Genomic DNA, 55,897 nt, shown 5'->3' on the forward strand with positions numbered 1-55,897 from the left:
CCGGAGGTGGCAACAACGATGAAATGGTGGCCCCCCTGAGCATCGGCACGCCGGGCAGCTATCTCTACGGCTTCCGCTACCGCTTCACACAGGGACCGGCGGGGGCTCAGGACTGGGTGTACTGCGACCAGGACGGCGTCGTCGGTGGGGGCAACCCGGCGGACTACGGCACGGTGACGGTGGTTCCGCCGCCGCCCACCAACACCATCACCGGCGTCAGCCACGAGGTCATCGCCCGGGGCGGGGAGCTGGTCCTCACGGGCACGGGCTTCACGGGGGCCACCTCCGTCACCGTCGGGGGCACGGCCCAGGTGTTCACGGTGAACAGCGACACCCAGCTCACCATCACCCGCCTCGATGACTCGACGCCTGCCGGTGCCGCGCGGTCCATCGTCGTCATGAAGGCTGACGGGCCCGGGACTCCGCGCGACGTCGTGGTCATCGACCTGCTCATCTCCGAGCTGGACTCGGACACGCCCGGCGGTGACACGCTGGAGTTCGTGGAGCTCTCCACCGGCGTGCCCAACGTCAGCCTCGCCGGCTACGTGCTGGTCTTCTGGAACGGAAACAACGACCAGTCCTACCTCGCCATGGCACTCAACGCGTCCACGGACGCGGCGGGGCGGTTGGTGGTGGGCACCTCCACGCTGACACCGGCGCCGGCGCTGACGTTCGCGGCGGCGAAGGACAACGTGGAGAACGGCCCGGACGCGGTGGCTCTCTACCAGGGCACGACGGCGGCCTTCCCGAACAACACGCCGCTGACGGCCAGCCGGCTCATCGACGTGCTGGTCCATGACACCGCGGACGCGGACGATACCGGCCTGCTGGGCACGCTGCTGTGGGCCACGCCGGACCCCCGCCGGGTCCAGGTGGACGAGGACGGCACCTCCAGCAGGGAAACGGTGTCCATCCAGCGCTGCGGCAGCGGGCGCCGGGATGGCCGCGTCTTCCTGCTCGCCGCGCCCACGCCCGGCGCGGCCAACGCCTGCCCGTAGGCTGTCCGTGGCCGATTGAACCGTTGAGAAGTCCAGGAGGCCGCATCCGGCACTCACGCTGGGGCGGCCTCCCGCTTTTCGGCCCCGGAAGGCTGCTGCCGCCGGGGTGCATGCACATTACCTTTGGCGCCCCTTCATCCCTGTCATCAGGTTCAGGAGCAGACAGTGTCAGCAGAGACCCTCGTTCCCGACGCCGCCCGCCTCGTCACCTGCCCGCCGGCCGAGTTCCGCCGCTCCGGTGAGGAGGCCATGGCCGCCGCCCGCGACGGAATCGCCCGTCTCAAGGCCCTCCGCCCCCCATACGGCGTGCGTGAGGTGCTGGAGCTGTACGACGAGGCCATGGGCACGCTCGACGACGCCAGCTCCCGCGCCTCCGTGGCCCGCCACGCCCACCCGGACGCGGCCATGCGCGAGGCCGGGGAGGCCGCCGAGCAGGCGCTGGAGACGCTCATCAACGACATCCGCATGGACCGGGGCGTCTACGACGTGCTCGTCTCGCTCGACCTGTCCGGCGAGGACGGGCCCACGCGCAAGTGGATGGAGAAGGTGCTGCGCGACTTCCGCCGCGCCGGTGTGGACCGCGACGAGGCCACCCGCGCCCGTGTGAAGGAGCTGCAGGAGGAGCTGGTCCGCATCGGGCAGGAGTTCAGCCGCAACATCCGCCAGGACACCCGCAGCGAGGCCCTGCCTCCCTCCGCGCTGGAGGGGCTGCCGGACGACTACGTGCGCGCCCACCCGCCCGGGCCGGACGGGCAGGTGCGCATCACCACCGACTACCCGGACATCGTCCCCTTCATGACGTACTCACGGGACGCGAAGGCCCGCGAGAAGATGTGGCGCCTGTTCCGCCTGCGCGGGCACCCCGCCAACGTGGACGTCCTCCAGCGCATGGTGGCCCGCCGCCACGAGCTGGCCACGCTGCTGGGCTACCGGAACTGGGCGGCCTACTCCACCGAGGACAAGATGATTCGCGACGAGCAGGCCGCCGCGGACTTCATCGCGAAGATTTCCGCCGCCTCCGAGGCGCGCATGAAGCGCGACTACGCGATGCTGCTGGAGCGCAAGCGCCGCGACGTGCCCGGCGCCCCGCGCGTGGACCCGTGGGACCAGGCGTTCCTGGAGGACCGCGTCAAGGCGGAGCAGTACGCGTTCGACTCGCAGGTGGTGCGGCCATACTACGAGTACACGCGCGTGAAGCAGGGCGTGCTGGACCTGACTGCGCGCCTGTTCGGCGTCACCTACCGGCGCGTCCCGGACGCGCCGGTGTGGCACCCGGACGTGGAGGCCTATGACGTCCTGGAGGGCGACTCGCTGCGCGGGCGCTTCTACCTGGACATGCACCCGCGCGACGACAAGTACAAGCACGCGGCCCAGTTCACCCTCACCAGCGGGAAGGCGGGCCGCCGGCTGCCGGAGGGCGTGCTCATCTGCAACTTCCCCCGGCCCGGCGCGGAGCCCGCGCTGCTCCAGCACAGCGACGTGGAGACCTTCTTCCACGAGTTCGGCCACCTGCTGCACCACATCTTCGGCGGCCACACGCGTTGGGCGGGCGTGTCCGGTGTGCGCACGGAGTGGGACTTCGTGGAGGCCCCCTCGCAGATGCTGGAGGAGTGGGCGCGCGACGCCGCCTCGTTGCAGACCTTCGCCCGGCACCACCAGACGGGCGAGCCGATTCCCGCGGACGTGGTGGCGCGCATGCGCCGCGCGGAGGAGTTCGGCAAGGGCCTGTGGGTGCGGCAGCAGATGTTCTACGCCGCGCTCAGCCTGGAGCTGTACCGGCGCGAGCCCGGGAGCGTGGATGCCACCGCGCTCGTGCGCGAGCTGCAGGGCAGGTACACGCCCTTCCCCTACGTGGAGGGCACGTACTTCCACCTCTCCTTCGGGCACCTCGACGGGTACTCGTCCAACTACTACACGTACATGTGGTCGCTGGTCATCGCGAAGGACCTGTTCACGGTGTTCCAGCAGAAGGGGATGCTGGACCCCGCGCCCGCCCAGGCGTACCGGCGTGACGTGCTGGAGCCGGGCGGCTCGGACGACGCCGCGAAGCTGGTGCATGCCTTCCTCGGACGCGACTACGACTTCCGCGCCTACGAGGAGTGGCTCAACAAGGCGGCGTGACGGCCTTCAGTTGCGCCCCCACACCCGGGGGCGCTCGAAGCGCAGGAAGCCGCTCGCCTCTTCCTGGGCGATGATGTCCGCCTCGGTGCCGAAGTAGCGCGCGCGCACCTCCTGGAGCCTCGCCTCCAGCTCCTCGCCGGAGAGCTCCTTCGCCAGGGCCGCGCGCTCGGCCATGTACCGGGCGCCCGCGTCCCAGCGGGCGTCACGCGTCCGGTCCAGCGTGTCCCAGCGAGTCAGCGCCTCTTCATCCAGGCCCATCTCCTTGCGGACGGTGCGCAGGCTCTGGGAGCGCTCCTCGGGCGTCATCGCCCCCAGCTCGCGCTGGATGGAGGACAGGTCCAGGAAGCGGTTCATCAGCTCCTGCTGGTGGCGCGCGACGTATGCGTCGGCCGCCTCGCCGTGCACCTCCTGGAGCTTCTGCTTGTAGGCGGACAGCTTCTCCGTGAGGCCGGCGCCCTCCGTCGTGTCGAGCGTCCTCAGCGTGTCCGCGAGGGCCTGGTTCTTCAGCTCGGAGGCCCAGAGGCGCTCCGCGACGTCCTTGCCGAAGAGCCGGTTGCGCGCGTCCCAGACGGCGGCGCGGCGCTCCTTGTCACCCAGCCCGCGCAGGTACGCGTCATTGTCCTTCACCCACTTCTCGTAGTCCTCGCGGTTGCGGAGCATGGCGGCCAGCTCCTCGTACCGCTCGGGGAAGGCCTTCTCGAGGAAGGCCAGCAGCTCCTCGCGCCAGCGGTCCGGGCTGCGCTTCTGGAAGTAGCGCATCAGCTCTTCCAGCATCCGTATCTGCACGGAGGGCTCGTCCAGCCGCGCGCCGTAGCGCTCGCGCATGGCGGTGACGAGCGCCTCCAGCTCCGGGTCCTCCGCATCCGGTGCGGTGGCGGAGGGAGGGGCCCCGGTGGGCGCGCTGGCGGTGGCCGCCAGCGGCCCGGGGGAGGGGAGGGCCGTCGCGCTGGGGCCCGCGTTGGAGGGGGGCTGGCGGGCCAGGGCCAGGACGTCGGCCCGCTGTCCCGGTGCGTATATCGACAGGCCGGCGATGAGCCCGAGGAGGGCCGCCGTGCCTCCCAGCATCCGCTTCATCCACGTTTTCATGCAGCCCCTTTCTCCGTGACGCGCCACTCCCCGGCAGCGGTTAGTCGTTCTTCGCGACGTAGTTGAAGATGGCCGCGTAGAACTCCATCTCGTCGAACGTGTCCGGCCCCAGGCCGATGACGTCCATGTGGTCCTGGTTGATGAGGGACGACGAGGACGTCATCTGCAGCGAGGAGGGCGCGTTGATGTTGGAGACGTAGCCCAGCGCCGAGTCGATGCCGATGGAGTCGAGCGAGAACCACTGCTCGGAGTAGCGGAGCCGGTAGCCCATCTGCTGCGAGTTGATGCCCACCAGGCCGTCGTCGTCGTCCTCCGCCTTCCAGCCGTCACCCTTGCCCGAGGCGCCGTCGTTGTCGCAGTCGTCGAGGCAGTAGCCGTCGCCGTCGATGTCGAAGAGGAAGCTCTGCACCAGGTACATGGCGGGGTTCACGCTGAGGCCGGACTGGGCGGTCATCAGCGACGCGTAGTGGGACGCGTAGGACGCGCTGATGGGGAAGGCCTGGTTGAAGGCCTTCGCGCCCGTCGTCTTGCCGTCGTTGGCGTCATAATCGTTGTAGACGAGCGACTTGACGGCCGCGATGCCGTCATTGCCCGGCCCGTAGACGACGTCGCCGTAGATGCGGAACAGCGCGTCCAGGACGCTGGTGACGCCGGGGCCCAGGTCGAGGACGTACTTGGCGACCGGCGAGCCGCGGTGGGGCGAGGAGATGCTCAGCAGCACCTTCACCACCGGGTAGCCCTTGCGCTCGCGCAGCACGCGCGCGGCCTTGCGGGAGTCGAGGCCTCCCTGCGAGTGGCCGACGAGATTCACGTGCGAGACGCCCGCGGTGGCCATGTAGCTCTCGATGTCGTTGGCCAGGTCCAGGCCGCGGACATCCGAGCTCTGCAGCGGCTGCACCGCGGCGACGAAGGCCCGCTGCCCGCTGTTGATGTCACCGTTGCAGCTCACCTCGAGGAACCCGTCGCAGGGGTCGCCGACGAAGGTGCCGTAGTCGTCACCCCAGTAGTCGTAACCGAGGATGTCGTCGAAGCCGGCCATGCCGTGCGCGAACACCACGGGGTACGTGGTCCGCTCCGCCGCGGCGGAGGCGGGAAGTGAGTTCAGGACACCCAGGGCCAGGACTGCCAGGAACAGGGGACGCTGCTGTTTCATGAGAGCTCCTACAGACGGGGGACGGAGTCTCGGGAGCGCACGGAGAGGATAATCCAAGACGCGTCTTGGACTTCCTCTACGCCTTGGCGAATCCCGAACACCCAGAGTGTTAGTGCCCGGGATTGACTCCCGAGTCAATACAGCGCGACGTGTTATCAGAATGGCGCTGTGCGTCAGGAGACAGCTGTCTCGCACCGGAAGGTGAGACGCAGGCGTGTTGTGCATTGCGTCAAAACATGCGACGCAATGTATTGCATGGGTGTTTTGGAGGAGATTCTGCGGTGCGTCATCCGCGGTGCCGCATCACCGTGCTGACGCCCGCGGGCCGTCACGTGCGCGAGGGGGACTGGGACGCGCTCGAGGACGATGCGGTGTGTGGCCCGGTGCTCGAGATGGCGGGCGCGCATCGCCCGGCGGCCGGTGTCTCCACCGGCCGCGGGCCCGAGGACTACGAGACTACAGCTCCACCGGCGTCTGCTGGATGCGCCAGATTTCCTCTGCGTACTGCTTGATGGTGCGGTCCGACGAGAAGATGCCGCCGCGCGCCACGTTGATGATGCACTTCTTCGCCCAGCCGTCGGCGTCCAGGTAGGCGCGGACCACGTCCTCCTGCTTCGCCATGTACGACGGGAAGTCGGCGAGCACGAGGTAGCGGTCCTCCTCCAGCAGGCTGTCCACGAGCGGCTTGAAGAGGTTCTTGTCCTCCGGCGAGAAGAAGCCGGTGGAGATGAGGTCCAGCGCCTCGCGCAGCTCCAGGTGCTGGTTGTACACGTCACGCGGGCGGTAGCCCTCGCGCTTGCGGGTGATGACCTCGTCCGCCGTGAGGCCGAAGAGGAAGAAGTTCTCGTCGCCCACCGCCTCGCGAATCTCCACGTTGGCGCCGTCCAGCGTGCCCAGCGTCAGCGCGCCGTTGAGCATCAGCTTCATGTTGCCCGTGCCGGACGCCTCCATGCCCGCGGTGGAAATCTGCTCGGACACGTCCGCCGCCGGGATGATGCGCTCGGCCAGGCTGACCCGGTAGTTGGGCGCGAAGATGACCTGCAGGCCCGTGGCGCCCGCGTCGCTGTTCACCACCTCGGCGATGCCGTTGATGAGCCGGATGGTCAGCTTCGCCAGGTGGTAGCCCGGCGCCGCCTTGGCGCCGAAGATGAACGCCCGCGGGTGGATGATGCTGGACGGGTCCCTGCGCGCCTTCATCCACAGCGCCACGATGTGCAGCGCGTTGAGGAGCTGGCGCTTGTACTCGTGCAGGCGCTTGATCTGCACGTCGAAGATGGCGTCCGGGTTGAGCTGCACCCAGCGCAAGTCACGGATGTGCTGGGACAAATCCTCCTTGTTGGCGCGCTTCACCTCGCGGAAGGCCTTGCGGAACTCCGGGTCCTCCGCGTGCGGCTCCAGCTTGCGGAGCTGGTCCAGGTCGGTGGCCCAGCCATCACCGATGCGGGACGTAATCAGCTTGGCCAGACGCGGGTTGCACCACGCCAGCCAGCGGCGCGGCGTCACGCCGTTGGTCTTGTTGTTGAACCGCTCCGGGTACATGGACGCGAAGTCCGTGAGCACGTCCCGGCGCAGCAGGTCCGTGTGCAGCGCGGCCACGCCGTTGACGCTGTGGCTGCCCACCACCGCCAGGTGGGCCATGCGGATCTTCTTCTCCGCGCCCTCCTCCACCAGGCTCATCCGCCGCAGCTTCTCCACGTCATACGGGTAGCGGATCTGCACCTGGCGCAGGAAGCGCTGGTTGATTTCGTAGATGATTTCCAGGTGGCGGGGCAGCAGCCGCTCGAACAGCGTCGCCGGCCACTTCTCCATGGCCTCGGCCAGCAGCGTGTGGTTGGTGTAGCCGAACACCGCCTGGGTGATGTCCCACGCCTCCTCCCAGAGCAGCCGCTTCTCGTCCACCAGCACGCGCATCAGCTCCGCCACGCCGATGGCCGGGTGTGTGTCGTTGAGCTGGATGGCCGCCTTCTTCGGGAAGTCGCGGAAGTCGGTGTGGTTCTTGAGGTAGCGCCGGACGATGTCGGCGATGGAGCAGGCGACGAAGAAGTACTGCTGCTTGAGGCGCAGCTCCTTGCCGGCCTGGAAGGCGTCGTTGGGGTAGAGGACCTTGGAGATGACCTCCGAGTCGTTCTTCTCCACCACCGAGCGCTCGTAGTCGCCCGCGTTGAACAGCAGCAGGTCGAACTCCTCGGAGGCGCGCGCCTGCCACAGCCGCAGCGTGTTGACGGTGTTGTTGTGGTAGCCGGCGATGGGCGTGTCGTAGGGGACGCCAACCACCGTCTTGCCACCCACCCAGCGGGCGATGGGCCGGCCATCCGGGCCCTGGTGGTGCTCCACGCGCCCGAAGAAGCGCACCGGCACGGACTTCTCCGGCCGGACGATTTCCCAGGGGTTGCCGAACTTGAGCCACTCGTCGGCGCGCTCCACCTGGTAGCCGTCGACGATGTCCTGCGTGAAGATGCCGAACTCGTAGCGGATGCCGTACCCCATGCCGGGGTAGCCGAGCGTGGCCAGCGAGTCCAGGAAGCACGCCGCGAGGCGCCCCAGGCCGCCGTTGCCCAGGCCGGCGTCGGGCTCCATCTCCAGCAGGTTGGTGAGGTCCACCCCCACCTCGCGCATGGCCTCGGCGGAGGCCTCGTACATGCCCAGGTTGAGCAGGTTGTTGCCCAGCGCGCGACCCAGCAGGTACTCGGCGGACAGGTAGTACGCGCGCTTGGCGTCCTGCTCGTAATAGGTGCGGGCCGTCTTCACCCAGCGGTCCGCGAGCCTGTCCCGCACGGCGAGCGACAGCGCCATGAAGCGGTCATGCGCGGTGGAGGTCTCGTAGTTCTTGCCGCGCGAGTAGCGCACGTGGTCGAGGAAGGAGCGGCGCATGCTGTCCACGTCGCGCCCGGTGCGCCCGCTGTCGTCGGCGGTGCCGGTCTGCTGGGCGCGGGACTGCACGGCGGGGGTCTGGTTCCTCATGGGTTCAGCCATCGGTGGGTGAGTCCTCCAGGAACCCGTCATTTAGCGCGATTGAAGCCACGGGCTCCACTGCCGCGTGCTGACTCTGGTAGAAGACGCTTGCAAGGACAGCGGGCCTGCACTCCCCGGTCTCGAGACTTCTCAGCCATGCCCAGCGACAAGAGCGAACTCGCCCAGCGGATTGCGTTGACGCGGCCGGAGCACACGGTGCGAGGCTTCATCTTCAGCTCCCTCTTCACGCTCGTCGCGCAGCGGGCGGGCAGCGAGGCCGTGGCCCGGCTGTCGGAAGAGGTGCGGCTGAAGAAGCCCATCGACTTCTTCTCCTACCCGGCGGCGGACTTCCTGCGCCTGCTCTACGCGGCGGTGGACGTGCTGGAGCCGTACTACGGCTCCGTGGACGACACCTTCCGCGCCTGCGGGGCGGCCACCGTGAATGGCTTCTTCGAGTCCCACGTGGGCAACACGCTGACCCGGCTGGTGGGGCGGGGGGACCCGAAGCGGGCCTTCGCCAGCACCTCCACCGTCTACAAGACGCTGGTGAGCTACGGCACCCATGACTGCGAGCCCCTGGACGGCCGCCGGCTGAGAATCATCTTCCGGGGGGACATGCAGCCCATGCGCTTCCACGAGGGCAGCCTGAGGGCCGCGCTGGTGGCGGTGGGCGGCGGCACGGGCAGCACCGTGCGGGGCTCCTCCCCGGCCCTGGACCACTCGGAGTTCCTGGTGGAGTGGTAGCGCGGGGCCGCCGCGCTCAGCCCCGCCGCCCGGCCCAGAAGACGTTGGTGCCGGAGGTGTCGCAGGTCAGCTCCAGCGAGGACAGCCGCCGCGCCGGCCCGCCCACACACAGCGCCTGGAACTCCTCCCGGCTCCGGTGCAGCACGCGCCAGTCCCCCACGTACTCCATGAAGGCCCGCCACGGGTTGGGGTGGTGGAGGTTGGTCAGCAGCACCCGCCCGCCCGGCACCACCAGGGACGCCAGCGCATCCAGGACGCGCTCGGCGGTGGCGTCCTTCAGGTAGTCCAGCAGGCCGGCCACCACCAGCACGTCATGGCCTTCCGGGTGGCGCAGCTCCGCCAGCCGCTCCTCGCTGCGCAGCAGCTGGTAGGTGGACACCTGGACGTAGCTCACCGTGGGCGAAGGCGGAATCCCCGGGCCCGAGCGGCGGGTGAGCATCTGGAACTGGCGGCGGCAGTGCTCCAGCGGCGCCGCGTCGAAGTCGCACAGCGTGAAGTGGCCCGAGGCGCCGCCGGCGGCGTACTCGCGCAGGGTGTGCTCCGGCCCGCAGGCGAAGGACAGCACGCGCAGGGGGCGGCCCAGCTCCAGCTCATGCTGGCGCAGGTGGCGCAGCAGCCAGGGAGGGCGGGCCCGGTGGGCGCGCGAGGGGCCGCAGTGCAGCGCGTAGTGCGACAGGAGGCGGGCGAAGGTGGAGACGCCCTCGTTCTGCTCGTTGAAAATCATCTCCACCGTCAGGTAGTCCCCCGGGTAGCCCAGGGGCTTGTCGGCGGCGCGGCGGATGAAGGGGCACTGGAGGAAGAAGGGCTGGACGCGCGCGCGGTGGTGCTCCAGCGCGGCCTCTCGCTCCTCCTCGGACAGCCTCGAGTCCAGCTCCGTCAGCCGCGCGTAGGCGGCATCCAGGTAGGCGGTGAGGGTGGGGGTGTGACGCTGGAGGGCGTCCGCCTGCTCGCGCTGGAGGGCCCGGCGCTGCTCCGGGTCTCTCGGGAAGCGCGCCAGCCGGTCCGGCAGGCCGTGCATCAGCTCCGCGTCCAGCGCGAGGAGCTTCGCATGGAGCTCCTCCGACACCTCGATGAACTCGGCGACAGCGGTCATGGGCGGCCGACCCCCTTGAGAGGGCTAGGGCTGCGTGGTTGCGACGGGTGCGTTGGCGGCCTGACCGGCCACCGCCGCCACGGACACGGCCTCCATCTGCGAGGCCAGCTCCTGGGCCTTGGCGAGGAAGTCCGGCAGCAGCGCCTTGGGCAGCGGGTCCGCGCGGGGGAACACCTGGTTGAGCGGGTTGGTGTAGCCGCCGTTGCGCTTGAGGCCGAAGTGCAGGTGCGGCCCGGTGGAGCGGCCGGTGTTGCCGGAGTAGGCGATGACCTGCTTCTGCCGCACGCGGGCGCCGGCGCGCACGCCGTCACCGAAGCGCGACAGGTGCATGTACTGCGTCTCGAAGCCGTTGGCGTGGCGGATGACCACCATGTTGCCGGCCGCGCCCGCGTAGCCCGCCTGCGTCACCGTGCCGTCCGCCACCGCCCACACCGGGGTGCCAATGGGGGTGCCGTAGTCCACGCCGTTGTGCGCCTTCTGGTACTTGAGCACCGGGTGGAAGCGCGAGCCGAAGCGGCTGGTGACGTGGGCGTACTTCAGCGGGCTCTTGAGGAAGGTCTTCTTCGCGCTGGCGCCCTCCTTCGTGAAGTAGTTGGGCTGTCCGTCCGGCAGGAGGTAGCGGAACACCTCCTTGTTGCCCACGAGCCCGCCCGCGTAGGTGGCCGCCAGCACCTCGCCGTAGCGCAGCACGCGGCCCTTGGAGACGAACTTCTCCACCAGCGCGCGCGCCCGGTCGCCCTTGCGCACGTCGCGGTAGAAGTCGATGTCCCAGGCGAACACGTCCGCCAGCACCATGCCGATGGCCGGGTCCTCACCGGCCTCCACCGCCGCCTCGTACAGCGAGGTGTTGATGTCCAGCGAGACGACGGAGACCTGCTTCTCCACCTCGATGGCGCGCTTGCTGCCCACGTACTTCTCGCCGTCGCGGCGGACCTGCCACTCGTCCACCAGGGACTGGCGGTAGTCGAAGAAGTCCAGCTCCCCGTCGCGGATGACCAGCCGGAACTGGTCCCCCACCCGTGACTTGCGAAAGTCGAACACGCCCTCCAGCGCGGAGATGACGGCCGTCACCTGCGCGTCCGGGAGCTGCGCGTCATGCAGCGCCTGGGCGAGCGTCTGGCGCGGCTCGATGCGGCGGTTCTTGATGGTGTAGCGGGTGGCGGCTTCGGAAGCAGAGGCCACCAGCAGGGCGGCCAGGCAGAGCAGGGGGGCGATTCGCATGGGGGCGGCCGCCGAGTGTAGTGGACACTCGCGCCCGCGCCCAGCACACGCCCGGAGAATTCCCGCGCCCGCCCCCCTGGTTGCTCCGGGACCCGCCGGGTAGGCCTCCCCGAGGCGGGCTTTCCTGGAGTTGTACCGGCAGACTGAACCGCCCCGGGAGGGCGGCTAGAGCTCGACCTTCTTCTCCGTGTGGTTCGTCCCGTCGAAGCGGAGCATGACGCCCTTGTTGTCGTACCGGGTGATGATGTTGACGGGGCGGCGCCAGAGGGACTGGAGGTTGCGGAGCGTCTCGCGGGCGTAGTCGCCCTTCAGGTCCTGCCCGTCGTGCTTGTGCGCGAGCAGCAGCTCCGCCCGGTTCTCGTGGTTGCCGTCCACCACCTCGATGATGGGCTGGCCGAAGTTGGTGAGCCCCTGGAGGAGCTTGGTCTTCACCTTGCGGAACTCGCGGTCCATGATTTCCCACGAGTTGCGCTTGTCGTTGAAGCCATACACGAAGAGCTTCTGCTCCTGCGCGAACTCGGCCGTGAGGAACGTGTCGATGAAGGTGATGTCGTTGTAGTGCTTGCGGACCTCGAAAATCTTCTCGCGGCCGGCGCCCAGCTTCTTGTCCCAGGAGCGGCGCGCGCGGAGGTCATCGCACTCGTCCCACTCCTTGCCGAAGCGGCCCTTGTTCCACCGGTCCTCGATGTCCCGCCACAGCTCGATGCCGAGCTTGTACGGGTTGATGGCCCCGGGGCGCGTGCCCATGGTGCCCGAGTGGTGGTCCGCGTAGTCGATGATTTCGTCGTCCTTGAGGGCCCGCCGCGTCATGATGGTGGAGTGCCAGTAGCTGGCCCACCCCTCGTTCATGATTTTCGTCTGGCCCTGGGGCGCGAAGTAGTAGGCCTCGTCGCGCAGAATCGCGAGGATGTCCGACTCCCACGGCTCCAGCGGGGCGTGCTCCAGGAGGAACAGCAGCACGTCGCGCTGGGGGCGCTCGGGGAACTTCTTCGCGCGCTGCTTCTCGTCCTCCACGCGCTTGCGCTGTGAGTCCAGGAACTCGGAGGGGTTGATGTAGCCGCGCATGTACTCGCGGCCCACCTTGAAGCCCTCCACGCGCTCGTTGGATTTGACTTCCTCTTCCGCGCGCTTGGGGTCCGGGTTGCGGCGGATGTGCGGGGAGTGCTGGTCGATGAGGTTCTCCAGGCTCAGCGTCCGGTCGATGAAGTCCTCGACCTTCTCCACGCCAATCTTGTCAATCCAGCGCCGCACCCGCGTGGCGTGGTTGGCCATGTCGTCAATCATCCGGCGGTTGGTGTGCCGGAAGGAGAAGTTGTTCTTGAAGAAGTCGCAGTGCCCGTAGACGTGAGCCATGACGAGCTTCTGGTCCACCTCCGGGTTGCTCTCCATCAAGTACGCGTAGCAGGGGTCGTTGTTGATGACGAGCTCGTAGATTTTGCTGAGCCCGTACTCGTACCCCTTCGCGAGCTGCTCGTACTCCATGCCCCAGCGCCAGTGCGGGTAGCGCGTGGGGAAGCCGCCGTAGGCGGCCACCATGTTCATCTCGTCGTAGGAGACCATCTCGAAGATGGTCTCGAAGAAGTCGAGGCCGAACTCCTTGGCGTAGCCGTGGATTTCGTCCCGGAGCGCGGCGAGGCGGGGTGTCAGGCTCTTGGGCATCGGGCAGTTGCTCCGTGGCGTCAAAGTCCGCGTGTCAGCGGCCCTTGCCGAGGAAGTCCTTGATGGACGCGTAGATGGCGTCCTTGTCCGCGATTTCGCTCAGCGCGACGTTGGGTGAATCCCCCACCGCCTCGCGCAAATCCTTGATGAACTGCCCGCTGCCGTAGGGCGACTCCACCTGCCCATAGGCGAACTGGTTGACGTTGGGCAGCACGTCGTCGCGCAGCATCTCGATGCACTGGCGCGTGTCGTCGGCGCTCCAGTTGTCACCGTCGCTGAAGTGGAACGGGTAGATGTTCCACGCGCTCTTCGGGTAGTCCGCCGCGATGATGTCGCGGCAGAGCTTGTAGGCGCTGGAAATCATCGTCCCGCCGGACTCGCGGGTGTGGAAGAAGGTGTCCCGGTCCACCTCGCGGGCCACGGCGTCGTGGATGATGTAGCGCGACTCCAGGCCCTTGTACTGGTGGCGCAGCCACGTATCGAGCCAGAAGCTCTCGATGCGGACGATTTCCTTCTGCTCGTCCCCCATGGAGCCGGACACGTCCATCATGTAGATGATGACCGCGTTGGTCTCCGGGAGGTTCTGCAGCTTGTAGCTGCGGTAGCGGCGGTCCTCCCGCGTGGGGATGATGATGGGCCGGTTCGGGTCGTAGGTGCCCGCGGCAATCTGCCGCCGCAGGGCCTGTTTGTACGTGCGCTTGAAGTGACGCAGGGACTCCGGGCCGGTGGTGTTGATGCCGGTGTAGCGGATCTTCTGCGTGACGATTTTCTCGTTCTGCCGCCGCTCGATGTTGGGCAGCTGCAGCTCCTCGCCCAGAATCTGGGCGAGCTCGTCGAGGGTGACGTCCACCTCGAGGGCGTGGTCGCCCTCGCCCTGTCCTGCCTGGTGGCCCTCCCCGGGCTCCACCGCCCCGGGGCCGAGCTGCTGACCCACCTCGCCATCTCCCTGACCGACACCGCCCTGCTCCCGGTGGCCGTACTTGAAGCGGGGGATGTCGATGAAGGGAATGGGGATGGAGATGGCGTCCTTCCCCCGCTTCCCAATCATCTCGCCCTTCTGCACGTACTTGCGCAGGTTGGCCTTTATCTTGCCTCGGACGATCTGTTTGAAGCGGGAGTGGTCCTGGTGGATCTTCAAGGTCACGACGGCTCGCCTCTCTCCTGGGGTGTTACTCCTTCGCGTCGCCTCGGGCGAAGATGCTGGCCACGAAGTTGAGGACGTCCGTGGAGCAGATCTCGCAGTAGCCGTAGTTCTTCATCATCCGGTCCTTCACCAGGTCGATCTTCTCCTGGGTCTCCTTGTCGACGACGGAGGAGACGAGGTTCTTGAGCTTGATGCTGTCCTTCTGGTCCTCGAACAGCTTGAGCTCCAGCGCCTTGTGGAGCCGCTCGTTGGTCCGGTAGTTGAAGGTCTTCCCCTCGACGGCCAGCGCGCCGATGTAGTTCATGATTTCGCGCCGGAAGTCGTCCTTGCGGCTGTCGGGGATGTCGATCTTCTCCTCGATGGAGCGCATGAGGCGCTCATCGGGCTCCTCGTAGAGGCCGGTGTACTTGTTCTTGACCTTCTCCTTCTGGGTGTAGGCCTTGATGTTGTCGATGTAGTTGCCGCACAGCTTGCCGATGGCGTCCTCGTCGGCGGAGATGGCGCGCTGGACCTCGTTCTTGACGATGTCCTCGTACTCCTGCTTCACGGAGGTGAGCAGCTCCTTCACGCGCTTGCGGGCGTCCTCGTTGTTGATGAGCGAGTGCGTCTTGAGGCCGGCCTCCAGCTCGTTGAGGACCATGAAGGGGTTGATGCAGCCCTCGCCCTTGTCGCTCACCAGCGCGTTGGAGATCTTGTCCTGGATGTAGCGGGGGCTGATGCCCTCCAGGCCCTCGCGGACGGACTCCTTGCGCAGCTCCTTGATGTTGTCCTCGGTGAAGTTGGGGAGCGTCTTGCCGTTGTAGAGCTTGAGCTTCTGCAAGAGCGAGAGGTTGTGCTTCTTGGGCTCCTCCAGGCGGGTGAGGACGGCCCACATGGCGGCCATCTCCAGCGTGTGGGGGGCAATATGCTTGCCCTTGATGGCGCGGGAGTTGAAGTCCTTCTCGTAGATCTTCACCTCCTCGGCGAGCTTGGTGATGTACGGGATGTCAATCTTCACCGTACGGTCTCTCAAGGCCTCCATGAACTCGTTGTTCTCGAGCTTCTTGTACTCGGGCTCGTTGGTGTGCCCGATGATGACCTCGTCGATGTCCGTCTGGGGGAACTTCTTCGGCTTGATCTTGTGCTCCTGGGACGCGCCGAGCAGGTCGTAGAGGAAGGCGACGTCCAGCTTGAGCACCTCGACGAACTCGATGATGCCGCGGTTGGCGATGTTGAACTCGCCGTCGAAGTTGAAGGCGCGCGGGTCGGAGTCGGAGCCGTACTCGGCGATCTTCCGGTAGTTGATGTCACCGGTGAGCTCGGTGGAGTCCTGGTTCTTCTCGTCCTTGGGCTGGAAGGTGCCGATGCCGATGCGGTCCTTCTCGCTGAAGACGAGCCGGTTGACGCGGATGTGGCCCATGACGCGGGCGAAGTCGCCCTGGTACTGGGTCATCAGCTCCTTGAAGACGAAGCGGCAGGCGGGGCACAGCTCGGAGCCGTCGGGGATGGTGTAGCCGCTGTCCGGCGGGCTGATTTCGGCGTAGATCTTCGGGCGCCACTCACGGGGGATGAGGTTGAGCGGCTCCTCGTTCATGGGGCACTTCATCTTCTCCTTGGTGGTGGTGCCATCCGGCAGCTTCTTGTCGGTGGTCCAGGAGAAGGTGTAGGCGGCGCCCTCGTGCGTCTTGGAGTAGTCCTCCATGCCCTTCTTGAGGAGGCGGGCGATGGTGGACTTGGACGAGCCGACGGGGCCGTGCAGGAGGATGACGCGCTTCTCGGTGCCGTAGCCCTGGGCGGCGGACTTGAAGACGTTGACCAGCTTCATCAGAGGCACGTCGAGTCCGAAGATGGCGTCCTTGCCGCCGAACTTCTCGTCGCTGAAGAAGTGGTAGCGGATGAGCTTCTTCTTGTTGTCGATGTACTCCGTCTTCCCGTGGCTGAGGATCATGTCGTAGATCCTCTGGAAGGCGGTGCGGGTGACCTTGGGATTCTTGCGGACGATTTCGAGGTAGTCCTCGAACGAACCTTCCCAGGTGAGCTCAGCGTAGGTCTTCTGGTCTTGCAGCGCGGCAATCCTGGAGACCCACGAAACCTTCTCAGCGTCCTTCATGTCTCTCCCTCGGGGCCGCCCCGGGGCGCGGAAGAGCCGCGCCGACAGGGGGCCAGAATGGTGAACCTGGAGGGCTGGAATGCCATTCCACACCCACCCCGCCGAGGTCCCAGGCACAAACAGCCCTGCTGCCCCTTCGGGACCCCGCCGCGGAGTGGGACCGCGCGTTACGCTCGTGTCGGGGGTTGGACGCCGTAAGGGCGCACCCCCTCCACGGGGTGAAAAGGCACCTTGATTATAAGGTGCCTTGCCCACGAGGGTAGGGCACCCCCCCGCGCGAGGGGGGTATTGAACGCCCGGGAGGTGGTTTCCCGAGCGCCCGCCGAGGCCGCACGGTGACCTAGCTGTGGGGCAGCGTCCCCGTTCGTTCCACATGTCGGCGAGCGGCCTGCACCGCCCAGGCGGCGAGCGGCCAGAGGACCGCGCTGAAGGCCAGCAGGGCGCCCCAGGTGGGTAGGAGTCGCTCCAGGCCGGCGCCTTCCAGGGCCGCGGCGCGCAGGCCGTGCAGCGCGTGGGTGGCGGGTAGCAGGCGGGCGACCAGGCGCAGCGTCCCGGGCAGCACGTCCACCGGATAGAGCACACCGGCGAACAGATAGCTGAGCATGTCCAGGGCGTAGGCGAACGGGTCTCCGCGCTTGAAGACGAGGACGAAGGCGGCGGACAGAAGGCCGAGCGCGCTGAAGGCGAGCACGCTGAGGGCGAGCGTGACGGCGAAGGTGAGCGGGTGGAGGTCGAGCCGGGCGCCGAAGAAGAGCGTGCCGGCCACGAGCAGGCCGCAGGCGCGCAGGAGGGAGCCGGCCACCGTCCCGGAGGCCATCAGCGCGACGACGTGGAAGGTGGACAGGGGCGCGGCGAGCAGGGGCTCCAGCGAGCCGTCGTTCTGCGCGGCTCGCACGGTGTTTCCGAAGCCGCGTTGCAGGCCACGCAGGAGCGTGGCCGTGGCGAGCCCCACCAGCGCGAAGGAGTAGTAGTCCGCCCCGTACCGGCCGCGCACCGCGGGGGCTTCTCCCACGGTGCGGGCGAGGAAGTAGAAGAGCGTCAGGGTGAACAGCCCGCCCGCCACCAGGAGCAGTCCGTTGAGCCGGTAGGCGGTGGCGATTTCGAAGTCGCGCCGGAGGAAGGCGAGCAGGCGCCTCATGTGTCCTCCTCCGCGACGGCGGCGAAGACGGACTCGGCGGCGGGCTGGACGTCCGCGAAGGTGCCCTGGGCGGCGATGCGCCCGGCGTCGAGGAGCAGGACGCGGTGGGCCACGGCCTGGACCTCCGCCAGGTCATGGCTGGCGAAGAGGACGGCGGCGCCGCGCGAGGCCGCGTCCGCCAGCACACGCGTGCGCACGCGGCGGGCGGCGCCCGGGTCCAGCGAGCGCGTCACCTCGTCCAGGAGGAGGACGCGCGGGCGGTGGAGCAGGGTGCGCATCAGCACCACGCGCGCCTTCTCCCCGCTGGAGAGGGTGCGCGTCTCTCGGTCCAGCAGGCGCCGTGCCTCCAGCGTGTGGGCCAGCTCGTCGATGCGCGCGTCCACCTCGCGCGGGGGGACGTCGTAGAGCGCGGCGTAGAAGCGCAGGTTCTGCCGGGACGTGAGGCGTGGGGCGAGCCCCCGGTCATCGCTGAGCGCGGCGCCCACATGGCGGCGGACCTCCGGCCGGTCCTTCACCACGTCGCGCGAGGCCACCCGGGCGGTGCCGGCGTCGGGGAGCAGCAGGCCGCAGAGGATGCGCAGCAGGGTGGACTTGCCGGCGCCGTTGGGGCCGATGAGGGCCACCACCTCGCCGGCGTCCACGTGGAAGGAGACGCCGCGCAGGGCCGGGCGGGACGGGGCCGCGCGGCGGCGCAGGCGTGCCCACACGCCGGGCGGCGGGTACGTCTTCTCCAGGGCGGCGACCTCGACCTCCGGCATGGGCGGCCATTGGAGCCGAAATCGCGCACGGTGTCTGCGCTGGTGGGGGCCCGGGGCGGGCCGGAACTCCCGCATAGGAGGAGAATGGTTGCTGTCCCAGGCAGGGCGGGCTTCGCGGTGGGTGAAGCCCGGGAAGCCCGCCGAGCAGGGAGGCGGGGACGCTTGCTTGGATTTGGGCCCCGCCTGCGTATCCTGCCGCGCGTCATGGCGACTGCCCCCACCCCCCTGTCCGCTCCGCCGTCCCCCGTGCCTGGCCTCACGGCGGTGCCCACCCCCGCACCCGAGCCGAGTACCCGGCTGCTCATCGGCCTGTTGCTGGTGGCCGCGCTGGTTCCGCGCCTGCTGGTGTTCACCGTCAACGAGAACCTCTACGGCGACGCGGTGGTGCGCACGGAGCTGGCGGAGCGCTGGCTGAGAGACCCGCACGTGATTACGGCGTACGGAGACGGCGCCTACCAGTTCGGCCCGCTGCACATGTACCTGGTGGGCGCGGCGCTGACGGTGATGGACCGCGAGGTGGCGGGCCGCGCGGTGAGCCTGCTGTTCGGCGTGCTGTCGGTGGTGCCGCTGTTCGCGCTGACGCGGAGGCTGTTCGGCTGGCGCGCGGGCGTGGTGGCCGGGCTGTCCTTCGCCGCGTGGGGCATGCACATGCAGTTCGCCACCACGGCGGGCAGCGAGGCGGTGTCGCTCTTCTTCATGCTGGCCGCCTTCGCGCTGTACGCGGAAGGCGTGGACGAGAACCGCTTCGCGCCCCTGTTCCAGGCGGCGCTGATGCTCAACCTCGCCTGCGCGCTGCGCTACGACGCGTGGATGTACATCCCGCTGCTCACCCTGGCGCTGGTCTTCAGCAGCGAGGACAAGGTGGCGGCGTTGACGCGGGCGGTGGGCTTCGGGCTGGCGTGCCTGCCGTTCCCCCTGCTGTGGATGCAGGGCAACGAGTTGATGCACGGGGACCCGTTCTTCCCGGTGAAGGTGGTGGAGGACTTCCACCGGAGCTGGGTGTTGTCGTCGGCGGGCTCGGGCGCGGCCATCGGCTGGCGCCTGCAGCAGCTCGGCTTCTGGCCCGGCATCGCGCTGCTGACGCTCTCTCCCGGCGTGGCGGTGCTGGGCATGGTGGGCATGGTGAAGGCGTGGCGCACGCGCCCGGACACGCGCTGGCTGGTGGTCATGGCGGTGGTGCCCGCGGCGTATTTCACCTTCCGCGCGGTGGTGCTGCTGACCTTCGTGCCGCTGGGGCGCTTCACCGTGAATCAAATCGCCGTGCTGCCGGTCTTCGTGGCGCTGGGCTTCACCGCGCTGGTGGGCGCGCGAGGCGCCGGTGTGCGCAAGGCGCTGGCGGGTGTGGCGGCGGTGCTCGCGGTGGCCGTGCCGGTGGCCATGGGCCTCTACACCTTCCGCGCCGAGGGGCGCCTCCAGAACTCGCTGCGCCCGGTGAGCCCCACCTCCACCAACCCGGTGGCGGTGATGAAGGTGGCGGACTTCGTGAAGGAGCAGGTGGCCAGCAAGGGCGGGGCGGTGGCCATCGACGACGACCCGGACTACATGGACCTGCAGATCGCCTTCTTCTCCGGACTGCCCGAGGAGCGGATCGCGCGCGTGCGCTGGGACACCTTCCGCAAGCGGCTGCAGGAGGCCCGACCGGAGGTCCTGGTGCGCTTCGAGCAGGGCTCGCTGGTGAAGGACCCCGGCGTGAAGCTGGAAGGCCGCACCCTGGTGCTGGACGGCATCACCTACGAGGAGCTGGATGGCTTCTCGGCGCCGCTGCACGTGTACCGGCGCCGGCCGTAGCGTACGTAGCGCCCGGGGGCTCAGGCCTCCGGGTCGTAGTCGTCGTCCGCGTGGAATTCGGAGTCCCGCGGGCGGTGGGCGTCCAGCCAGCCCTGGAGGATGAACTGCGCGGCCACCTGGTCGATGACCTCGCGGCGGCGCGCGCGGCTCACGTCCGCCTCGAGCAGGGTGCGCGTGGCGGCCACGGTGGACAGCCGTTCGTCCCAGAGCTCCACCGGGAGTCCCAGGGTGGTGCCCAGCGTCTCCGCGAACTTGCGCGAGGCCTCCGCGCGGGGGCCCTCGCTGCCATCCATGTTCAGCGGCAGGCCCAGCACCACCCGGCTCACCTCGTGCTCGTGGACGATGTCGGCGAGCGCCGCGAGGTCCGCCTTGAGTGAGGTGCGCCGCACCGTGGTGACGCCCTGGGCCGTGAGCCCCAGTGCGTCCGAGACGGCTACTCCGATGGTCTTGGTGCCCAGATCCAGGCCCATGGTCCGCATTGCGGCGGGACTCTAGCCGCAATCCCCCGGCGTGGACCGAACCGTCCGCGGATGGGGACGTGCGCTCGACTGGGGGGCGGGCCAACCCGTGGATTTTCCTGGAGGTGGAGTGGGGCACACGGCGGCACCGCCGCTGCAATCCGGACTGTCCGTCCGAAGGACGACAGCGCGGCTGCCACTCCAACCCCGCCGCGCGGGAGGGCTCATGCTCGACTTCCTCAAAGGTGCCGCCAACCTGCTGGCGGGTCCCATGTCTTCCGTGGTGGACGTCGCCGGCAACGCGCTGGGACTGCCACCACTCATCACCAACGCCGTCAAGACCGCCGCGGGAGCCGCGACGGGCAACGTCATGATGGCGGCCAGCGGCGCCATGGGCGTGGCGCAGGAGCTGACGAAGAACCCGCCCGCGAAGACGGAGTACCGCCCGGCCCACGCGGGAGGCGGCTCCAAGGTGGGGGAGGGTTATGCGTCGCCCTCCTCGTCCATCCTGGCCCCGGGCGCCAGTCCGCTGGACCCGAAGATGGCCGACTACGCGGACGCGCTGAAGGTGCTGGAGGCGAACTTCGACCAGCTGGACCTGGTGGACGGGAAGAAGAGCGGCCGCCTGTCGAAGGGGGACCTGGAGAGCATCTCCGGGGACACCCAGCTGTCGCCGCAGCTTCGCAACGCGGCCCGCTTCCTCGTGGAGAACAAGGGGCTGTTCGAGCGCCTCGACAACTTCGGGCCGAACGGCAAGGGCCTCCTCACCGGCATGCTGGGCGCGTTTCGCAACCTCGACAGCTTCAGCCTGGCCGACCTTCGTGGCGAGCTGAGCCGGGTGGAGGGGGAGTTCGCCCGGTATGGCCGGCCCGGGGTTCCGGGGACGGGCGGTCCGCCGTGCACGGGCACGACGCCGGGGACGGGGACGACGCCCGGAACGGGCACGGGGACGACGCCGGGAACGGGCACGGGCACGACGCCTGGGACGGGCACGGGGACGACGCCTGGAACCGGGACGGGCACGACGCCCGGGACGGGCACGGGGACGACGCCGGGGACGGGCTCGACGACGGGGACGACGCCCGGGCGCTCGACGGACTCGCTGGACCCGAACTTCCGTGAGTACCGCGAGGCGCTGTCGGTGCTGAGCCAGAACTGGGACACCTTCGACTCGGCGGTGGGCTCGCGGGACAACGTGATGACGCGGAACAACCTGGAAGCCATCCTGGACAACCCGGCGGCCTCGTCGACGCTGAAGAAGGCCGCGCAGTTCTTCAAGGACCACCCCGAGTACTTCGACCGGCTGGAGATGGCGGCGGGCGTGGACGGGCGGGACGGGAAGGTGGGGCGGCCGGACGTGACGGCGGCGCTGCAGAACGCGGACTCGGTGCTGGGCTCCTCGGGGACGCAGTCCTCCTCGGGCTCGGGAACGGGCGGGAGCCGGCCGGTGGGTGGCGGCGGCGCGAGCGTGCGGAACATCCTCGACAACCCCAACATGAGCGTCGAGGACAAGATTCAAGCCATCCTGATGTCCATCACCCAGGACACGGACGACGAAATCCTCGGTGTGATGGGCGACATGGCGAGCGCTCGCGACCAGCGGGCCACGCTGGGCAACAGCGAGGGGGACAAGAAGAAGGCGGCGAAGCTGGAGACCAGCATGCAGGAGCTGGAGCTGCGCCTTCAGAAGCTGATGGAGAAGCGCAAGTCCATGTTCGAGCTGATGAGCAACATGTCCTCGAAGTTCCACGAGATGGCGAAGACGGCCATCTCCAACCTGCGGAGCGCGTGAGCCGACATGGGACGCGTCATCAAGCACGAAGGAGCGGCGGCCATGCAGATGCAGAGCGGAGCGGTGCAGCGGTTGAAGGCGTTCGCGCGGGGCGAGGCGACGTGGGCGGAGGTGGAGGGGATGACCTTCGAGGAGGCGAAGGCCATTGCCCAGGTGGGGTGTGACCTGGCGGCGGCCGGCCGGCTGGAGGAGGCGCGCATCCTCTTCGAGGGGCTGGTGGAGGGGAACCCGAAGGACTCGGCGGCGCGGGCGGCGCTGGGCACCGTGTACCAGAAGCTCGGGAAGCTGGAGGAGGCCATGGCCGAGTACAGCGCCGCGCTGGAGCGCGAGCCCGGCAACCCGGTGGCGCTGGCGAACCGCGGGGAGCTGTACCTGCGCAGGGGAGAGCGGCAGGGCTTCACCGACCTGGCCAACGCGGTGGAGGCGGACCCGCATGGCGAGACGGCGGCGGGGCGCAGGGCCCGGGCGCTGGTGAAGGCCATCACCCTGATGGCGGTGGAGAAGCTGAAGGAGGACGCGCAGCCGTAGGCGGATGCGGCGGGGGAGTCGTGCCACCGGTACGACGGGGAGCGGACCGGTGGCGGCTGTCGGCGGGTGGGCTCGGGAGGGGAGGGGAGGAGGGGCGAGGGAGCCCACCTGCCGGCCGCTTTTTTCACGGAGGCGGCGGAAGCGCGGCGAGCCGCTCGCCGATGGGCGGGTGGCTCATGCCCCGGAGGACGACCCAGCGGGGCGGCTCGGGGTCCATCTTGTTCACGCGGGCGGCCTTCACCAGCATCCGGCGGAAGGACTCCACGTCCCCGGTGAGGCGCAGGGCGTAGCGGTCCGCCTCGCGCTCGCGCTCACGGGAGAAGGCGCTGGCGATGGGGCCTCCCACGAGGAAGACGCCGAAGAGGAGCAGCGAGATGAGCGGCAGGGTGCGGATGTCCGCGAAGCGCGTGGTGCCGAACCAGCCCCGGGCGGCGGACACTCGCAGCAGCCGGTCGATGGCGAAGAGCAGGGCCAGCAGCGCGAGCGAGGAGGCGATGCGGCCGGGCCACTTCGACTCGTGGACGTGGCCGGCCTCGTGGGCCACGGCGGCCACGACTTCGTCCTCGGAGAACTCCTTGAGGATGACGTCGTTGAGGACGATGGTGCGCGTGGGGCCCTGGCCGGCGAAGTACGCCTGGACGCGGCGCGAGGCGACGGATGTCTCCTCCACCTTCATGTCGGCGAAGGAGATGCCGGCCTGCTCCATCAGCCCCGTCAGCCGGGTGCGCAGGGAGCCTGCGGGCAGGGGCTTCTGCTCGAAGTAGAGGAGGTCGCGGTACGGGTCCAGGGCCGAGGACACGAGCATGAGCAGGGCCACGGGCACGCCCAGCACCAGCCACCAGCGCCGCACGCGGCGGGCCAGCCCGTACAGGCCGAGGACGAGCGCGGTGAGGCTGAAGGCCGTCACGGCGTGGCTCTTGAGCATGTCCCACGCATAGGCGCCCGGCGTGTAGTTGGACAGGCCGTGCCGGTGCTCGAGCGTGTAGTTGAACCAGGTGTCCACCGGCGTGTAGACGAGCCGGGCGAACAGGTCCGTGAGGAGCGCGAAGAGCACCGCGGCACCCCACCCGGGCTCACCCCACAGCCGGTCCATGGCGCGGAAGAAGGCGCGGCTGACGGGGGCCGTGCGCAGGAAGCCGAGCCTCCGCTCCAGTCCGGCGGCGGCCGAGGTGGCCGCATGGTGGAAGGGCTGGACGAGCACCCCGAGCTGCAGCGCCAGCAGGGCCAGCCGCGCGAAGGGCTCCACCGCCGCCCGGATGTAGTAGGGCAGGTGGTAGGCGTGAATCTCCGCGAGTTGCTCGGGAGTGAAGAGGGGCTCCATGGGGAGCCCCAAGGCTACGCCGCGCGGCCTCGGGTGCCCAGGCCGGCCCCGCCCTCAGGAGTGGGGCTCTCCGTCCGTGCCCTCCGTGCCGGACGGGGCCGGGGTGGGCTCGCCCTCCGCGTCCGCCAGCAGCAGGGCCTTCATCCTGGCGAGGCTCTCGCGGGTGCGGTCCACGAAGGCGCTCTGCGAGCCGATGCGCTCGGCCGTCTCCAGGGTGCGCTCGTAGATGTTGATGGACTTGGTGATGAGCACGCGAATCTTCTTGCGCAGCTCCTGGCGGTAGACCTGGGCCTCCTCGGCGTTCAGCTCCGACGGGGCGGGCGAGTTCACCATGTGCTCGTAGAGATTCTCGTACAGGGCGCCAATCTGCGCGCCCGCGGCGGTGGCCCAATAGCCGTTGCCCACGCGGATGGAGCGCAGGTAGTGGCCCTGCGCGGACAGGAGCAGCTCCGCCTTGTAGTTGAGGTCCTCGGCGAGCTTGTCGGTGCCCTTCGCCGGGTCCAGCTTCACGTTCTCGTAGTGGAGCCGGTAGATTTCCCCGACGAAGAAGTGCGCCTGGGCGGGGAAGTAGTCGTCCACCTCGTCCTTGTCGGTGAGCGCGTCGTAGGTGGAGAGCGCCTTGCGCAGCGTCTTCTCCGCCTCCTCGCCGCGGCCGGCCTCGAGCTGGCAGATGCCCTGCTGCACCTGGGCCTCCAGGCGGCGGTTGACGGGCAGGTCCTCCCGCGCGGCGATGACGCCGAGCAGGGTGTAGGCCTCGTCGTAGCGCTCCAGGTGGTACTGCGTCTCCGCCACGCGGAAGGCGGCGTCGAGCGCGTCGCCCTGGCCCTTCGCCGGGTCCGCCAGCTCGGAGAAGCGGTGCCCGGCCTCCTCCCATTCCTTGAGGCGCTGGTGGGCGAGGCCCGCGTTGTAGAGGGCCGCGCGACGGTGGCGGCTGTCCGGGTGGAAGTCCGCGAGCCGGCCGAAGTAGCGCGCCGCCTGCCGGAAGTCGTTGGCCGCGAAGGCCGAGGTGCCGCCCGCGAAGAGCTCCTCGTCGTTGAGCTTGTCCAGCTCCAGGTCCGCCGTCACCGTCACCGGGTCGAACTGGATTTCCTGCTTCGGAGCCGTGCCCTGGCCGTCGGCCCGGGCCGCCGAGCCCGTCGTCCGGCAGCCCGTCACCGCCAGCCCCAGCGCCGCGACCCACCACCACCGCCTGACCGACATGTGCGCCCGCTGTCTGCCCATCACGAGAAGCGTCCTCCTGGACCGGAGCACCCCCGGCCACCCTCCCGGACACCACCGGGCCCCGGGGAGTTCCCACCCTCCGTGGTGGGCACACCCAGCTTAATCCGCCCCCACCGGCCGCGCTTCCCCGGCCGCCTGCTTCCTGGGCGGGAGGACGGTAGGGGTGAAGAAGTCCGGGCGGCGTGTGCCGCGCCGCCCCTCAGCCGAGGGTGTCGTCGCCCAGCAGGTAGCGGCCGGTGCGCCACAGGGCGGTGATGTCGTGCACGTCCAGGTCGAAGCGCGGCACCTGGATGATGGGGACGCCCGGGCAGGCGGCCTGGAGCTGGGAGATGCCGGCCGCGTCCTGCTCGGCCAGGACCTGGAGCTCGCGCAGCGTCTCCTCCACCTTGGCGCGGCGGGTGGGCGTCAGCGTGGCCGCGTCCGTCCACAGCGCCTCGGCGGGCATGGGGTGCACGCGGTTGACCACCAGCGACACCACCTCCATGCGGTGCTGCTTCAGCACGGAGTGGAAGTGGATGGCCTCGTCCATGCGCTCGGGGTGGGGGCTCGTCACCAGCACGAAGCCGGTGGACGGGTCCTCCATGAGCTGCCGCACGCCCCGGGCGCGCTCGCGGAAGCCCTCGTTCATGGAGGAGATGGAGAGCATGAAGTTGGACAGCTCCTGCAGCATCTCCGTGCCGGTGAACTTCGCCAGCGCCCGCAGGACGTAGCCGCTGCGGTTGAACAGCGACAGGCCGAGCTTGCCCGCCTTCAGCGCCGGGGCGAGCAGCCACTTCGCGGCCTCGTTGTCCAGGAAGTCCAGCACCCGGTTGGGCGCGTCCAGGAAGTCCAGCGCGTGCGCGGTGGGCGGCGTGTCCAGGACGATGAGGTCGTGGGCGTCACGGCGGCGCAGCTCCCACAACTTCTCCATGGAGATGTACTCCTGGCTGCCCGCCAGGGCCGTGGAGAGCGACTGGTAGAAGCGGTTGGAGAGGATGCGCTCGCGCTGGTCCGGCGGGGCGACGCGGGTGATGAGGTCGTCCCACGTCTGCTTCATGTCCAGCATCATCGCGTACAGCGGCGCGCGGGCCTGGATGCCCAGCGGCTCCAGCGCGGTGGCCGGCACCTGGGTCTCCGTGTTGCCCAGCCCGGTGAGGCCCAGGGAGTTGGCCAGCCGCTTCGCCGGGTCGATGGTGCACACCAGGCTGGTGCGGCCGTCCACCGAGGCGCGCAGGCCCAGCGCGGCCGCCGCCGTCGTCTTGCCCACGCCGCCCGAGCCCACGCAGATGAGGACGCGCTTGCCCGACAGCGCGGAAGCCAGGGCCGTCTTGCTCACGTCTCCCCCGTGACCAGCGGTTCGAGATGGCCCATGACCTGTTCAATCGCGTCGCGGTCGAACGCGGGGGTGAACAGCCGGGGCACGGTATAGACGGGGGCGTGCAGGTTGCGCTCCAGCTTGGTGCCGGCGAGCACCGCCTGGGCCGCCCTGTCATGGTGCGTCCTGGCCACGTGGTGCAGCTCCGGGTGTCCCGCGAGCGCTTCCAGGTCCGCCTCCGTGAAGCGCTCCGGGAAGGCCTGGTTGAGCACCGCCGCGTGCGTGCGGATGTTCACCTTGTCCCGCAGCGCCGCGTGCAGCTCCAGCGCCTCGTTCACCGGCATCTCCTCCGGCAGCGCCACCAGCACCGCCGCCGTCACCGCCGGGTCCACCAGCAGGTCGCGCATCTTCAGCGCCTCGCGCGACATGGGCCCCGGGGGCACCGTCTGCACCAGCACCTGCGGCACGCTGAGGAAGGAGATGGCATGGCCGGTGGCCGGCGCGTCCATGACGATGGTGTCGAAGCGGGGGCGCCCGTCCGGCCCCGTCTCCTGCAGGTGGTACATGATCTTCCCGAGCAGCACGAGCTCCTGCAGGGAAGGGATGAAGCGCAGGAAGTAGCGCACCAGCCGGTTCTCGAAGACCGTCTTGTAGAGGGTCTCGAAGCGCAGAACCATGAGGCCGTACTCGCGCATGGCCTCCTGGGGGCGCACGTCCACCGCCCAGAGGTTGTCCTCCAGCAGGGTGACTTCCGGGCCGGCGGCGGGGCGCTCCAGGAAGCGGCTGACGCGCTCCTGGGTGTTCACCTCGCAGACCAGCGTCTTGCGTCCCGCGCGCGCGGAGGCGAGGGCAAGGGCCGCGGCAACGGTGCTCTTGCCCACTCCGCCCTTGCCGGAGACGATCCACAGGCGCTTGTCGAGAAGTCCGGCCATAAAAGAGAGCGGCGAACCGTAGGAATCGTAACTCCCGGAGTCAACGCGTTTGGCCTCGGGAGTTGCGCTGCTTGACACGTCGCGTTGGCTCCTCCCAGAGTGCGGCGTCTTTTTCCTGACTTCCCGAAGGCCGACCTACCGGCCTCGCGCGCGAGGACGCGCTTTCCCATGCTCAAGAACAACCCGGTGATGAAGAAGCTCGTGGAGACGGGCGAGGAGCGGATTGGCAAGCTGGCGCAGCAGCTGTTGTCCAACGAGAAGTTCGTGGCGGCGGTGCAGATGCTGGTGGCGCGCTCGCTGGCGGCGAAGGGGACGATGGACAGCGCGCTGCGCACGGCGCTGTCGGCCATGAACCTGCCGTCCACGGCGGACCTGGAGCAGCTGCGCTCGAAGGTGGACGACCTGGAGCGGATGCTAGCGTCCGTCGAGGGCAAGGTGGACACGCTGGTGGCGGCGAAGACGCAGCCGAAGAAGTAGCCCGCCTCGCGGGGGGCGACAGGAGGGCCGGGCCATGCGGCGCATCGCGTTCATCAACGAGAAGGGCGGCACGTGCAAGACGACGCTGGCGGTGAACACCGCCGCGTGGCTGGCGCGGGAGCGGGGCCTGCGCGTGCTGCTGGTGGACCTGGACACCCAGGGCCACGCGGGCAAGGCGCTGGGGGTGGACGTGCGCACGTTGCCGCGCAACGTCTTCCACCTGCTGACGGACGAGGCGGTGCGCTTCGAGGACGTCGTCCAGCGCTCGGCGGTGGCCGGCCTGGACGTGGTGCCGGCCTACAAGGAGATGGCGGACTTCCCGGTGGTGGTGGCCGGGGACGCGCGCCGGGCGCACCGGCTGGCGGAGCGGCTGCGGCCGGCGGAAAGCGCGGGCTACGACGCCCTCGTCTTCGACGCGCCCCCGTCCATGGGCCTCACCACGCGCAACATCCTCGTGGCCTCCACGGAGGTGGTGGTGCCGGTGGCGCTGACGTACCTGGCGCTGGACGGCTGCGCGGAGGTGGCGGACACGGTGAGGCAGGTGGGGGAGGCGGAAGGGCGGCCGGACCTGCGCGTCACCAAGGTGGTGCCCACGCTGTACCGGAAGACGGCGCTGGCCACCGCGATTCTCGAGCGGCTGAAGGCCTACTTCCCGGACGCGCTGGCGGCCACGCCGCTGGGCTACGACGTGAAGGTGGACGAGGCCCAGAGCCACGGGAAGACCATCTGGGAGTATGCGCCGAAGAGCCGGGGCGCCCAGATGCTGGCGGCCATCGCCGCCGAGCTCCACGGCGAGCCCGCCCCCCGGAAGAGGAGGCGGGCGCCGGAGGTGGCGTAGCTACTGCTTCTTCTGCTGCTCGTACTGCTCGAGCTTCTTCTCCAGCTCCTCCAGCCGCTGGGTGAGCGACGCCATGTCGCGGCCCAGGGCGGGGAGGTTGCCGGTGAGGTTCTCGACGACGTGCTTCACGCGCTCGTCAATCTTCCGCTGCCAGTCCTCGAAGGCGCGCTGGCTGGCCTTGAGCAGGTCGCCAGGGTTGAGGCCGGCGCTCTGCGCGGCGGGCTCGGAGGCGGCGGGGGCCTCGGGGGGGGAGGCTGGCTCCTCCTCGGGCGTGCCGGCCTTGCCGCCCTCGTCGCGGCGCAGGAGCTTGTCGAGGCGGGACTCGGCTTCCTCGCGGATGGAGGCCACGCGCGGCGTGACTTCCTTCTGGATGAAGCCGGAGATGGACTCGCCGGGGTGGCGGATGATTTCCCGCAGCACCGACAGCGGCATCTGGTTCTTCTTCTTCTCCTCCTCGAAGATGATCTGCGCGAGCGTGACGGAGGTCAGGTCCTCTTTGGTACGATTGTCGACAATTCGTACCTCGGTCCCTTCCTTGATCATCGCGGCGATCTCATCGAGGGTGACGTACCGGCTCTCCACGGTGTCGTAGAGCTTCCGGTTCGTGTACCGCTTGATGATCTTGGGCTCCTTGCCCGGAGCGCCTGCTTGCTCGGCCTCGCTCATGTGTCTCTCCGCCCCTTTTGTTGGGCTCGACTCCAAGCCACGTGCCCCGCCTGAGTCTCGCAGGGGCGAACCTCGTAGCAGAGGGGTTGGAACCGAGCAAGCTACGACAGCCCGGCTCGCAGTGTCCGCTTCCTATCTCTATACTCGCTGTCCCAGCCGGGCCTGCTGAATGATCGTCAAGTGTGAGCGGTGCCAGACGCGGTTCAAGATCCCCGACGAGAAGGTGACCGAGAAGGGGGTCAAGGTCCGCTGTACCAAATGTCAGAACACCTTCCGGGTGGCCCGTGAGGCCGCCCCGGCCGACGGGGGCATGGCGCCCGCTCCCGCTCCGGGCGGGGAGGCGGACCCCTTCGCCCGCTTCGGCGCCGCCTCGGACCCCCAGGGGGCGGAGATTACGAAGCCCGGGTTCTTCGCCCAGGGCGTGGAGGCCAGCCGGCCCCCACCCGCTGGCCCGCCCCCGGCAATGCCCTGGAACAGCGTGGATGGGGACCTGGACACGGGGGCGGGTGTGTTCCACGAGCCGACCCGTGTGGGACCGATACCGCTGCCCCCCGCGGCGCGCCCTTCGGCCAATCCGTTCGACCTGTCCGCGCCGGAGGCCCCGGGTGGGGTACCCGCGTTGGGGGGTGGAGGGGCGGTTCCGCTTCCGGGGGCCTCGGGGGCTCGGGCGGGGGTTGGCGCCGCGGGGCCGGCGATGTCCGCCCCCGCTCCGGTGACCCTGTTCGGTCCGTCGAGGGGCGGTGCCCCGGCATCGGCGGCCCCTCGGGGGGCTCCGCCGGCTCCAGTAGCTGGCGCGGCGGCCCGGCCGCCTCCGCCTCCTGCCGCCTCGCACGGCGTGGCTGCTCCCAGCGCCGGTGGTGTGCCACCTCCAGCTCCCGCCGGCGCGGCCCCTGTCACTCCCCGCCGGGGCGCGGCACCTGCTGCCGCACCGCCTCCCCTGGCCCTGGACGGGGCGGACCCGTTCGCGGACCTCCTCGGTGGCCCCGGGCCCTCCGGGGGGGCCGTGCCGCCGAATGCCTTCGATGACCTTCCGGTGCCCAAGGCGCCCGCGGCCGATGCGCTCCGCCGGGCCGCGGCGCCTCCTCCCGCCTCCTCGCCCACGGGGGCGATGGCGCCAGGCCCGGTACGCCCGGCCCAGACCGGGGCCCGTCCTCCCGCGCCAGCGGCGCCCTTCCAGGATGACGACCCGTTCGCGTCCATCGACATCGACGTCGGGACCGCGACCCCCACGGCTCCGGTGCCCCGGGCGGCTCCGGCTCCCGCCGTGCCCGCCGGAGAGGACCCGTTCGCGTCCATCGACATCGATGACGTGACTGTCACCTCCACGGCCACGGCCGCCCCCGCGTTCGCCGGAGAGGACCCGTTCGCGTCCATCGGCCTCGGCGGTGTCAGCGGACCGTCCCTGCCTCCGGCCGCACCGTCCTCCAGCGGACCCGGGGGACGGGCACCCGCGGCGCCCCTGCCACCATTTGCTGGCGCACCCGCGGGGCGGGCACCTGCCGCGCCCCTGTCGCCTCCCTCCAGCGCAACGGCGGCAGGGGCACCCGCCGGGGGGCTGCCGCAGCCCGCCAGCGCACCGGTGGGGCGTGCACCCGCTGCTTCCTCGCAGCCGTCTCCCGCCGCGCCCCTGCCACCCCCTGCCAACGCCAGCGACCTGTTCGACCTCACCTCGGACGCGGACCCGTTCGGCGAGCACTCCGGGGTGCAGCCGACCGACACCGGCCGCGCGGCCCTGTTCGGAACGACGCCTCCACCCGCTGACAGCCTGGATGACCCCTTCGCCCTCGCTCCCTCGGGCGGCTCGCTGCTGGCGGACGTGCCCCCGGTGGACGAGGCCCAGGAGTTCAGCGTCACGCTCGGCACGCTCGGAGCGCCCGGGGCGGGCCCACGCGAGGTCCTGGACCTCGGACCCGCGGCGGACGCGCCCGCCGTCTCCGTGGCCCGCCCCACCGCCCGTCCCGAGGACGTGGGCATCCCCCAGAGCCGCCCGCCCAGCCGCGCCCGGAAGGTGACGGCGCTCGTGGCCAACCTCGTCGTCGCCTCCGCGCTGGTGGTGGGACTGGGCGCCGTGGGCCGCGTCTACCTGCGTGAGGGCCGGGTGGACCTGTCGGTGCTGTCTCCGGAGCACCTGCGCACGCTCGTCTTCCCCTCGGCCCGGCCGCTGGTGGCCGTGGACGTGTCCAATGCCCTCTATGAGACCCGAGCGGGGCGGTCGCTCTTCATCGTCCGCGGTGAGGCGGAGAACCGCACCGCCTCCGCCACCCGCGTGCGCGTGCGCGCCGCGCTGTACGACGGCAGCCAGCGGGTGCGCTCCGCGGAGGCGCTCGCGGGCGCGCTGCCCACGCCCGAGGAACTGTACGCCGTGGGCAACTCGGACTCGGCCGCGGCGCTGAGCCAGCGCCTGGACGCGGCGGCCACCCCCGTGGCGCCCGGCGCCAGGGCCCCCTTCCTCGTCATGTTCCACGAGTACCCGGCGGACCTCGGTGCATTCCGGCTGGAGGTGACGCTGGAGCCGGTGTCCTCCGCCCCAGCGGAGGCCGGCGGTCGCAAGGAGTGAGTCACCGCATGCCCACGCTGGAGGACGCCCGCACCGTCGCCCGCTTCCTGCACGCCCTGAGCGGCGGCGCCGAGGTGCGCCGCAAGGCCGCCGCGCGCGAGCTGGCCCGGAGGGACCCGCTCGACACGAATGAGCTGGTCGGCCACCTCATCTCCCTGGCCCGTCATGGCTGGGGGCCCGCCAGTTGCGTGCTGTCCGACTTCATGGCCGCGCTGGAGCAGGAGGCTACGTCCATTCCCCACGTGGAAGCGCTGCGGCGGCTCGCGCATGTGCAGTCGCTCGACACGGTGGCGGACCTGTTCGCCGAGGGCCCCGCCCAGAAGGAGATGGACGCGGACGCCGCCGCCCGCGCGGACGCCAATGCCTTCTCCCAGTCGCTCGGGCACCTGAAGCAGCAGGCCCGCCTCACGAGGGACCCGGACACGCTGTCCCGCCTGGCCACCGTCAGCAACCCGACGGTGCTGCGCAACGTGCTCATCAACCCGCGGCTCACCGAGGACCTCGTGGTCCGCATCGCCGCGCGCCGCCCGGCCCGGCCCGAGCCGCTCATCGAAATCTGGAAGTCGCCGCGCTGGTCCGTGCGCCATGCCGTGCGCCGCGCGCTCGTCTTCAATCCGTACCTGCCACCGGAGATTGGCGCGAAAATCGTCCCGCTCCTCAACACCACGGACCTGCGCGAGGTGGTCGCCAGCAACAGCCTGCACCCCGCGCTGCGCGAGCAGGCCGCCCGGCTGCTCGCCGAGAGTCCCGAGGTGCGGCAGCTCGCCAGCCAGGTCGCCACGGCGCGGCGCACCGGGCCTCACGGGCCGGACTGAGGAGAAGGGCAGGGACGCGGGCTAGCGGCGGCGCGGCGGCTCGGGCTCGGAAATCTCCGCGTCCGTGGTGCCCCGGCGCGAGTGCGTCAGCGACTTCGCGTCCACCAGGTCCTCGCCCTTCGAGGCCTTCTTGAACGAGTAGACGAACTTGCCCACGGCGTTGCCGAGCTGACCCATGCGGGCGGCCGAGAAGACCACCAACAGGATGAAGCCGAGGACGATGATTTCTCCGAGGCCGAGGCCCAGCATGGTGCGGGCACAGTGCAGCAAAGGGCGGGGGGAGGCAAGCCGCGCGTCCACCGGTGGACGCGGCCGGCCGCACCGTTGCTGCGCGGCGGACGCAACCGGCGCACACTGGGGGCCCATGCTCCTGCTTGCCCACCGTGGTGCCAGCGCCGATGCCCCCGAGAACACCCTGGACGCCTTCGCCGAGGCCGCCCGTCAGGGCGCCGACGGGGTGGAACTGGACGCCATGGTGTGCGGCTCCGGGGAGGTGGTGGTCTGCCACGACGAGAAGCTGGACCGGCTCGCGCGCCTGCCCTGGGAGGTGCGCGTCACCCCCTGGTGGAAGCTCCAGCGCGCCGACGTGGGCTCGCCGCTCGGCTTCGCCCCCGCCCGCATCCCCCTGCTGGAGGAGGTGCTGGAGGCGCTGCCCGCGAACTTCCTCATCAACATCGAGCTGAAGTGCGAGCGCTTCGACGACGGCGGCCTCGCGGAGAAGGTGGCGGAGCTCGTCCGCCGGCGCGGGCTGGCCGAGCGGGTGGTCATCTCCAGCTTCAACCCGCTGTGCCTCTTCCGCATGATGGCCGTGGCGCCCGAGCTGCGCCGGGGCTTCCTCATCGACCCGGACAAGCCCTGGGGCGTCCAGGCCTACGGGGTGAGCCCGCTGGTGTCCTCACACTCGGTCCACCCGTTCCACGAGGCGTGCACCCCGGAGCGGGTGGCCGCGTGGCGCGCCGCCGGCCTGCGTGTGGCGGCCTGGACGGTGGATGACCTCGCGCGGGCCCGGGCCCTGGAGGCCATGGGCGTCAGCTACCTCATCACGAACAAGCCCGGCACCGTGCGCCAGGCCCTGCGCGCCGCCGCGTAGACCTCAGAAGTCCATGCCGAGCGTGGTGTTGAAGGCGAACACCGCGGGCAGGCTCCGGCTCTCCGTGCCTCCCGATTCAGTGGGAACGTCCACGCTGCCCGTGCGCGTCAGCGACAGCTCCGCGCCGAGCTGCAGCACGCCGCCGATGAACCGCACGCCGCCGTACAGGCGCTGGTTCATGTTGTCGCCGAAGGACACCTTCCTGTAGGCGGCCGTGTCCTCCAGCGCCGCGCGCGAGCTCTCGCCCGTCGACTCCTCCAGGGAGCGCTCCGGCCTGAAGTCGAGCCGGCTGGAGGTGGCGCCCACGAAGCCCAGGTCCAGGCCGCCGTAGGGCGTCAGCGTCACCATGCCGCCGAGCGGGAACTGCTTGCCCACGCCGAAATCCAGGCCCCACACCGTCAGGTTCAGGTCCCGGGCGCCGAACAGCTTCGTCACGTGCAGGCGCACGCCAGCGTCCGGCAGCCAGGTGAAGCCCTCGTTGACGGCCCACTTCAGCTCGCCCGTGCCCACCACCTGGCTGCTGCGCTCGATGTAGCCCACGCGTCCGCCCAGCTCCAACGAGAAGGGCAGGCCCTTGCGCACGTGGAGGGAGGGGATGAGCACCGTGGACGGCTGCGGGTCCTCCATGGGGATGACCACGCTGTCCGGCAGGGACACGACGGACAGCTCCGCGTTGACGGCCCAGGCCGAGTGGCCCGTCGTCTCCGGCGGCATCAGGTTCACCGAGGTGATGGCCGCGCCCATGACGCGGGCGAACGCCTGGAAGTCAGCGTCGGCGGTGAGCACCGGCTCGGTGCCATTCACATCCGGGTTGCCGAGCTGCCAGATGCGCAGGTCGTTGTTGTCCGCGTACGCGGCCGCACCTGTCGCCCATGCCGCGAGGGCCAGCCACCGACTGAACGTCCGCATGCGAGTCACCGCCTCCGGGGGCGCACTGGACCGGCCGGGGGGCGCCCAACGCGTCGGACGCTAACGCCTGCCCGCGAGGAGCGTCAACAAAACGGGCGGCCCCTCCCGCGGTCTCCGTGAGGAGGCTCCGCTGGAAAGGCCGCCCGGAAGAGGCGGCGCGCCAGGGTGGCGCGAGGCGCCGGGGTGCTACTGCTGCTTCACCGGCGTGCTGTTCGCCGGCGCGGAGACCTTCTGGGCCACCTCCGCCGGACGGCGGCGGATGACCAGGGTGCGGCGGCTGGCGAAGTCGGTGTCCTCGCGGGCCACCACCAGCACGTTGTTGTTGCCCTCCTTGAGCGCGAACTCGGTGGAGAACTTCAACGTGTGGGGCTCACCGCCCTTGGGGTCCACGCCCTTGAAGTAGACCTTCTGGTCATTCACCAGCACGTAGACGTCCAGGAGCCCGTTGGGGTCGTTGACGATGCCGGACAGCGTGAACTTGTCCCCGTTGGCCACGAGGCCCCCGGCGGCCGGGTCCACGTCCAGGCGGATGTCGGGCGGCCGGTGCTGCGTGGTCCACGCCAGCTTGGGCTGGGTGGCGCGGCCCGCGGCGCGCTGCTCCCGCGCGTCCTGGGTGCGGACGAAGGCGAAGCGGCCCTTCTCCAGCTCCACACGGTAGAAGCCCTTGGCCACCGCCTCCACGGGCAGCACCGAGGCCCCGCCCAGCTTCGCCACCGGCCGGGCATCCGCCGCCGGAGCGCCGAAGAGCTCCGCCTTGTCGTTCACCCGGACGAAGCCCTTCTTCGGCTCCACCGCGGCCACCGCGGCGTCACGCACCGGCAGCTGCAGCTTCTCCATGACGAACTCCTCGAGGGGCTCGTCGATGATGGCCAGCTTCAGCGGGAAGGTGTCGCCCTTGTAGCCCTTCTTCACCTCGAGCTGGAAGCGCGCCGTCTTCGTCTCGCCGGGCTTCAGCTCGCCCAGCTTGAAGCGGCCCTTCTCGATGAAGATGTTGGCGTCCCCGCCATTCTTGATCTGCGTGAAGGAGTCGAGCGCCGGGCCGGTGCCCGCGTTCGTCACGTCCAGCAGCACGGAGAAGGACTCCCCGCGCTGCACCATGCCGTCGCCGTTGCAGGTGGTGCAGTCGTCGATGACCTGCCAGTTGAAGGCGAAGGCGGGGCGCGGCAGCTCCACGAAGTTGAGCTCCGCCACGCGCGTCTCCGGAAGCGGGCCGTGGTCGTCGAAGAACTTCACCGTCACGTCGTCGCGGCGGCTGGTGAGGTCCTTGGGCAGGCGCACCTTCACCTTCCAGGACTTCTTCTCACCCGGGTTCAGCGCGCCGAAGAGGAACTCGCGGCGGTCCAGGAAGGCGTTGTCGCTCTCCGTGTAGGCGCGCACGCGCTTCAGCGGCTCGGTGCCCTTGTTCTCGGCGGTGACGACCATCTCCAGCACCTCGCCCGCGGCAATCTTCGCGTCCGCGGACGGGCTCAGCGAGGCGGCCATCTGCACGTTCTTCGGCGTGGGGCCGGCGCTCCAGTCCACGCCCAGCGCGGCGATGGCGGAGCTGATGCGAGCCTCCTCGTCCTTGCGCTTCTGCTCCACGAAGGCCTTGCCCTGCTGGAGCTGCTGCTTGCGGGTGGTGGCCGGCGCGCGCAGCACGTAGTCACGCGCGAACTGGACCTCGAAGTCCTCCTTGATTTCGTCCTGCGACTCGGCGTCGAGCTGGTCGTCCAGGTCCTCGCCCTGGCCGGCCACGTCCACGTCCAGCAGCGGGTCCTTGCGCTCGCCCTTCTTGTCGGTCGCGGGCTTGTCGGCGGCGGCCGTCTTGGGAGCCTTGGACTCCTCCTTGGCGGCGGCGGCCTGGGCCTGCTTCTCGTCAATCTTGAGGTACTTGAGGCTCTCCAGCGGCTTCTCGCGGTCCAGCACGTCCTCCCGCTTCTTGGCGACGGTGGACGAGTCCGGGTTGCCGAAGTGCTGGTCCAGGTCCGCCTCACCCATGGAGCGGCGCGGGGCGAACACGTCCACGCGCTCGTCGGTGACGCGGGTGGGGACGAGCTGGATGTCCGGGACGATGCCGACCTCCTGGATGGAGACGTCGCCGGGCGTGAGGTACTTGGCGATGGTCAGCTTCAGCGCGCTGTCATCCGGGAAGTCGTACAGCACCTGCACGCTGCCCTTGCCGAACGTCTGGCGGCCGATGATGACCGCGCGGTCGAGGTTCTTCAGCGCGCCGGCCACGATTTCGGACGCGGAGGCGCTGCCGGCGTTGACCAGCACGGCGATGGGGTAGGCGTCCTCGCCGTCCGTGGGGCGCGCGCGCTTCTCCTCGCGCAGCTTGTCGGACAGGCCCACCGTCGCGACGATGGTGCCGCTGGAGAGGAAGGTGTCGGACACCTGGATGGCCTGCTCCAGCAGGCCGCCCGGGTTGCCGCGCAGGTCCAGCACCAGGCCCTTGAAGCCGCCCTTCGCCGAGGCCTGCTTGCGCAGGTCGGACAGCGCCGCCTCGAGGTCCCGGGTGGTGTTGCCCTGGAAGTTCTTCAGGCGGACATAACCGACGTTGCCGGCGAGCATCTTGTGCTGGACGCTCTCGATGGAAATCATCGCGCGGGCCAGCGTCATGGTGCGGGGCTTGTCCCAGCCGTCGCGCTCCACCGTAATCGTGATGCGGCTGTCCACCGGGCCGCGCAGCTTGGACACGGCCTCGTTGAGGTCCATGTTGACGGTGGACTCCTCGCCAATCTTCTTGATGCGGTCGTCCTTGAGGATGCCGGCGCGGTGCGCGGGCGTCTTGGGCAGCACCTTGACGACGGTGAGGTTGCCCTCGCGCATCTGGATGACGAAGCCGAGGCCGCCGAACTCACCCTTGGTGGACAGCTTCATCTCCCGGTAGAGCTCCGGGCGCAGCAGCACCGAGTGCGGGTCCAGCGTGGACAGCATGCCGTTGACCGCGGCGTACTCGATGTCCCGCGTGTCCTCGATGGGACGCATGTTCTTCGACAGGAAGTCGAAGACGTCCTTCAGGGCGAAGGACATCTTCCAGAGCGAGTCGACATGGCCGATGTCGAACTCGCGCTGCTTGCCGTTGACGTTGACGTTGAGCTTGCCCGTCTCGGCGCTGCCCTCGACGAGGACGTCGGGGACGCTCTTCTCCACGTACTCCAGCGCGGAGATCATCATCTCCTTGGGCTTCACGCGCTTGGGGTCGACGTAGTTCTCCTTCACATAGAGGATGACCTTCGTCAGGACGCGGAGGCTGTTGAGGTCGTGCTGGGCCTTCTCGCCCTTGGCGGCCGGCAGGCTGCCGTCCCAGGAGCCCTGCCCGGCCTCGGCCGTGCCCAGGGTGAGCGGCAAGGGTGCCCGGTCACTGCCCACCAGGGCCCAGGCGCCGAGGAGCACGGCAACGGCGGTGATGCGGCGGAAGAAACGCGGCATGTGATTCATCCAAGCTGGAGCACTGGTCGGGCGCCCCGGGGTGTTGCGAGAAATGCCCTGAAATTCCGAACCTTTGTAACGCGAGAAACGAGCGCTGGGAGCGGCCGGGCAAGCCTAATCACGGCCGCCGGGTGCTTCAAGGCATCGCCTTGCTGCTGAGGATGCAGAACGTCCCTGGCGGGCATTGCGTTCCCGCCAACGGAGCAGGACAGCCGGCGCGGGCGTTTATTTCAGGGCACCGGCCCCCGCCGACGGAGGGGGAGGAAGCAGCCGGGCGTCCCGCAGGCCGCGATAGAGGAGCGTTCCGGCGACGATGGCCAGGGGCAGGAAGAAGGTGTTGAGGATGGGCACCCACAAGAGGACGTAGACGCCCGCGCCCAGGCCCAGGCAGAGGGCCCGCCGCTCGCGGAGCATGCGGCGCACCTCGGCGAAGGGGTAGAGGTGGCGCGTCATGGGGGCGGCCAGGAACTCGCCCGCCATCCACGTCATGGTCCACAGGCTGCCGAGCACCGTCCACAGCACGCTGCCCACCCCGGGGATGAGATGGAGGGGCAGGAGGATGGCCAGCCCCAGGAGGAGGAAGAAGAGCCGGGCCAGCGTGTGCGCCACGCCGGTGATGATGCCGCGCACCAGGCCGGCCAGGGTGAAGGGCGGGCCTTCGTCGCCGCCGACCACGGCCTCGGTGGTCTCCGAGAGGGGGTCCTGTAGCGGGGCGAGCAGCAGCGGGGGCACCACGTTGGCACCCACCACCCAGACGACGAGCGAGGAGAGGACCAGCACCGTCGTCCAGGCGGCCCGTCCGTACCAGGACTCGGGGCGGACCCAGAAGGACTCGAGCGCCCCGGGGGCGTAGCGCCACAGCAGCCAGACCAGCCCCACCAGCGCCACGGCGGTGATGACGGCGCAGAGGGCGGACAGGAAGAAGAGGCGCTTGGAGCGGAAGACCAGGGAGAGGGCCCGGCCGAGCAGCCCCATTCCCTGGAAGAAATCCGACAGGCGGGCCTGGGGGGCGATGACGGGGACGGCGGAGTGTGGGGTCATGACGGGGGCCGTGCGCAAATCAGGGCGGGTCCAGCGGCGCACGTTATATAGGGCGCGCCCATGTCCCTCGACCTCAAGCGCGCGGCCTCCGAGCCCATCACCTCCGTCGACATGCTGGTGGCCGGTTTCCGGGCCGCCGAGAAGCCCCGGAGCGAGCACCGGCTCGGCCTGGAGCACGAGAAGTTCCTCTACCCGGTGGGGTCCGCGAAACCCCTGCCGTACGAGGGGGACTCCGGCGTGGGTGCGCTCCTGGCTCGGCTGGCCCCCGGGGGCTACACGCCCTTCCGGGAGACGCCCGAGTCACCCGTCATCGCCTTGCAGCGGGGGGAGGCCACCATCTCCCTGGAGCCGGGCGGGCAGCTGGAGCTGTCCGGCAGTCCCTTCCGCACGGCGCGCGAGGCGCACGCGGAGAACCTGGGCCACCTCCAGGAGGTGAAGGCGGCGGCGGACGCGCTGGGCCTGCGCGTCGTCTTCCTGGGCTACCGGCCCACGTCCACGACGGCGGACATGCCGTGGATGCCGAAGACGCGCTACCTGGTGATGCGCCGCACGCTGCCGGAGCGCGGCCGGCTGGCGCTGAACATGATGTTGATGACGGCCACCGGACAGGTGTCGCTCGACTGGGCGGACGAGGCGGACTGCGCCCGCAAGACGGTGGTGGTGGCGCGGCTGGCGCCGTTGATGAACGCGATGTACGCCAACAGCCCGCTGGTGGAGGGCAAGCCGTCCGGCTACCTGTCCTTCCGCAACCGCGTCTGGGACGAGGTGGACCCCACGCGCTGTGGCTACCTGCCGGCGTTCTTCGACGGCTCATTCTCCTACCGGGCCTATGTGGAGTGGGCGCTGGACGCGCCGCTGCTCTTCCTGCGCCGCGACGGGCAGTACCTGCACCCGAAGCTCACCTTCCGGCAGCTCATGAAGGAGGGCTACGAGGGCCAGCCGCCGGACCTGGCGGACTGGACGGACCACCTGTCCACGCTCTTCCCGGAGGTGCGGCTGAAGAAGGTGGTGGAGGTGCGCGGCGCGGACTGCGTGAATCCGGCGATGACGGGCGCGCTGGCGGCGCTGTGGCGCGGCATCCTCTACGACGCCACCGCGCTGGACGAGGCGGAGCGCCTGTTGCCGAAGCTGAGCTACACCGAGCACCTGGCCTTCCACGACACCGCGCGCCGCGAGGGGCTGGAAGGGCGCCTGGGTTCCCGGGAGCTGCACCGGCTGGCGGCGGAGATGGTGGCCATCGCACAGCGCGGCCTGCGGCGGCTGGACGCGCAGGACGCGCCGCTGCTGGAGCCGCTGGCGGAGGTGACGGCTTCGGGCCGCTCGCCCGCGAAGGCGGTGCTCGAGGCGTGGGAGCAGGACCCACGCCCCGAGTCGGTGCTGGCCCGCTTCGCCCTGTGAGGCGCGGGCCGGCTAGAAGCGTCCGCCGACGGTGAGGCTGGCGTTGAAGAGGCTGCCCTTCGCGTCACCGCCGCCCACTTCCTCGACCACCTCCTCGTTCCCCAGGAAGGTGTAGGTGGCGCGCGCGCCGGCCGTGATGGCACCGAAGCGGTACTCCAGGCCGGCCGCCAGCGGGACTTCCGTCTGGACGTCGTTTTCGTAGACGTCCTCGGCGCCCTCCGAGGGGTTGAGGTAGCTCAGGCCGAAGCCGGCGCCCACGAAGGGCCTCCACTTCTCATCCAGGAGTGGCCCCGCCTTCGCCAGGAGGGAGCCGTTGTGGCGCCAGATGCCCTCGCCGCTGTCCACGCGGTTGTCATCGATGGCGATGCGCTGGCCCTCGTAGCCGGCCTCGATGCCGATGAGCGGCCAGACCTGCGCCACGGCGGCGATGCCCAGCAGCGGGCCCGGGTTGGTGATCTCATCCAGGTCGCCGGTGAAGCCTCCCGCGCCCAGGCTGACGTCGATGCCCACGGGCGGCTGCTGGGTGACACCCAGGCTCCGGCCCACTTCCTGAGCCTCAATCGCGAATGCCGGTGCGGCCAGGCACGCGGCCGCCACGGCGGCTCCCTTCACAATCCAACGTCGCATCGCATTCCTCCCCGAATTATCGGTCACCGGAAAGTTGGGCATCTGGCGCCAAGGCCACAGAGGGGAACGCCGGAGCGGGCGGTGGTTCGAAGGCAGGTGGGGCGTGGAGAGGCCGGCCGGACAGGCCGCTCAGCGGCGGCCGAAGAGCTTCTTCAGCCCCGACAGCAGGCCGCCAGGGCGCGCCTCGGGCTCTCCCTCCAGGGGCGAGCGGGCGATGAGCGCGTCACGGGCGGCGTCGTCCAGGTCCTCGGCGGACAGGGACACCGGCTTCCGCTTCGCGCCCGGCAGCGTGGCCTCCAGCGAGAGGGCCCCGTCGGCGGAGAGGGCGAAGTGCAGCTCCACCTCGCCCGGCCGCTCCACGGAGAATTGGAGCCGGCCAAGGTACTCGTTCTCCGCCGCCAGGGGCGAGGGGCCCTGGAAGAGGGCGAGCTCCAGCGGGCCCGGTGTGGTGACGGGCAGCACCAGCGTCTTGCTGGTGGGCAGGCGGGTGTTGCGCTCCAGCACGCGGCGCAGCGTGCCGCCGCGCTCGGCGACGCCGATGGGGGCGGAGAGCACCTCGGAGACGGAGGCGGCGGGCTTGCCGGCCTCGGCCAGCAGCAGGGCCTGACCGAGCAGCGCCGCGCCCAGCGCCACCGCGCCGCGTGGGTCCACGTCGTCGCGCACGGGGACGCCCAGGCTCTCCTCCAGCCGGCGGCGCACCAGCGGTGCGCGGCTCTGCCCGCCCACGAGCAGCACCGCGTCCAGGCCCTGCGGGGAGAGGGCGTTGGACTCCAGCACCTCGCGCACGACGGTCGTCACGCGCTGGGCGAGGTCCGCGGTGAGGGCTTCCACGCGCTCGCGGGTGAAGGGGGGCACGGTGCCGGTGGACAGCGGGACGTCCACCTGTTCGCGCTCGGAGAGGGCCACCTTGGTGGACTCGGCGGCGTTGCGCAGGGGGGCCCAGTCGAGGAGGTGCTGCGGCCGGGGCACGCCCTGCGCGTCGAGGTCGCTGGCGAGGGCCTCGGCGATGCGGGCGTCGAAGTCCATGCCGCCCACGGTGGCGTCACCGCCGGTGGTGATGACCTCCAGGTCGTCACCCGTCACCTGGACCACGCAGACCTCCAGGCCCCCGCCGCCCAGGTCCACCACCAGCACCCGCTTGCGAGCCAGCCCGCGCCCGTGGCCATACGCGAGCGCGGCCGCGGCCGGGGCGGTGAGGATGCGCTGCGCGTCGAGCCCCGCCAGGGTGGCGGCCTCGCGCAGGGCGGCGCGCTGGCGGTCCGTGAAGTGCGTGGGGGCGCTGATGACGGCGCGGGTGGCCTTGCGGCCGATGAACGTCGCCGCGGCGTGCTTCAGCTCGCGCAACAGCATGGCCGTGAAGAGGGTGGGCGCGATGAGCCGGCCCCCGAGCTCGACGGCGGCGTCGCCGCGCGGGTCCACCGAGACGGGGAAGGGGAGCTGCGTGGACAGGTCTCGCACCCGCGGCGAGTGGGCGCGCAGGCCCAGCAGCCGCTTGAGGCCGGAGGTGGCACGGCGCGGGGCACGGCTGGCCTCCACCTGCGCGCCAGCACCGATGAGCAGCTCGTCGCTTCCGTCCACGGCGACGAGGGCGGGCAGCTCCGTGCCGTCCGTGCCGGGAATGGGGACGAGCTTCGCGGTGCCCTCGTGGAAGACGGCGACGCGCGCATGGGTGGTGCCCAGGTCGATGCCGAGCACCACCTCGGGTATCGCGGGGGCCGGCGCCGCCGCGGTGACGGGCACGTCCAGCAGCGCCCGGCGGCGGTTGCGCACGGCCTCCGCGTCCTGCGCGGCGGAGGGAGGCGTCTCGGGCTCGGCGCGGTCGGTGGGCGCGGTGCGGGTGGCGGTGGTGGCCGTGCTCTCGGGCGCGGCGTGGCCGGTGGGCGTGGCCGTGGCGGGAGGGGGCTCGGGCTCGGGGCGGGTGGCCGTGGTGGCAGTGCTCTCGGGTGCGGCGCGGTCGGTGGGCGTGGCCGTGGCGGGAGGGGGCTCGGGCGCGGGGCGGGTGGCCGTGGTGGCAGTGCTCTCGGGCTCGGCGCGGTCGGTGGGCGCGGGCGTGGCGGGAGCGTTCTCTGAGCCGGCGCGGTCGGCGGAGGTTGCCGTGGTGGGAGGGCTTACGGGTTCGGCGCGGTCGGTAGGAGCGACCGCGGCGGGAACGCTCTCTGCGCCGGCGTGGTTGGCGGGGGCGTGTGCCTCGGGCTCAGTGTGGTCGGTATGCGTGCCCGTGATGCCAAGGAGGGTGGCTTCGAGCGCGGTGGGGTTCGTGGAGGCTTCCGCGGTGCTGTCTCCCGAGGAAGGGCCCTCGGGCTTCTCGCGCTCGGCGGGAGTGACCGGGGGCGCCGCATGGATGGAGCCCGTTGGCGCGGTGGCGGACAGCGGTGCGCTCGGGCCGGCCTCGAGCGGAGTGCGCTCTTCCTGGCGCGTGGCCGAAGTGCCCGGTGTGGAGTCTTCGTGAGCAGGAGGTGGCTTCACCCTCGCGCCCTGAACCGCCTCGGGGCTGACGAGCGCGGGGGCCTCGGTACGAGACTGCTCGATGGACGTGGAACCCGCGAACGGCTGGGACGACTCGCGAGGCGCGGGAGCGTCTTCCGGCTCGGGCTCGGAGAGGCTCGCGGTGATGTCGAAGCCGAGGCTGTCGTCGTCCGGCTCGGGCCTGGCGGCGGAGGGGGCGCTCGTGGCGGCCTCCGTGGACATGGGCTCGTTCGCGGGCGCTTCGGCGGTTGCGGCCGGGCCCGCCCCGACAGGCGGCGGCGTCACTCTCGCGGCGCCCATGGCCCCGCGCGCAGTCACGCGACGTGTGAGCCCTGGCGGAGGCGCGGGCGGTGCCGCCGGTGGAGGAGGTTCCACGATGCCGCCGCGCCGGGCCACCACGCGGTCGATGAGCGCCTTGCTCGCGGCGTCCAGCTTCACGAAGCGCACCGTCATGCCGGTGCGCCCGCCGCCCGCGTCCGCCTGCGCCTTCACCACCACGCCTTCACCGCGCAGCAGCCGCGCGCCGTCCGCCAATACGAACTCGAACGCCAGCCCGGTGCCCTCGGGCTTCAGCGCGCGCGTGGCCACGAAGACGCCCCCGCGCGCCACGTTCGAGCCGTACTTGTCGATGAACTCGTCTTCCGTCGTGTACGGAAGGCGGATGCGCAGGGGGAGGAGCTTGGACGCGAGCCCGCTCATCGCAGGGGAATCCGCACGTCTCCCCCGGACCCCTGCATCACCAGGTGCAGGCCGTCTTCCCGCAGGGCCGCCGGGGGGAGCTCGAACAGGAGGACCACGTCGGTGCGCTCCTCCGGCGCCCACGTGCGCCGCAGGGGCCGGGTGCCCGCCACCACCTGCGCGTCACGCGCCAGCGTGTACTGCTGGCCGTCCGCGCCCACCACCTTCGCGCCATCCAGGTCCAGGGTCAGCGGCGCGGCGCCCACGTTCTGTGTGATGAGCCGCACGCGGAGGAACAATTCCTCCGTCGTCAGCCCCACCTTGCCGGAGCCCTTCACCGAGTGGGACGACTCCAGCCCGGTGAGCTTCACCGCCAACGTGTCCACGTGCACCGTCTCGTTGGACGCGGGCAGGGAGAGCCGCCGCTCGCCGGACGCGTCGAGCCCCGCGGCCAGCCCCGCCAGGTTCGCGTTCGGGTCGCCGCGCGTGGCCTCGGGGCCCTGGGTGGGACGGCCACCCTGGTTCACCCGGTCCACCTCCGCGCGCAGCTTCTGGAGCGTCCGGTCATCCCCCATTCCCTGGGCGCCGGGCGTGGACTCCTCCTTCGTGCAGCCCCCCAGGAGGAGGGCCGCCGCCGTGAGGAGCGCCACCGGCGCCAGGGCAGGGGAGGACCGGGGACTCACGCCGCGCCCGCGCCCTTCACCAGCTCGTACAGCTTGTCGAGCGCCGCGGGCAGCTTCGAGGCATCCGGGCCACCGGCCTGCGCCATGTCGGGCTTGCCACCGCCCTTGCCGCCCACTTCCTTGGCCATCTCCCGCACCAGCGCGCCGGCGTTGATGCCCTTGGCGACGACGTCCTTGGTGGCCGCGACGAGGATGATGGCCCGGCCGTCCTTCTCACCGCCGATGGCCACCACGCCCGAGCGGATGCGGTCGCGGAGCTGGTCCGCCATGCCGCGCAGCACGTTGTCGTCCGCCGCGTCCACGCGCGTGGCCAGCACCTTCATGCCGTTCACCTCGCGCGCCTGCTCCAGCAGGTCCTTGCTGCCGGCCGTCTGCGCCTTGACGGCGACCTCCTCCACCTTGCGCTCCAGCTCCTTCACGCGCTTCTGGGTGGCCTCGACGCGCTTCGCCAGCTCCTTCGGATTGGTCTTCAGCAGCTCGGCCGCCTTGCGCAGCTCGTGCTCCTGCTCGCGCACGTACTGGAGCGCGCCGATGCCGGTGAGCGCGACGATGCGGCGCACGCCGGACGCCACGCCGCTCTCGCTGGCAACCTTGAACAGGCCGATGTCACCGCTGCGCCGCACGTGCGTGCCGCCGCACAGCTCGGTGGACTCCGGGTGCACGGTGACGACGCGCACCGTCTCGCCGTACTTCTCTCCGAACATGGCGACGGCGCCGGACTTCTTCGCGTCCTCCAGGCTCATGATGCGCGTCTCGGCCGCCGCGTTGTCGCGAATCCAGCCGTTGACCAGGTCCTCCACCTGCTCGAGCTGCTCGGGCGTGGCGGGGGAGAAGTGCGAGAAGTCGAAGCGCAGGTAGTCCGGCGCCACGACGGAGCCCGCCTGCTTCACGTGCTCGCCCAGCACCAGCTTGAGCGCCTTGTGCAGCAGGTGCGTCGCGGAGTGGTTGGCGCGGATGGACTTGCGGCGCTCGTTGTCGACGCCGGCCTGCACCATGTCGCCGACCTTGAAGGTGCCGCCGGTGACTTCCACCGAGTGGACCACGAGCCCCGACACCGGGCGCTGCGCGTCCTTCACCTGCGCCACCGCCTTGCCGCCGTGGCCGACGATGCGGCCCGTGTCGCCCACCTGGCCGCCGGACTCGCCGTAGAAGGGCGTGCGGTCCAGGACCAGCTCGACCGTGTCGCCCTGGGAGGCCTGGAGCACCTCCGCGCCGTCCTTCACGATGGCGCGGATGCTGCCCTCGCCCTCGTGGCCCTCGCCCTCGTAGCCGAGGAACTGGGTGGGGCCGAGCTTCTCCACCAGCTTCATGTAGACGTCGCCAACGCCCTTGTCACCGGAGCCGGCGAACTTGTTCTTGTCCGCCTCCTCCTGCTTCTTCCGGTTGTAGCCCTCGAGGTCCACCCCGAAGCCGCGCTCGCGGAGGATGATCTCCGTGAGGTCCCACGGGAAGCCGTAGGTGCTGTGGAGGTCCCAGACCTTGTCGCCGTGGAGGACCTTCTCGCCGGAGCCCTTCATCCGGGCGACTTCCTCGTCGATGAGCTTCAGGCCGCGGTTGAGCGTCTCGCGGAAGCTCGTCTCCTCGTGCTTGGTGACCTCGAGGATGAAGGTGCGGTTCTGGCGCAGGTCCGGGTAGGCGTCGCCCATCAGGTCGATGACGCGGTCGACGACCTTGAAGAAGAAGACGTCCTCCAGGTCCAGGAGGGTGCCGTGGCGGATGGCGCGGCGCATGATGCGGCGCAGGACGTAGCCGCGGCCCTCGTTGGAGGGCTGAACGCCGTCCGCGATGAGGAAGGCCGCCGCGCGGCTGTGGTCCGCCACGACGCGCATGGAGGCACCGCCCTCCTGCGTGTAGGGCTTGCCGCACAGCTCGCTGACCTTGGCGATGATGTTCTGGAAGAGGTCGGTCTCGTAGTTGGAGCGCTTGCCCTGGACGACGGAGGCGATGCGCTCCAGGCCCGCGCCCGTGTCGATGGACGGCTTGGGCAGCGGAATCAGCGGCGCGTCCTTCTCCTTGCGCTCGAACTGCATGAACACGAGGTTCCAGATTTCGAGCCAGCGGTCGCAGTCACACGCGACGCCCTGACACTTCCTGCCCGCGGCCTCCTCCACACAGGGGATGTCGTTGCCCTGGAAGTAGTGGATTTCGGAGCAGGGGCCGCACGGGCCGGTGTCGCCCATGGCCCAGAAGTTGTCCTTGAGGCCGAGCTTGTAGATGCGCTCACGGGGCACGCCCTGCTTCGCCCACAGCTCGAAGGCCTCTTCGTCCCAGGGGGTGCCGCCCTCGCCGTTGAACACGGTGACGGCGAGGCGCTCCTTGTCGAGGCCGAGCGTCTTCGTGACGAACTCCCAGCCGTACGCAATCGCGTCGGCCTTGAAGTAGTCGCCGAAGGAGAAGTTGCCGAGCATCTCGAAGAACGTGTGGTGCCGGGCGGTGAAGCCCACGTTGTCGAGGTCGTTGTGCTTGCCGCCGGCGCGCACGCACTTCTGGGAGGTGGTGGCGCGGGTGTAGTCGCGCTTCTCGCGGCCGGTGAAGACGTCCTTGAACTGCACCATGCCCGCGTTGGTGAACATCAGCGACGGGTCGTTGGCGGGCACCAGCGAGGAGGAGGCAACGCGGCGGTGACCACGCTCCTCGAAGAACTTGAGGAACGCCTCGCGAATCTGGGAGGCGGTGAGGGCGGAAGGCATGGTGTGGGTATATGCCACAACGCGGGGCGGCGCAGGAGTTCTTGGAGGGGGCATGGGTAGGAGGACGGCCCACGCTCCCGGGGGCTGACCTGCCCGGCGGCTCGCCGGGGGAGGGGGCGGTACGGGGGGGATGGCTGGGGGCTGCCCGGGCGGGCGGTAGCTGGGAGAGGGGCGGTGGCCGGGTGGTTGGAGGGCCGACGGAGTGCTTGAGGGCGGGGAGAGGGGCGGGCGGCGCCGCGACCTGGGCTGGGGGTGGGGCGGCGCTTTGTCCTGGCGGACGCGCGGGCGTAGGGGCTGCGTAGAAACCTGGTGCGCTACCCGGCAGGCTTGCGATTCACCTCTGCGTTCCGCCACCGAGAGGCATGCAGAGGAACCGCGGGGCCGCGCCCAGTTCCGCCGTTGCCACCAAGTATAGGGGAGGGCGGTGAAGAGGATGAGGAGGGGCGCAGGCGCTGCATCGACGAAGGCCTTGGATACTCACCTGGTCGAGTTGAGGGCGAGACTCGATGCGAGTCCTGTCGCGCCTACTGCCAGTCCAGCGGCTTCTGGCCGGATGCAGTCTACACATGGAATGGAAGCCGCCTGCCGTGCAACAGAGAGTAGAGCTGTACAGAGGCAAGAGGGATCCGCCCCCTCATGACGAGAACTGGCGATCCTTTCTACGTGCAAAGGAGGCGAACAGCGCCTTGGCGCCGAGGATTTGGCGACGATATCGGCAGGGGCTCCGGCGTCTGGAGCGTGAATACCGCGAGCGAGTGCCGAGGGGCTCGCTCGGGCGTGCGCTCGCAGAGGATGCGTTCTTTTGTGCGACGCACTGGGGGAAGAGCCGGAGCATCGTCCAATACACCCTCCGTAGCTTGCTGGAACATCCGCTGAGCGTGAGGCTCTACACGTACGCTGCTGCCGAGTATCGGAAGTGGGCCGCAGAGTCCTCTCCCATGGAACTCCCCGCCGCGGAGCGGATGGTCGCGCATGCACGGGAGGAGCTGCGGGACACGGATGCGCTCACTCAAGACAGCCTGAAGCGAATGCTTCAGGTTGTAACTGGAGGGTAGTCTGATGGTTCTCAATACGCGGCGGCGTTGACTTGATCGAAGCGTGCATGCGTGAGCTGTGGGCGTGCTCATTCTTTCGGTGCTGCTCGCGACGAATGCCCATGGGCATTCGCTTTGGCTTTCGGAGTCCTTTGCCAATATGTGCGAGTATGAGATGGTCTTGGAGAATTGGACCAGGGGGCCTACGGCGGAGAGGCAGGCGTTCTGGTCTGCTCCCCGATTGTCGGACCAGCTGAGGCGTGAGAGAGTCCTCGTGGCCAGGAGGTAGGCCGGTCAAGCGGCTATCGGAAAGGATGGGGCGTGTGGTGGATTCTAGGCCGCCATCGAGAGTCAGGCGCTCCGAGAGGGTGCTGGTCGGGATGCTTGCGGCTTCCATCGGCCTGTACGTCGTTTTCATCGGGCGCCGAATGGCTGGAGACACGGATCTGCTCTTGCGGATTGCCGCGGTTGCCCACGCTCCCCTGGCGGCGCTGTCGTTCTTCCTGGGGCTATACACATTCTTCCGCCGTGGCTCCGCGCTCGCGGGCCTATTGTCCCTCGGGAGTTTGGTTGTGTTGTGGTGGTACATTTTCATCTCGTCCGACTGATGGTTGGGGAAGCCACGCCCAAGGCCTGAGCCGCCAGGCTCCAGCTTCTGTGCTGCTGTCGTGGCGACGGCGGCCCTGGCGGGAGCGGGCCTCTCGTCGAGCGCTTCGCCGAACTCCTTCACGGCCATTGTGTTTTCCAAGGAGCGCTTGGCTTCATATGATGGGATGGCTCAGGTCCCTCCCGCGACCAATCAAGGAAGAGGTGGTATGCCTGCGCTGCAGCATGTTAAGGAAATAGTGCACCGGGGCGCCTACTTCGTAAATGACTGGTCCAATGTGAGTTGTGTGGATGCAGTCAAGAAGGCAAAGGCCAACATCCCGACTGCTGGTGATGGCGAGTATGCGAGACATTGCGAGTGCGTTGACACGAACGGATACAAGGGGGCGGGTCCCAGTGTGAGAAGAAGACCACCCAGTGAGCCAGGCCGGGGATTGCCTTGACGACAGCGGACCGGTTGACCGGGGAGGCGCGTCAGAGGGCGCTTGACGCACTGAGCGGCGATGACCGACGGTCTGTCGTCAAGCACTCTTGTCTTCTTGCGTCCGAGAGTGAATTGGCAGTGCCCCTGCTGAGGAAGCTGAGGACCGAGTCCCGAGCGATGAATCGCCAGGCGATTCTGTACGCACTCAGCTGGCAGGACGACGTTCGTGCCTGGTGGCCTCTGGTCAAGGTGCTTGCTGATGTCAACGAAGCTCCGGCCGTTCGAGGGCAGGCCGCGGAGGGCATTGGCTATCTATTCGCTCGAAAGAGAAAGAACAGGCTGGGATACACCGTTGCCATGGAGGTGTTGCTGTGGGCGCTCGGTGATCCGTCGCCCGAGGTGCGATACTACGCAATCTTCGCCCTCGGCGCTTCGCGAGACCCTTCGATTATTCCAGCTCTCCAGAAGATGTTGAAGGATCCTGGCCGGTCAGACGCGATTGTGGGGACAATTGGCGATGAGGCGCGCAGTGCCATTGATTGGATTCTGCGTTGAGGGGGGCTGGCTCGTGTTGACGCGCACGCCTGCTGATGGGCGAGCAAACCGGCTGGTTGATGGGCATCCGTCAGGAGCATGCGAGCCGTCAGCGGGCGTGATGCCCATCGAGCCCGGCTCCGGGACGCCACCCTGGCCGATGATGGCGTCCCGAGGCCGAATGGCTACGCGGGGAGCTGCGCGCGCTCAATCACGCCGCGGACGAGCTCGCCGTCGACGAGCTTGCGCTTGAGCATGACGTCCGACGCCGTCGATGCCGTGCGACGTGCCGAAGTCCGCGGCGCTACCGACGACGAGGCCCGCAAGCCGCTCAAAGGGACGCGGTGGGCGCTGCTCAAGAACCCGTGGAACCTCAATGCGACCGAGACTCGGAAGCTCGAGGACCTCGAGCGCGCCAATCGCCGCATCTTCCGGGCCAACCTGCTCAAAGAGAAGCTGGCCGAAATCCTCAGCCGCCGGCAGCCAGGTGTCGCAGCCTCGGAGCTGGCTCGCTGGACTCAATGGGTGGCCCGCAGCAGGCTCAAGTCCTTCGTAAAGCTCGCGCGCACCATCAAGCAGTTCTCCGCCGGCACTATCGCCTGCGTGCGCACTGGGCTGAGCAACGGCCCCTCCGAAGGCCTCAAAAACAAGACACGACTCATCACCCGCCGCGCGTACGGTTTTCACTCCGCCCCCGCGCTCTTCGCGATGATCTTCCTCTGCTGCGGCGGAATCGCGCTCTCGCCTCCGCTCCCGTTACCCACAGGAAGTCCATGAGGTCCTTGGAAATGAGGACGGCTCGCCGTAGATTTCGTCTGCTCGCTATGACGGTGGCAGTTGCAGGTCTCGTTGTGTCGGGTGTTGTCGCGCTTTCGATGTTCGCCTGGCAGGCGAAGAGAATCGATCGACGCTACTCCCATGGACACCAGCCACATGCCGAAGGGATGGGCTTCGGTGAGTGGCTCCCTTCCTTTGTGCCCGCCAATGCGATGGACATTGTGCAGCGACACCATCTGGATTGGGATGTGGTTCATGGAGTCTTTATTGTCCCCTCCAAAGAAGTGCCCTCACTTGTAGACGAGCTTGATTCGATTCAAGGTGAATGCGTGCTTTCGCTTCCGGTAGACACAATTGGAGAATTTCCGCTCAAGGAGCGAGAAGTGACGTGTGCCCGGCTACGGACTCTGGGCTTCTCCGTGTTTCGGGTTGCTCCGACGTTGGGCGGAGTGGCGACCAACAAGTGGGGCTATATCGTGCTTGTTGATGAGCGAAGCGGCGCGGTTCTCTATTGGTCCGACTTCTTCCGATGATGCATTCGTAGTTCTCTTGTAATCGGGAAAAGGGAACTACACGTTCCGGAGGCGGGCGCGGATCCCGTTGGATCAGAACCCTGAGGCATCCCCTCATATGACACCGAAGGCTTCGCGAAAAACCGGTTGCTCTCGAACGAGTTGGCCGAAGAGTTCCATCAGAGGTTGCAACCGGGCCTCGGGCATCATGGGCAGAGCCTGATAGTAGAAGCAGCCTTGGCGGAAGAGGGAGTAGGAGCGTTTTTTGACCGTGTTGGCTTTGAGGTAGCGCTCCATGCCCAGTCGCTCACCGGCCTCCCCCAGCAACGTCAGCAGCGCCAACGCCAGCGCCAGCGCACACACCAGCAGCAACCGGTCGCGCCGCTCCGGTTCGGTAATGCTCATGGCGGACAAGCCCATACCGAAACGCAAGTCCTTGATGTCACGGAAGCTCTCCTCGGTGCGGAAACGGCGGCTGTAGAGCGCCACCACCTGGGAGGCGCTCGCCGCGCTCAAGCTGGTGGCCAGACACCAGGGCTCCTTCATGCCCTTCTTCTTCACGAGCACCACCGCGCCCACGGGCGCCTCGTCGTCGGTGACGCGCGCCGCCTTCAGACGGACGGCTCGGCCCGAGGCGGGCACCCACTCGGCTGCCGGGCGTCGTTCTCCGCGGGCCGTGGTGACCGTGATGCACTGGCGGAAGCGGATGACGTACTCGAAGCCCAACGGCCCCAGCAGGGCGTAGAGCTTCTGGTCTGCGAAGCCCCGGTCGGCCAGAATCGTCACCTTCACCTCGGGTGCGATGAGCTCGCGAAGGCGCAAGAGGACGGAGTCCTCCACTTCATTGCGCAGCCCCTTGAGGGCGGACTTCTGCACCGTCAGCCACACCAGGGGCGTCGAGCGGCCATGTCGCGTCTTGAGCGCGGCCACCAGCGTCGTCTGGTCGTCGGCCTCGAAGTCCGTCCAGTCCAGCGACACCACGGCCTCGGTGCGCTGCCCCAGCACGTAGGGCACCCATAGGGCGAGCAGGTGCCAGACGTCGATGCCCGTGTTGGACAGCAGCCGGTCGACCTGCTTCACCCCATGCTTGCCCTGGGTGCCACGGGCCAGCGCCAGCGCCCGGCCGATGGCGTACACCGACAGGCTGGCCGCATGGACCGCGCCCAGCGTCGCCAGCGACAGCGACAAAACCCTCTTGGCATGCAGATCTTCCCCGAAAAGCCCGTCGAGGAAGGCGTGCACCTTCTTTTCGTTGATGGGGGAGGTTCTCACCCAGTACGTAGTGTCGAGGGGGCCCTACTCCTCGCACGAGCCAGCCGACCTGCCGCTTCCTCATCAGCTTGCTAAATGAGGGGATGCCTCAGCGCCTTGGGTGAAGCCGTCGGCAGGGAAGGCGATGCTGGAGTTCACGGCCAACAGCGCCAACTGCTGCCCCACGCCGGAAGGTGGACTTGCGTGCAGCACTGCCACCTGCGCCCAGTATCCGAACTATCCCTACGGGGGCGTAGCGATGGTGGCCTACGAGTACCAGCGCTACCAGACGGGCGCACAGCCCTTCTGGACGCCGCTGCGATTCCCGGGGCAGTACCACGATACGGAGACCGACCTGTTCGAGAACTGGAACCGGTACTATGACCCTGGCATCGGGCGGTACCTGCAGCCGGAGCCGATGTTAAAGGAGCCAGAGTGGGTGAAGGGGCAGGCATTCCGTGGGTTTACGGCGCCTGCGTATGCGTATGCGAACAACAACCCGTTGCACTTCGTGGATCCAGACGGCAATAACATTCTAGTTATCCCGTTGCCGCAAGCTCCTGTCCTGCCTCCGGGTGCCACGGTTTCGGACGCGCTGCTATGTACATTCGCGCCGTGGCTCTGTAACTTTGAACCACCTCCTCGACCGCAGGGAGCTTGTCCGGACCCGGAACAACCGTGGGTCCGGAAGCAGACATGTACTGCCGCGTGTCCTGTTATCGTTTTTGACCCTCAGCCGGGAATCGCTTACCCTGCCTGGACCAATGGCACGGGCGGAACGTGTCATGAGGCTGAACGTGAAGCGCGTCAAAAAACACCAAGAGGAAGTCGTACTAGGCACTGTCAATGCGACTGTGCAGCTAGGTGAGTGAGATGGCTGCTTGGCGCATAGGGGACTCGGTTCGGGTAGTGAAAATGCCTAGCTGGCTTGGGCAATTGCCGGAGAATAGTCAGCGCCTCTTCGTGGAGTGCATTGGCAAGGTCTTCACGGTCGAAGAGATCGAGGGTGATGGCGCTCTCGTTCTCGATGTCTCTGGTGTCGGGACTCCCCTGCTCGGGGGTACACGCCATATCATCATGGTGGATCCCACCGACGTTGAAGCCGGATAGCTACATTGGAAGGTCGGCCATGCTGTTCTTCCAGCGCCTGAGTCGCTCGCTTCATTTCAACAGGCTCTCATTCACGCCTCGGCTAACCCGGATCGGTCACACCGGGCAGGGACATAGGGCTGGTGTCGTAGCATAGCCCGCCGGGGCCCTCGCGCCTTGCTTGGTGTCGGTTCTGATTTCAGCAACGGGCAAAGCTCGGCCCTCTCCCGCCGGAGTTGGGCCCGCGCGAGGTTGTCAAAGAGCCGCGGGCGTCAGGAGGGAGCGGGCAGCGTGCGCAGTTGCTCCGCGATGCGCGCGAAGAGGTCTTTCACCGGGGCTGCGGCACTGAGGGAGAGGACGACGCGGCGCACGCTCACGCGGACGAGGGCGGCCACCTTCAGCAGCTTCAGCCGGAGGGTCCCCGCCTGAGCCCGTTCGAGCTCCGTGCCTTTCAGTCCGAAGTGCCGCAGCAGGTTGAGCAGCACGTAGGCGACGGAGGCGAACCAGAGACGCAGCTGGTTGGTCCGCATCGTGTGGGCGCTGGTCCGGTCCGCGAAGAGGCCCAGCTGCTGCTCCTTGATGCGGTTCTCCATGTCGCCTCGGGCGCAGTAGAGTTCTTCGTAGAGCGCCTGGGCGGGGTGCTGCTGCTCGCACAGGGACGTCACCACGAAGCGCGGGTTGTGCTTGTCGCCCAGCCACTCGGCCTTGGCCACCACGCGCCGCTCCCGCGTCCAGGAGTCCAGTGTCCGGTAGCGCAGCTCGCGGAAGGCACGTGTCGGCGCGCCATCACGCTCCTGCTGCGACACCGCCCGCACCAGCTCCAGGTCCGCCGCTATCATCCCCTCCAGCCGCTTGTTGCGGGCCAGGCCGAAGACGTAGTCGACGCCGTTGTCCTCGCACCAGGCCATGAGGTCATCTCTGGCGAAGCCCGAGTCGGCGCGCACCAGAATGCGCGTGCCCGGCCAGCGCTCGCGCAGGCGGGCCACCAGGCGCTGCACCTCTTCCAGCGCGCCCGCGGCCGCGTCGATGTCCGAGGTGCGCAGCTTCGCGCTCAGCAGGAAATCGCCCGCGAAGATGTAGAGCGGGAGGTAGCAGTAGTTGCCGTAGTAGCCGTGGAAGAAGCGACCTTCCTGGGTGCCGTGGATGGGGTCGTCGGTGGCGTCCAGGTCCAGCACCACCTCGCGCGGCGGGCGAGGGTGCGCGTCGAGGAAGGCGTCGACGAAGAAGGACTCCACCGCCTGCGAGTCATAGACGACCTTGCGGTAGCGCGCCTCGGCGGTGGCATCCGCCGGCGTCAGCTCCAGCCGGTTGAGCGTGCTGGGGCTGGCAAGCCGCTGCGTCGGCTCCGCCTTGCCCACCACCGCCGAGAGCAACGGGTCCTGGCGCAGCGTGGCATGGTCCACCAGGTCCTCGTAGCCGCAGGCGATGCCGAAGACGCGCTGGCGCACCACAACTCCTCCACCGTGTGGTGGATGAGGTCCGGGGCGCGAAGGTCCCGGAAGCAGGCCGCGAACTTCCGCATCAGCCCGAACCGCCGGTCGACCCGGTGCAGCAGCACCAGTCCGCCGTCCGAGGAGATGTGGTCCGCATCGAACGCGGCCACCAGTTTCCGCTGACCGACCCTCTCGAACTCAAGCTGCTTCGGGGTACACTCTGTTTTCACCGCGTGGGTCCTCCCGCATCGCTGAAGTGCCTAGGAACACTCCAGTTTTCGGTCGGTCCCCACGCGGTGTTCCCTCTCCCCGTGATCAATCCGGGCTAGCCCGAATCGGTCACACCGGGCACGGACATAGGGCTGGTGTCGTAGCGTAGCCAGCAGGGGCCCTCGCGCCCT

Annotated in this window: 41 protein-coding genes and 2 pseudogenes (1 of these 43 running past the window's edge); 17 read left to right on the top strand and 26 right to left on the bottom strand. The window is 69.3% G+C overall.

Annotated elements, in window-relative coordinates:
- On the top strand, positions 1-998 hold the 3' end of the coding sequence (locus K8638_RS35915; RefSeq protein ID WP_223759231.1) for an Ig-like domain-containing protein. The gene continues 4,789 nt to the left of window position 1, outside the view; 998 of the gene's 5,787 nt are visible here — the last part of the coding sequence; its start codon lies beyond the left edge, outside the window; its stop codon occupies positions 996-998.
- Between the two features lie 165 nt (positions 999-1,163).
- Complete coding sequence (locus tag K8638_RS35920) at positions 1,164-3,119, top strand: M3 family metallopeptidase (RefSeq protein WP_223759232.1); 1,956 nt, start codon at positions 1,164-1,166, stop codon at positions 3,117-3,119.
- Positions 3,120-3,125: 6 nt separating this feature from the next.
- On the opposite strand, the gene K8638_RS35925 is transcribed toward K8638_RS35920, so the two are convergent.
- The 3 genes from K8638_RS35925 to K8638_RS35935 form a co-directional block, all read right to left on the bottom strand.
- A complete protein-coding gene (locus tag K8638_RS35925) occupies positions 3,126-4,205 on the bottom strand; it encodes a hypothetical protein (RefSeq protein ID WP_223759233.1) in 1,080 nt (359 codons plus the stop codon).
- 40 nt (positions 4,206-4,245) lie between these two features.
- Positions 4,246-5,358: a triacylglycerol lipase gene (locus tag K8638_RS35930; RefSeq protein ID WP_223759234.1), complete on the bottom strand. Its 1,113-nt coding sequence runs from the start codon at positions 5,356-5,358 to the stop codon at positions 4,246-4,248.
- A 456-nt stretch (positions 5,359-5,814) separates the two neighbouring features.
- Complete coding sequence (locus K8638_RS35935) at positions 5,815-8,319, bottom strand: glycogen/starch/alpha-glucan phosphorylase (RefSeq protein WP_223759235.1); 2,505 nt, start codon at positions 8,317-8,319, stop codon at positions 5,815-5,817.
- A 147-nt stretch (positions 8,320-8,466) separates the two neighbouring features.
- Here K8638_RS35935 and K8638_RS35940 point away from each other — a divergent pair, with 147 nt between their 5' ends.
- Entirely contained in the window at positions 8,467-9,054 is a 588-nt protein-coding gene (locus tag K8638_RS35940) for a DUF2378 family protein (RefSeq protein ID WP_223759236.1), read from the top strand.
- A gap of 16 nt (positions 9,055-9,070) precedes the next feature.
- Here K8638_RS35940 and K8638_RS35945 read toward each other — a convergent pair whose 3' ends face one another.
- The 7 genes from K8638_RS35945 to K8638_RS35975 form a co-directional block, all read right to left on the bottom strand.
- Positions 9,071-10,147, bottom strand: a complete 1,077-nt coding sequence (locus K8638_RS35945; RefSeq protein ID WP_223759237.1) for a class I SAM-dependent methyltransferase — start codon at positions 10,145-10,147, stop codon at positions 9,071-9,073.
- A 24-nt stretch (positions 10,148-10,171) separates the two neighbouring features.
- Positions 10,172-11,368, bottom strand: a complete 1,197-nt coding sequence (locus K8638_RS35950; protein ID WP_223759238.1) for a M23 family metallopeptidase — start codon at positions 11,366-11,368, stop codon at positions 10,172-10,174.
- Between the two features lie 165 nt (positions 11,369-11,533).
- Positions 11,534-13,027 carry a SpoVR family protein gene (locus K8638_RS35955; RefSeq protein WP_223759239.1) on the bottom strand — a complete coding sequence of 498 codons (1,494 nt, stop codon included), beginning with the start codon at positions 13,025-13,027 and terminating at the stop codon, positions 11,534-11,536.
- 34 nt (positions 13,028-13,061) lie between these two features.
- Entirely contained in the window at positions 13,062-14,171 is a 1,110-nt protein-coding gene (locus K8638_RS35960; protein WP_223759240.1) for a DUF444 family protein, read from the bottom strand.
- Positions 14,172-14,196: 25 nt separating this feature from the next.
- A complete protein-coding gene (locus K8638_RS35965) occupies positions 14,197-16,260 on the bottom strand; it encodes a PrkA family serine protein kinase (protein ID WP_223759241.1) in 2,064 nt (687 codons plus the stop codon).
- A gap of 340 nt (positions 16,261-16,600) precedes the next feature.
- Positions 16,601-17,398, bottom strand: a complete 798-nt coding sequence (locus tag K8638_RS35970) for an ABC transporter permease (protein WP_223759242.1) — start codon at positions 17,396-17,398, stop codon at positions 16,601-16,603.
- A complete protein-coding gene (locus K8638_RS35975; RefSeq protein WP_223759243.1) occupies positions 17,395-18,156 on the bottom strand; it encodes an ABC transporter ATP-binding protein in 762 nt (253 codons plus the stop codon). Before K8638_RS35975 ends, K8638_RS35970 begins: the two co-directional genes overlap by 4 nt.
- 204 nt (positions 18,157-18,360) lie before the next feature.
- Between K8638_RS35975 and K8638_RS35980 the strand changes: the two genes are divergently transcribed.
- Positions 18,361-19,944, top strand: a complete 1,584-nt coding sequence (locus K8638_RS35980; protein WP_223759244.1) for a glycosyltransferase family 39 protein — start codon at positions 18,361-18,363, stop codon at positions 19,942-19,944.
- Between the two features lie 20 nt (positions 19,945-19,964).
- Here K8638_RS35980 and ruvX read toward each other — a convergent pair whose 3' ends face one another.
- Positions 19,965-20,423 (bottom strand): Holliday junction resolvase RuvX, encoded by a 459-nt coding sequence (gene ruvX / locus K8638_RS35985; RefSeq protein WP_223759245.1) that lies wholly within the window; start codon positions 20,421-20,423, stop codon positions 19,965-19,967.
- Between the two features lie 205 nt (positions 20,424-20,628).
- Between ruvX and K8638_RS35990 the strand changes: the two genes are divergently transcribed.
- Together K8638_RS35990 and K8638_RS35995 are read left to right on the top strand one after the other, a co-directional pair.
- A complete protein-coding gene (locus K8638_RS35990; protein WP_223759246.1) occupies positions 20,629-22,194 on the top strand; it encodes a hypothetical protein in 1,566 nt (521 codons plus the stop codon).
- Positions 22,195-22,200: 6 nt separating this feature from the next.
- Complete coding sequence (locus K8638_RS35995) at positions 22,201-22,722, top strand: tetratricopeptide repeat protein (RefSeq protein WP_223759247.1); 522 nt, start codon at positions 22,201-22,203, stop codon at positions 22,720-22,722.
- 124 nt (positions 22,723-22,846) lie between these two features.
- On the opposite strand, the gene K8638_RS36000 is transcribed toward K8638_RS35995, so the two are convergent.
- From K8638_RS36000 to K8638_RS36015, 4 genes are all read right to left on the bottom strand, one after another.
- Positions 22,847-24,043: a M48 family metalloprotease gene (locus tag K8638_RS36000; protein WP_223759248.1), complete on the bottom strand. Its 1,197-nt coding sequence runs from the start codon at positions 24,041-24,043 to the stop codon at positions 22,847-22,849.
- A 54-nt stretch (positions 24,044-24,097) separates the two neighbouring features.
- Entirely contained in the window at positions 24,098-25,264 is a 1,167-nt protein-coding gene (locus tag K8638_RS36005; RefSeq protein ID WP_223759269.1) for a tetratricopeptide repeat protein, read from the bottom strand.
- A gap of 199 nt (positions 25,265-25,463) precedes the next feature.
- Positions 25,464-26,579 (bottom strand): ArsA-related P-loop ATPase, encoded by a 1,116-nt coding sequence (locus tag K8638_RS36010; RefSeq protein ID WP_223759249.1) that lies wholly within the window; start codon positions 26,577-26,579, stop codon positions 25,464-25,466.
- Entirely contained in the window at positions 26,576-27,490 is a 915-nt protein-coding gene (locus K8638_RS36015; RefSeq protein WP_223759250.1) for an ArsA family ATPase, read from the bottom strand. Before K8638_RS36015 ends, K8638_RS36010 begins: the two co-directional genes overlap by 4 nt.
- Positions 27,491-27,658: 168 nt before the next feature.
- Between K8638_RS36015 and K8638_RS36020 the strand changes: the two genes are divergently transcribed.
- Both K8638_RS36020 and K8638_RS36025 read left to right on the top strand, forming a co-directional pair.
- Positions 27,659-27,967: a hypothetical protein gene (locus tag K8638_RS36020; RefSeq protein ID WP_223759251.1), complete on the top strand. Its 309-nt coding sequence runs from the start codon at positions 27,659-27,661 to the stop codon at positions 27,965-27,967.
- 34 nt (positions 27,968-28,001) lie between these two features.
- Positions 28,002-28,805 carry a ParA family protein gene (locus K8638_RS36025; RefSeq protein ID WP_223759252.1) on the top strand — a complete coding sequence of 268 codons (804 nt, stop codon included), beginning with the start codon at positions 28,002-28,004 and terminating at the stop codon, positions 28,803-28,805.
- On the opposite strand, the gene K8638_RS36030 is transcribed toward K8638_RS36025, so the two are convergent.
- Entirely contained in the window at positions 28,806-29,471 is a 666-nt protein-coding gene (locus K8638_RS36030) for a polyhydroxyalkanoate synthesis regulator DNA-binding domain-containing protein (protein ID WP_223759253.1), read from the bottom strand.
- Between the two features lie 169 nt (positions 29,472-29,640).
- Between K8638_RS36030 and K8638_RS45410 the strand changes: the two are divergent.
- The 3 genes and pseudogenes from K8638_RS45410 to K8638_RS36045 all read left to right on the top strand — a co-directional run.
- Positions 29,641-29,739: pseudogene (locus K8638_RS45410) on the top strand (zinc-ribbon domain-containing protein); the annotation flags it as partial.
- 735 nt (positions 29,740-30,474) lie between these two features.
- The gene (locus tag K8638_RS36040) at positions 30,475-32,028 is read left to right on the top strand and encodes a hypothetical protein (protein WP_223759272.1); all 1,554 of its coding nucleotides are present in this window, start codon (positions 30,475-30,477) and stop codon (positions 32,026-32,028) included.
- An 8-nt stretch (positions 32,029-32,036) separates the two neighbouring features.
- A complete protein-coding gene (locus K8638_RS36045) occupies positions 32,037-32,843 on the top strand; it encodes a hypothetical protein (RefSeq protein WP_223759254.1) in 807 nt (268 codons plus the stop codon).
- 21 nt (positions 32,844-32,864) lie between these two features.
- Here K8638_RS36045 and K8638_RS36050 read toward each other — a convergent pair whose 3' ends face one another.
- Complete coding sequence (locus K8638_RS36050) at positions 32,865-33,092, bottom strand: twin-arginine translocase TatA/TatE family subunit (RefSeq protein ID WP_223759255.1); 228 nt, start codon at positions 33,090-33,092, stop codon at positions 32,865-32,867.
- Positions 33,093-33,207: 115 nt separating this feature from the next.
- On the opposite strand from K8638_RS36050, the gene K8638_RS36055 reads away from it, so the two are divergent.
- On the top strand, positions 33,208-33,933 hold the full coding sequence (locus K8638_RS36055; protein WP_223759256.1) for a glycerophosphodiester phosphodiesterase family protein: 726 nt from the start codon (positions 33,208-33,210) through the stop codon (positions 33,931-33,933).
- Between the two features lie 3 nt (positions 33,934-33,936).
- Here the strand turns inward: K8638_RS36055 and K8638_RS36060 are convergent, their stop codons facing one another.
- The 3 genes from K8638_RS36060 to K8638_RS36070 form a co-directional block, all read right to left on the bottom strand.
- On the bottom strand, positions 33,937-34,842 hold the full coding sequence (locus K8638_RS36060; RefSeq protein ID WP_223759257.1) for a hypothetical protein: 906 nt from the start codon (positions 34,840-34,842) through the stop codon (positions 33,937-33,939).
- 186 nt (positions 34,843-35,028) lie between these two features.
- Complete coding sequence (locus K8638_RS36065; RefSeq protein WP_223759258.1) at positions 35,029-38,262, bottom strand: MXAN_5808 family serine peptidase; 3,234 nt, start codon at positions 38,260-38,262, stop codon at positions 35,029-35,031.
- 216 nt (positions 38,263-38,478) lie between these two features.
- On the bottom strand, positions 38,479-39,294 hold the full coding sequence (locus K8638_RS36070; protein ID WP_223759259.1) for an EI24 domain-containing protein: 816 nt from the start codon (positions 39,292-39,294) through the stop codon (positions 38,479-38,481).
- A 60-nt stretch (positions 39,295-39,354) separates the two neighbouring features.
- Between K8638_RS36070 and K8638_RS36075 the strand changes: the two genes are divergently transcribed.
- Complete coding sequence (locus K8638_RS36075) at positions 39,355-40,692, top strand: glutamate--cysteine ligase (RefSeq protein ID WP_223759260.1); 1,338 nt, start codon at positions 39,355-39,357, stop codon at positions 40,690-40,692.
- 12 nt (positions 40,693-40,704) lie between these two features.
- On the opposite strand, the gene K8638_RS36080 is transcribed toward K8638_RS36075, so the two are convergent.
- From K8638_RS36080 to alaS, 4 genes are all read right to left on the bottom strand, one after another.
- Positions 40,705-41,319, bottom strand: a complete 615-nt coding sequence (locus K8638_RS36080) for an outer membrane beta-barrel protein (protein ID WP_223759261.1) — start codon at positions 41,317-41,319, stop codon at positions 40,705-40,707.
- 129 nt (positions 41,320-41,448) lie between these two features.
- Positions 41,449-44,484 (bottom strand): TIGR02266 family protein, encoded by a 3,036-nt coding sequence (locus tag K8638_RS44725; RefSeq protein WP_255663099.1) that lies wholly within the window; start codon positions 44,482-44,484, stop codon positions 41,449-41,451.
- Positions 44,481-45,146, bottom strand: a complete 666-nt coding sequence (locus tag K8638_RS36095; protein WP_223759262.1) for a DUF4352 domain-containing protein — start codon at positions 45,144-45,146, stop codon at positions 44,481-44,483. The genes K8638_RS44725 and K8638_RS36095 overlap by 4 nt, the downstream gene beginning before the upstream one ends.
- Entirely contained in the window at positions 45,143-47,836 is a 2,694-nt protein-coding gene (gene alaS / locus K8638_RS36100) for an alanine--tRNA ligase (protein ID WP_223759263.1), read from the bottom strand. The genes K8638_RS36095 and alaS overlap by 4 nt, the downstream gene beginning before the upstream one ends.
- A gap of 2,241 nt (positions 47,837-50,077) precedes the next feature.
- On the opposite strand from alaS, the gene K8638_RS36110 reads away from it, so the two are divergent.
- The 3 genes from K8638_RS36110 to K8638_RS36120 all read left to right on the top strand — a co-directional run bounded on the left by K8638_RS36110 (position 50,078) and on the right by K8638_RS36120 (position 51,744).
- Positions 50,078-50,455 (top strand): HEAT repeat domain-containing protein, encoded by a 378-nt coding sequence (locus K8638_RS36110; RefSeq protein ID WP_223759264.1) that lies wholly within the window; start codon positions 50,078-50,080, stop codon positions 50,453-50,455.
- 234 nt (positions 50,456-50,689) lie between these two features.
- On the top strand, positions 50,690-51,211 hold the full coding sequence (locus tag K8638_RS36115; protein ID WP_223759265.1) for a transposase: 522 nt from the start codon (positions 50,690-50,692) through the stop codon (positions 51,209-51,211).
- A 47-nt stretch (positions 51,212-51,258) separates the two neighbouring features.
- The gene (locus tag K8638_RS36120) at positions 51,259-51,744 is read left to right on the top strand and encodes a hypothetical protein (protein ID WP_223759266.1); all 486 of its coding nucleotides are present in this window, start codon (positions 51,259-51,261) and stop codon (positions 51,742-51,744) included.
- A gap of 93 nt (positions 51,745-51,837) precedes the next feature.
- Here the strand turns inward: K8638_RS36120 and K8638_RS36125 are convergent, their stop codons facing one another.
- Positions 51,838-52,995 carry an IS4 family transposase gene (locus K8638_RS36125; RefSeq protein WP_223759267.1) on the bottom strand — a complete coding sequence of 386 codons (1,158 nt, stop codon included), beginning with the start codon at positions 52,993-52,995 and terminating at the stop codon, positions 51,838-51,840.
- Positions 52,996-53,233: 238 nt separating this feature from the next.
- Here K8638_RS36125 and K8638_RS36130 point away from each other — a divergent pair, with 238 nt between their 5' ends.
- The gene (locus K8638_RS36130; RefSeq protein ID WP_223759271.1) at positions 53,234-53,842 is read left to right on the top strand and encodes an RHS repeat domain-containing protein; all 609 of its coding nucleotides are present in this window, start codon (positions 53,234-53,236) and stop codon (positions 53,840-53,842) included.
- A 493-nt stretch (positions 53,843-54,335) separates the two neighbouring features.
- Here K8638_RS36130 and K8638_RS36135 read toward each other — a convergent pair.
- Positions 54,336-55,726, bottom strand: a pseudogene (locus K8638_RS36135) (IS1380 family transposase).
- Positions 55,727-55,897: the final 171 nt, after the last annotated feature.

The organism is Myxococcus sp. RHSTA-1-4 (genome assembly GCF_020037125.1).
GTDB lineage: Bacteria > Myxococcota > Myxococcia > Myxococcales > Myxococcaceae > Myxococcus.

Excerpts from the sequence above, each read along its gene's own strand:
- K8638_RS35930 (WP_223759234.1), bottom strand. The coding sequence starts at position 5,358 with ATGAAACAGCAGCGTCCCCTGTTCCTGGCAGTCCTGGCCCTGGGTGTC.
- K8638_RS36025 (WP_223759252.1), top strand. The coding sequence starts at position 28,002 with ATGCGGCGCATCGCGTTCATCAACGAGAAGGGCGGCACGTGCAAGACG.
- K8638_RS36045 (WP_223759254.1), top strand. The coding sequence starts at position 32,037 with ATGCCCACGCTGGAGGACGCCCGCACCGTCGCCCGCTTCCTGCACGCC.
- K8638_RS36005 (WP_223759269.1), bottom strand. The coding sequence starts at position 25,264 with ATGGGCAGACAGCGGGCGCACATGTCGGTCAGGCGGTGGTGGTGGGTC.
- K8638_RS35950 (WP_223759238.1), bottom strand. The coding sequence starts at position 11,368 with ATGCGAATCGCCCCCCTGCTCTGCCTGGCCGCCCTGCTGGTGGCCTCT.
- K8638_RS36015 (WP_223759250.1), bottom strand. The coding sequence starts at position 27,490 with ATGGCCGGACTTCTCGACAAGCGCCTGTGGATCGTCTCCGGCAAGGGC.
- K8638_RS35955 (WP_223759239.1), bottom strand. The coding sequence starts at position 13,027 with ATGCCCAAGAGCCTGACACCCCGCCTCGCCGCGCTCCGGGACGAAATC.
- K8638_RS35965 (WP_223759241.1), bottom strand. The coding sequence starts at position 16,260 with ATGAAGGACGCTGAGAAGGTTTCGTGGGTCTCCAGGATTGCCGCGCTG.
- K8638_RS36030 (WP_223759253.1), bottom strand. The coding sequence starts at position 29,471 with ATGAGCGAGGCCGAGCAAGCAGGCGCTCCGGGCAAGGAGCCCAAGATC.
- K8638_RS36055 (WP_223759256.1), top strand. The coding sequence starts at position 33,208 with ATGCTCCTGCTTGCCCACCGTGGTGCCAGCGCCGATGCCCCCGAGAAC.
- K8638_RS35990 (WP_223759246.1), top strand. The coding sequence starts at position 20,629 with ATGCTCGACTTCCTCAAAGGTGCCGCCAACCTGCTGGCGGGTCCCATG.
- K8638_RS44725 (WP_255663099.1), bottom strand. The coding sequence starts at position 44,484 with ATGAGCGGGCTCGCGTCCAAGCTCCTCCCCCTGCGCATCCGCCTTCCG.
- K8638_RS36120 (WP_223759266.1), top strand. The coding sequence starts at position 51,259 with ATGACGGTGGCAGTTGCAGGTCTCGTTGTGTCGGGTGTTGTCGCGCTT.
- K8638_RS36000 (WP_223759248.1), bottom strand. The coding sequence starts at position 24,043 with ATGGAGCCCCTCTTCACTCCCGAGCAACTCGCGGAGATTCACGCCTAC.
- K8638_RS35940 (WP_223759236.1), top strand. The coding sequence starts at position 8,467 with ATGCCCAGCGACAAGAGCGAACTCGCCCAGCGGATTGCGTTGACGCGG.
- K8638_RS36075 (WP_223759260.1), top strand. The coding sequence starts at position 39,355 with ATGTCCCTCGACCTCAAGCGCGCGGCCTCCGAGCCCATCACCTCCGTC.
- K8638_RS36070 (WP_223759259.1), bottom strand. The coding sequence starts at position 39,294 with ATGACCCCACACTCCGCCGTCCCCGTCATCGCCCCCCAGGCCCGCCTG.
- K8638_RS35975 (WP_223759243.1), bottom strand. The coding sequence starts at position 18,156 with ATGCCGGAGGTCGAGGTCGCCGCCCTGGAGAAGACGTACCCGCCGCCC.
- K8638_RS36130 (WP_223759271.1), top strand. The coding sequence starts at position 53,234 with ATGGTGGCCTACGAGTACCAGCGCTACCAGACGGGCGCACAGCCCTTC.
- K8638_RS35935 (WP_223759235.1), bottom strand. The coding sequence starts at position 8,319 with ATGAGGAACCAGACCCCCGCCGTGCAGTCCCGCGCCCAGCAGACCGGC.
- ruvX (WP_223759245.1), bottom strand. The coding sequence starts at position 20,423 with ATGCGGACCATGGGCCTGGATCTGGGCACCAAGACCATCGGAGTAGCC.
- K8638_RS36110 (WP_223759264.1), top strand. The coding sequence starts at position 50,078 with ATGAATCGCCAGGCGATTCTGTACGCACTCAGCTGGCAGGACGACGTT.
- K8638_RS35980 (WP_223759244.1), top strand. The coding sequence starts at position 18,361 with ATGGCGACTGCCCCCACCCCCCTGTCCGCTCCGCCGTCCCCCGTGCCT.
- K8638_RS35925 (WP_223759233.1), bottom strand. The coding sequence starts at position 4,205 with ATGAAAACGTGGATGAAGCGGATGCTGGGAGGCACGGCGGCCCTCCTC.
- K8638_RS35945 (WP_223759237.1), bottom strand. The coding sequence starts at position 10,147 with ATGACCGCTGTCGCCGAGTTCATCGAGGTGTCGGAGGAGCTCCATGCG.
- K8638_RS36115 (WP_223759265.1), top strand. The coding sequence starts at position 50,690 with ATGACGTCCGACGCCGTCGATGCCGTGCGACGTGCCGAAGTCCGCGGC.
- K8638_RS36050 (WP_223759255.1), bottom strand. The coding sequence starts at position 33,092 with ATGCTGGGCCTCGGCCTCGGAGAAATCATCGTCCTCGGCTTCATCCTG.
- K8638_RS36065 (WP_223759258.1), bottom strand. The coding sequence starts at position 38,262 with ATGAATCACATGCCGCGTTTCTTCCGCCGCATCACCGCCGTTGCCGTG.
- K8638_RS36080 (WP_223759261.1), bottom strand. The coding sequence starts at position 41,319 with ATGCGACGTTGGATTGTGAAGGGAGCCGCCGTGGCGGCCGCGTGCCTG.
- K8638_RS36020 (WP_223759251.1), top strand. The coding sequence starts at position 27,659 with ATGCTCAAGAACAACCCGGTGATGAAGAAGCTCGTGGAGACGGGCGAG.
- K8638_RS35970 (WP_223759242.1), bottom strand. The coding sequence starts at position 17,398 with ATGAGGCGCCTGCTCGCCTTCCTCCGGCGCGACTTCGAAATCGCCACC.
- K8638_RS35995 (WP_223759247.1), top strand. The coding sequence starts at position 22,201 with ATGGGACGCGTCATCAAGCACGAAGGAGCGGCGGCCATGCAGATGCAG.
- alaS (WP_223759263.1), bottom strand. The coding sequence starts at position 47,836 with ATGCCTTCCGCCCTCACCGCCTCCCAGATTCGCGAGGCGTTCCTCAAG.
- K8638_RS36060 (WP_223759257.1), bottom strand. The coding sequence starts at position 34,842 with ATGCGGACGTTCAGTCGGTGGCTGGCCCTCGCGGCATGGGCGACAGGT.